Annotated in this window: 55 protein-coding genes and 1 rRNA gene (1 of these 56 running past the window's edge); 26 read left to right on the forward strand and 30 right to left on the reverse strand. The window is 34.7% G+C overall.

Features of this window, described 5'->3' with window-relative positions; translation table 11 throughout:
- Positions 1 to 25: 25 nt before the first annotated feature.
- A 5S ribosomal RNA gene (rrf, locus tag BAZ10_RS09425) occupies positions 26 to 133 on the forward strand.
- A 365-nt stretch (positions 134 to 498) separates the two neighbouring features.
- Here rrf and BAZ10_RS09430 read toward each other — a convergent pair.
- Positions 499 to 1,143, reverse strand: coding sequence for a beta/alpha barrel domain-containing protein (locus BAZ10_RS09430; RefSeq protein WP_078771859.1), 645 nt, complete (start codon positions 1,141 to 1,143; stop codon positions 499 to 501).
- Between the two features lie 5 nt (positions 1,144 to 1,148).
- Positions 1,149 to 2,135: a sugar kinase gene (locus BAZ10_RS09435; RefSeq protein ID WP_078771860.1), complete on the reverse strand. Its 987-nt coding sequence runs from the start codon at positions 2,133 to 2,135 to the stop codon at positions 1,149 to 1,151.
- A gap of 148 nt (positions 2,136 to 2,283) precedes the next feature.
- On the opposite strand from BAZ10_RS09435, the gene BAZ10_RS09440 reads away from it, so the two are divergent.
- Genes BAZ10_RS09440 through uxaC form a run of 3 tightly spaced genes read left to right on the forward strand, consistent with a single transcriptional unit; the run spans position 2,284 to position 5,686 of the window.
- Positions 2,284 to 3,105 (forward strand): SDR family oxidoreductase, encoded by an 822-nt coding sequence (locus BAZ10_RS09440; protein WP_078771861.1) that lies wholly within the window; start codon positions 2,284 to 2,286, stop codon positions 3,103 to 3,105.
- Between the two features lie 12 nt (positions 3,106 to 3,117).
- Complete coding sequence (gene uxuA / locus BAZ10_RS09445) at positions 3,118 to 4,278, forward strand: mannonate dehydratase (protein ID WP_078771862.1); 1,161 nt, start codon at positions 3,118 to 3,120, stop codon at positions 4,276 to 4,278.
- A gap of 1 nt (position 4,279) precedes the next feature.
- Positions 4,280 to 5,686, forward strand: a complete 1,407-nt coding sequence (gene uxaC, locus BAZ10_RS09450; RefSeq protein ID WP_078771863.1) for a glucuronate isomerase — start codon at positions 4,280 to 4,282, stop codon at positions 5,684 to 5,686.
- Here the strand turns inward: uxaC and BAZ10_RS09455 are convergent.
- Positions 5,676 to 6,713, reverse strand: a complete 1,038-nt coding sequence (locus tag BAZ10_RS09455; RefSeq protein ID WP_059156653.1) for a LacI family DNA-binding transcriptional regulator — start codon at positions 6,711 to 6,713, stop codon at positions 5,676 to 5,678. The genes uxaC and BAZ10_RS09455 overlap by 11 nt on opposite strands.
- A 91-nt stretch (positions 6,714 to 6,804) precedes the next feature.
- Here BAZ10_RS09455 and BAZ10_RS09460 point away from each other — a divergent pair, with 91 nt between their 5' ends.
- Positions 6,805 to 7,860: a carboxypeptidase-like regulatory domain-containing protein gene (locus tag BAZ10_RS09460; protein ID WP_078771864.1), complete on the forward strand. Its 1,056-nt coding sequence runs from the start codon at positions 6,805 to 6,807 to the stop codon at positions 7,858 to 7,860.
- A 57-nt stretch (positions 7,861 to 7,917) separates the two neighbouring features.
- On the opposite strand, the gene BAZ10_RS09465 is transcribed toward BAZ10_RS09460, so the two are convergent.
- The 9 genes from BAZ10_RS09465 to BAZ10_RS09505 form a co-directional block, all read right to left on the reverse strand.
- Entirely contained in the window at positions 7,918 to 8,433 is a 516-nt protein-coding gene (locus BAZ10_RS09465; RefSeq protein ID WP_078772039.1) for a DUF4252 domain-containing protein, read from the reverse strand.
- A 4-nt stretch (positions 8,434 to 8,437) separates the two neighbouring features.
- Positions 8,438 to 8,983, reverse strand: a complete 546-nt coding sequence (locus tag BAZ10_RS09470) for a DUF4252 domain-containing protein (protein WP_078771865.1) — start codon at positions 8,981 to 8,983, stop codon at positions 8,438 to 8,440.
- Between the two features lie 11 nt (positions 8,984 to 8,994).
- On the reverse strand, positions 8,995 to 9,714 hold the full coding sequence (locus BAZ10_RS09475; protein WP_078771866.1) for a hypothetical protein: 720 nt from the start codon (positions 9,712 to 9,714) through the stop codon (positions 8,995 to 8,997).
- Positions 9,686 to 10,195 carry an RNA polymerase sigma factor gene (locus tag BAZ10_RS09480; protein ID WP_059325938.1) on the reverse strand — a complete coding sequence of 170 codons (510 nt, stop codon included), beginning with the start codon at positions 10,193 to 10,195 and terminating at the stop codon, positions 9,686 to 9,688. The genes BAZ10_RS09475 and BAZ10_RS09480 overlap by 29 nt, the downstream gene beginning before the upstream one ends.
- Before the next feature lie 141 nt (positions 10,196 to 10,336).
- A complete protein-coding gene (locus BAZ10_RS09485; protein ID WP_078771867.1) occupies positions 10,337 to 11,500 on the reverse strand; it encodes a GlmU family protein in 1,164 nt (387 codons plus the stop codon).
- Between the two features lie 54 nt (positions 11,501 to 11,554).
- Positions 11,555 to 12,859, reverse strand: a complete 1,305-nt coding sequence (brnQ, locus tag BAZ10_RS09490) for a branched-chain amino acid transport system II carrier protein (RefSeq protein ID WP_078771868.1) — start codon at positions 12,857 to 12,859, stop codon at positions 11,555 to 11,557.
- Between the two features lie 88 nt (positions 12,860 to 12,947).
- Entirely contained in the window at positions 12,948 to 13,202 is a 255-nt protein-coding gene (locus BAZ10_RS09495; RefSeq protein WP_034868092.1) for a type B 50S ribosomal protein L31, read from the reverse strand.
- Positions 13,203 to 13,405: 203 nt separating this feature from the next.
- Complete coding sequence (locus BAZ10_RS09500; protein WP_078771869.1) at positions 13,406 to 14,650, reverse strand: hypothetical protein; 1,245 nt, start codon at positions 14,648 to 14,650, stop codon at positions 13,406 to 13,408.
- Positions 14,613 to 17,150: a DUF2339 domain-containing protein gene (locus BAZ10_RS09505; protein WP_078771870.1), complete on the reverse strand. Its 2,538-nt coding sequence runs from the start codon at positions 17,148 to 17,150 to the stop codon at positions 14,613 to 14,615. The genes BAZ10_RS09500 and BAZ10_RS09505 overlap by 38 nt, the downstream gene beginning before the upstream one ends.
- A gap of 382 nt (positions 17,151 to 17,532) precedes the next feature.
- Between BAZ10_RS09505 and BAZ10_RS09510 the strand changes: the two genes are divergently transcribed.
- The 5 genes from BAZ10_RS09510 (at position 17,533) to BAZ10_RS09530 (ending at position 22,086) form a co-directional block, all read left to right on the forward strand.
- Entirely contained in the window at positions 17,533 to 19,077 is a 1,545-nt protein-coding gene (locus tag BAZ10_RS09510) for a MazG nucleotide pyrophosphohydrolase domain-containing protein (RefSeq protein WP_078771871.1), read from the forward strand.
- Positions 19,078 to 19,866 carry an SDR family oxidoreductase gene (locus BAZ10_RS09515; RefSeq protein WP_078771872.1) on the forward strand — a complete coding sequence of 263 codons (789 nt, stop codon included), beginning with the start codon at positions 19,078 to 19,080 and terminating at the stop codon, positions 19,864 to 19,866.
- Between the two features lie 101 nt (positions 19,867 to 19,967).
- Positions 19,968 to 20,783 carry a hypothetical protein gene (locus BAZ10_RS09520; protein ID WP_078771873.1) on the forward strand — a complete coding sequence of 272 codons (816 nt, stop codon included), beginning with the start codon at positions 19,968 to 19,970 and terminating at the stop codon, positions 20,781 to 20,783.
- Positions 20,784 to 20,821: 38 nt separating this feature from the next.
- On the forward strand, positions 20,822 to 21,496 hold the full coding sequence (gene trmB, locus BAZ10_RS09525; protein WP_059325945.1) for a tRNA (guanosine(46)-N7)-methyltransferase TrmB: 675 nt from the start codon (positions 20,822 to 20,824) through the stop codon (positions 21,494 to 21,496).
- Positions 21,497 to 21,513: 17 nt separating this feature from the next.
- A complete protein-coding gene (locus BAZ10_RS09530; protein ID WP_078771874.1) occupies positions 21,514 to 22,086 on the forward strand; it encodes a DUF6759 domain-containing protein in 573 nt (190 codons plus the stop codon).
- A 42-nt stretch (positions 22,087 to 22,128) separates the two neighbouring features.
- Here the strand turns inward: BAZ10_RS09530 and BAZ10_RS09535 are convergent, their stop codons facing one another.
- Positions 22,129 to 23,217, reverse strand: coding sequence for a DUF4407 domain-containing protein (locus tag BAZ10_RS09535; RefSeq protein WP_078771875.1), 1,089 nt, complete (start codon positions 23,215 to 23,217; stop codon positions 22,129 to 22,131).
- Positions 23,218 to 23,419: 202 nt separating this feature from the next.
- On the opposite strand from BAZ10_RS09535, the gene BAZ10_RS09540 reads away from it, so the two are divergent.
- The gene (locus BAZ10_RS09540) at positions 23,420 to 24,547 is read left to right on the forward strand and encodes a hypothetical protein (protein WP_078796885.1); all 1,128 of its coding nucleotides are present in this window, start codon (positions 23,420 to 23,422) and stop codon (positions 24,545 to 24,547) included.
- 4 nt (positions 24,548 to 24,551) lie between these two features.
- On the opposite strand, the gene ruvC is transcribed toward BAZ10_RS09540, so the two are convergent.
- Complete coding sequence (ruvC, locus tag BAZ10_RS09545) at positions 24,552 to 25,106, reverse strand: crossover junction endodeoxyribonuclease RuvC (RefSeq protein WP_059156668.1); 555 nt, start codon at positions 25,104 to 25,106, stop codon at positions 24,552 to 24,554.
- A 103-nt stretch (positions 25,107 to 25,209) separates the two neighbouring features.
- Between ruvC and BAZ10_RS09550 the strand changes: the two genes are divergently transcribed.
- From BAZ10_RS09550 to BAZ10_RS09570, 5 genes are all read left to right on the forward strand, one after another.
- The gene (locus BAZ10_RS09550) at positions 25,210 to 25,602 is read left to right on the forward strand and encodes a DUF3060 domain-containing protein (RefSeq protein WP_245803788.1); all 393 of its coding nucleotides are present in this window, start codon (positions 25,210 to 25,212) and stop codon (positions 25,600 to 25,602) included.
- A 101-nt stretch (positions 25,603 to 25,703) separates the two neighbouring features.
- On the forward strand, positions 25,704 to 26,033 hold the full coding sequence (locus tag BAZ10_RS09555) for a PadR family transcriptional regulator (protein WP_058878073.1): 330 nt from the start codon (positions 25,704 to 25,706) through the stop codon (positions 26,031 to 26,033).
- A 5-nt stretch (positions 26,034 to 26,038) separates the two neighbouring features.
- Complete coding sequence (locus BAZ10_RS09560) at positions 26,039 to 26,761, forward strand: hypothetical protein (RefSeq protein WP_078771877.1); 723 nt, start codon at positions 26,039 to 26,041, stop codon at positions 26,759 to 26,761.
- 4 nt (positions 26,762 to 26,765) lie between these two features.
- Positions 26,766 to 27,476: a hypothetical protein gene (locus BAZ10_RS09565; protein ID WP_078771878.1), complete on the forward strand. Its 711-nt coding sequence runs from the start codon at positions 26,766 to 26,768 to the stop codon at positions 27,474 to 27,476.
- 43 nt (positions 27,477 to 27,519) lie between these two features.
- Complete coding sequence (locus BAZ10_RS09570; protein ID WP_078771879.1) at positions 27,520 to 28,212, forward strand: hypothetical protein; 693 nt, start codon at positions 27,520 to 27,522, stop codon at positions 28,210 to 28,212.
- 28 nt (positions 28,213 to 28,240) lie between these two features.
- Here BAZ10_RS09570 and BAZ10_RS09575 read toward each other — a convergent pair whose 3' ends face one another.
- From BAZ10_RS09575 to BAZ10_RS09585, 3 genes are read right to left on the reverse strand one after another with little or no spacing between them, the layout of a single operon-like run.
- The gene (locus BAZ10_RS09575) at positions 28,241 to 29,002 is read right to left on the reverse strand and encodes a hypothetical protein (RefSeq protein ID WP_078771880.1); all 762 of its coding nucleotides are present in this window, start codon (positions 29,000 to 29,002) and stop codon (positions 28,241 to 28,243) included.
- A 16-nt stretch (positions 29,003 to 29,018) separates the two neighbouring features.
- Entirely contained in the window at positions 29,019 to 29,543 is a 525-nt protein-coding gene (gene thpR / locus BAZ10_RS09580; RefSeq protein ID WP_078771881.1) for an RNA 2',3'-cyclic phosphodiesterase, read from the reverse strand.
- Positions 29,536 to 30,666, reverse strand: a complete 1,131-nt coding sequence (locus BAZ10_RS09585; protein WP_078771882.1) for a serine hydrolase domain-containing protein — start codon at positions 30,664 to 30,666, stop codon at positions 29,536 to 29,538. The genes thpR and BAZ10_RS09585 overlap by 8 nt, the downstream gene beginning before the upstream one ends.
- A gap of 171 nt (positions 30,667 to 30,837) precedes the next feature.
- Between BAZ10_RS09585 and BAZ10_RS09590 the strand changes: the two genes are divergently transcribed.
- The gene (locus BAZ10_RS09590; RefSeq protein ID WP_078772041.1) at positions 30,838 to 32,247 is read left to right on the forward strand and encodes a pyridoxal phosphate-dependent decarboxylase family protein; all 1,410 of its coding nucleotides are present in this window, start codon (positions 30,838 to 30,840) and stop codon (positions 32,245 to 32,247) included.
- A gap of 54 nt (positions 32,248 to 32,301) precedes the next feature.
- Here BAZ10_RS09590 and BAZ10_RS09595 read toward each other — a convergent pair whose 3' ends face one another.
- Positions 32,302 to 35,667, reverse strand: a complete 3,366-nt coding sequence (locus BAZ10_RS09595; RefSeq protein WP_078771883.1) for a methylmalonyl-CoA mutase family protein — start codon at positions 35,665 to 35,667, stop codon at positions 32,302 to 32,304.
- A gap of 181 nt (positions 35,668 to 35,848) precedes the next feature.
- On the opposite strand from BAZ10_RS09595, the gene BAZ10_RS09600 reads away from it, so the two are divergent.
- The gene (locus tag BAZ10_RS09600) at positions 35,849 to 37,372 is read left to right on the forward strand and encodes a membrane-binding protein (RefSeq protein ID WP_078771884.1); all 1,524 of its coding nucleotides are present in this window, start codon (positions 35,849 to 35,851) and stop codon (positions 37,370 to 37,372) included.
- 8 nt (positions 37,373 to 37,380) lie between these two features.
- Complete coding sequence (locus BAZ10_RS09605) at positions 37,381 to 37,713, forward strand: hypothetical protein (protein WP_078678463.1); 333 nt, start codon at positions 37,381 to 37,383, stop codon at positions 37,711 to 37,713.
- Positions 37,714 to 37,790: 77 nt separating this feature from the next.
- Here BAZ10_RS09605 and BAZ10_RS09610 read toward each other — a convergent pair whose 3' ends face one another.
- Complete coding sequence (locus BAZ10_RS09610; RefSeq protein WP_078771885.1) at positions 37,791 to 38,906, reverse strand: DUF3667 domain-containing protein; 1,116 nt, start codon at positions 38,904 to 38,906, stop codon at positions 37,791 to 37,793.
- A gap of 318 nt (positions 38,907 to 39,224) precedes the next feature.
- Here BAZ10_RS09610 and rplM point away from each other — a divergent pair, with 318 nt between their 5' ends.
- The 3 genes from rplM (at position 39,225) to rpsB (ending at position 41,014) form a co-directional block, all read left to right on the forward strand.
- Positions 39,225 to 39,680 carry a 50S ribosomal protein L13 gene (gene rplM / locus BAZ10_RS09615; RefSeq protein ID WP_059156676.1) on the forward strand — a complete coding sequence of 152 codons (456 nt, stop codon included), beginning with the start codon at positions 39,225 to 39,227 and terminating at the stop codon, positions 39,678 to 39,680.
- Between the two features lie 5 nt (positions 39,681 to 39,685).
- A complete protein-coding gene (gene rpsI / locus BAZ10_RS09620; RefSeq protein ID WP_034868046.1) occupies positions 39,686 to 40,072 on the forward strand; it encodes a 30S ribosomal protein S9 in 387 nt (128 codons plus the stop codon).
- Between the two features lie 183 nt (positions 40,073 to 40,255).
- Positions 40,256 to 41,014, forward strand: a complete 759-nt coding sequence (gene rpsB, locus BAZ10_RS09625; RefSeq protein ID WP_009085459.1) for a 30S ribosomal protein S2 — start codon at positions 40,256 to 40,258, stop codon at positions 41,012 to 41,014.
- A gap of 71 nt (positions 41,015 to 41,085) precedes the next feature.
- On the opposite strand, the gene BAZ10_RS09630 is transcribed toward rpsB, so the two are convergent.
- Positions 41,086 to 41,526, reverse strand: coding sequence for a DUF6759 domain-containing protein (locus BAZ10_RS09630; RefSeq protein WP_078771886.1), 441 nt, complete (start codon positions 41,524 to 41,526; stop codon positions 41,086 to 41,088).
- 143 nt (positions 41,527 to 41,669) lie between these two features.
- Here BAZ10_RS09630 and tsf point away from each other — a divergent pair, with 143 nt between their 5' ends.
- From tsf to BAZ10_RS09645, 3 genes are all read left to right on the forward strand, one after another.
- A complete protein-coding gene (gene tsf, locus BAZ10_RS09635) occupies positions 41,670 to 42,494 on the forward strand; it encodes a translation elongation factor Ts (protein ID WP_059325960.1) in 825 nt (274 codons plus the stop codon).
- A 107-nt stretch (positions 42,495 to 42,601) separates the two neighbouring features.
- Positions 42,602 to 44,062 (forward strand): IMP dehydrogenase, encoded by a 1,461-nt coding sequence (gene guaB, locus BAZ10_RS09640; protein ID WP_078771887.1) that lies wholly within the window; start codon positions 42,602 to 42,604, stop codon positions 44,060 to 44,062.
- Positions 44,063 to 44,179: 117 nt separating this feature from the next.
- Positions 44,180 to 46,186 (forward strand): beta-N-acetylhexosaminidase, encoded by a 2,007-nt coding sequence (locus tag BAZ10_RS09645; protein ID WP_078771888.1) that lies wholly within the window; start codon positions 44,180 to 44,182, stop codon positions 46,184 to 46,186.
- A gap of 31 nt (positions 46,187 to 46,217) precedes the next feature.
- On the opposite strand, the gene BAZ10_RS09650 is transcribed toward BAZ10_RS09645, so the two are convergent.
- From BAZ10_RS09650 to BAZ10_RS09685, 8 genes are all read right to left on the reverse strand, one after another.
- Positions 46,218 to 47,264 carry a hypothetical protein gene (locus BAZ10_RS09650; RefSeq protein ID WP_078771889.1) on the reverse strand — a complete coding sequence of 349 codons (1,047 nt, stop codon included), beginning with the start codon at positions 47,262 to 47,264 and terminating at the stop codon, positions 46,218 to 46,220.
- A gap of 122 nt (positions 47,265 to 47,386) precedes the next feature.
- Positions 47,387 to 48,343, reverse strand: coding sequence for an acetyl-CoA carboxylase carboxyltransferase subunit alpha (locus BAZ10_RS09655; protein WP_009085465.1), 957 nt, complete (start codon positions 48,341 to 48,343; stop codon positions 47,387 to 47,389).
- Between the two features lie 46 nt (positions 48,344 to 48,389).
- On the reverse strand, positions 48,390 to 49,901 hold the full coding sequence (gltX, locus tag BAZ10_RS09660; RefSeq protein WP_078771890.1) for a glutamate--tRNA ligase: 1,512 nt from the start codon (positions 49,899 to 49,901) through the stop codon (positions 48,390 to 48,392).
- Between the two features lie 82 nt (positions 49,902 to 49,983).
- Positions 49,984 to 50,772 (reverse strand): glycosyltransferase family protein, encoded by a 789-nt coding sequence (locus tag BAZ10_RS09665; RefSeq protein ID WP_078771891.1) that lies wholly within the window; start codon positions 50,770 to 50,772, stop codon positions 49,984 to 49,986.
- A gap of 53 nt (positions 50,773 to 50,825) precedes the next feature.
- Positions 50,826 to 51,806 (reverse strand): hypothetical protein, encoded by a 981-nt coding sequence (locus BAZ10_RS09670; protein ID WP_131828233.1) that lies wholly within the window; start codon positions 51,804 to 51,806, stop codon positions 50,826 to 50,828.
- 4 nt (positions 51,807 to 51,810) lie between these two features.
- Positions 51,811 to 52,854: a glycosyltransferase family 2 protein gene (locus BAZ10_RS09675; RefSeq protein WP_078771893.1), complete on the reverse strand. Its 1,044-nt coding sequence runs from the start codon at positions 52,852 to 52,854 to the stop codon at positions 51,811 to 51,813.
- A 1-nt stretch (position 52,855) separates the two neighbouring features.
- Positions 52,856 to 54,046, reverse strand: coding sequence for a glycosyltransferase (locus BAZ10_RS09680; RefSeq protein WP_078771894.1), 1,191 nt, complete (start codon positions 54,044 to 54,046; stop codon positions 52,856 to 52,858).
- A gap of 6 nt (positions 54,047 to 54,052) precedes the next feature.
- Positions 54,053 to 55,033, reverse strand: a complete 981-nt coding sequence (locus BAZ10_RS09685) for a hypothetical protein (RefSeq protein ID WP_078771895.1) — start codon at positions 55,031 to 55,033, stop codon at positions 54,053 to 54,055.
- Between the two features lie 332 nt (positions 55,034 to 55,365).
- Between BAZ10_RS09685 and BAZ10_RS09690 the strand changes: the two genes are divergently transcribed.
- Positions 55,366 to 56,238 (forward strand): hypothetical protein, encoded by an 873-nt coding sequence (locus BAZ10_RS09690; protein ID WP_078771896.1) that lies wholly within the window; start codon positions 55,366 to 55,368, stop codon positions 56,236 to 56,238.
- Between the two features lie 28 nt (positions 56,239 to 56,266).
- On the opposite strand, the gene BAZ10_RS09695 is transcribed toward BAZ10_RS09690, so the two are convergent.
- Positions 56,267 to 57,013, reverse strand: coding sequence for a glycosyltransferase family 2 protein (locus BAZ10_RS09695; protein ID WP_078771897.1), 747 nt, complete (start codon positions 57,011 to 57,013; stop codon positions 56,267 to 56,269).
- Between the two features lie 30 nt (positions 57,014 to 57,043).
- Positions 57,044 to 57,671, reverse strand: the 3' portion of a protein-coding gene (gene rocD, locus BAZ10_RS09700) for an ornithine--oxo-acid transaminase (RefSeq protein WP_078771898.1). The gene runs 608 nt beyond the window's last position; only the last 628 of its 1,236 coding nucleotides appear in the window; the start codon falls outside the window, past its right edge — the gene reads right to left on this strand; the stop codon is at positions 57,044 to 57,046.

The following is a 57,671-nucleotide window of genomic DNA, read 5'->3' on the forward strand; positions in this document are numbered from 1 at the left end:
AAGTTCTAAAAAATATAACAAACTTTAGGGTGGTTATAGCGGTGGGGCTCACCTGTTCCCATTCCGAACACAGAAGTTAAGCCCACCAGCGCCGATGGTACTGCTAACGCGGGAGAGTAGGTCGCCGCCAGTTTTTATTTTTGAAAAGCCTTTGCATAATAATGCAGAGGCTTTTTCGTTTTTAGGATATTACTATTCCTAAACCAACCCATAAAATCAGGAGGTTATACTGGCTATGCAGGTTATAAGAGTTATGGATGTGATAAAGTTATCCTTCTAATAATCACTCATAATATCCGGTTAAGATAACGTTCCTCCGGAACGCTCTGAATTTTCAGAATTATAATCTATAGAGATAAAGCTCCTGACGGAGCCCCTTATTTATTGTGATGAACTATATTTTCAATAATGACTAACAGAGGTTATAAGACTGGGGATAGAGTTCGTAAAGCTCTTAGATCTATAAACCTTTTAAACTTATAACTATTCATTCTTAACTCATAACTCCCTAACTTCTTCAATATAACTGAATACTTTCTTTAATTGATTGGTTACTTCTGCAGTATCGAAATCTGTAGGGAATAAACTGGAACCAAGTCCAACAGAAGTAACTCCGGCTTCAAACCAGCTGTGTATATTTTCCTTATTTAGTTTAACTCCTCCGGTTGGCATGAATTTTAAGCCAGGAAACAGGGGCTTTATAGCCTTTAAAAACTTTGTTCCGAGTAAGTCTCCCGGAAATAGTTTAATAAGCTTGCAATTGGCCTTTTCTGCTTGATTAATTTCTGAAGGGGTCATACATCCCGGAATCCATAATTTACTATGTTGATTAGCTATTGGAGCTATGTCTGCATCAAAAACAGGGCTTACCAGAAAATCTGTATTAAGATTTAAAAATGTTTCAGCCTGTTTTTTGCTTTTAATTGTTCCAATACCCAATTTTAGATCGGGAAAATACTGATCTTTATATTGCTGTAATATTTCAAAATTGGAGACTGCATTTGCACCTCTGTTTACAAACTCGAATACTCTTACTCCTCCATCATATGAAGCTTTTAATGCTTTTTTACAAACTTCAGGATTATCGTGATAAAAAACCGGAATTACCGGATGCTTTTCAATATAATTAAGTGTCTCTTCCATTTTACTTATTTAGTATTACTAAAATCTCCTGTTACAAATAACTTGTTATAGCCTTCGAGTACTGCATTGTCTATTGTACTCTGTAAGTCGAGATCCTGATACAATGAGGCTATTGCGCCAGCCATAAATGCATCTCCACTTCCAATGCGGTCTATAATGTCATTGGTTTCGTATATCGGGCTTATTAAGCTCTTATTTCTTGAATGAAGGGTTCCAAAAAGAAGGTTATGGTTTGAATTATCCATAAAGCGGAAGGTATTTGCCACAATTCTGGCATCTTTATATTCAGAAAACAGATCTATACTGTTCTTTTTAGCAAATTCAAAATACTCTTCGGGGCTTGTATTTCTATTTAGATTACTATCAATAGAAGTATCTAACATATTATGAGAAGCCCAAATATTCCCCATGATAATATGACAATATTTTACCAATTCAGGCATTACTTCTAGAGGACTTTTTCCGTATTGCCATAATTTGTTCCTGTAGTTTAAATCTACAGATATAGTAATTCCCTTTGAATAAGCAACCTCCAATGCTTCCTTCATTACTTCTGCAAGCTCCTCGTTTAAAGCTGGAGTAATCGCTGTCCAATGAAACCAGCTACAGTCTTCAAATATTTTATGCCAGTCAATTTCACCTGTCTTTATCTGACTAAACGAAGAATATTTACGATCATATATAACTTCGCCTTTACTTAATCCATTTGCTGAAAGCAATATGTAAGAGCCAATCCTATCACCTCTGTATAAAAAACTGTCAGTTTCAACGTTATTGTCTTTCAATATTTTCAGAAATTCCCTGGTAATTTGATTGTCGGGTGCTGCCGAAATATAAGAAACCGGAAGTCCGGTTTGTCCCAGCTTTACAGCAACATTGGCTTCGGATCCGCCTGGAAAAGCCATAACCTTATTAGACTCATTAAAGAATGAATCTTCTGCAGGTTGATATCGTACTAATGCTTCTCCGAAGCAGATAATTTTTCCTTTCATATTTTACTATCACTAAGTTAACTTAATTTAATATATTGAATATTTAAAGATTATTAATTTATACGAAAACGTTTTAGTAGATTTTAATGATTATTTAATACTGTGATGTTAAATCTTGTTAATTTGGCTTCAGATTCAAAAACGGAATATGAGCATTTTAGAAAAGTTTTCACTTAAAGGAAAAGTAATTGTCGTAACAGGAGCAACAGGTATCCTGGGACAATCATTTGTTAAAGCCTTGGGTGAAGCAAATGCTAAAGTAGCAATATTAGGAAGGAATGAAGAAAGAGGAAGAGAAAGAGTACAAGAGGTAGTTAATGCGGGCGGTGAGGCTGAATTTTTTCAGACGGATGTACTAAATGAAGAACAGTTAATAGAAACTAATAACATCATCATAAATGGATGGGGGAAGATAGATGGTTTGGTCAACGCTGCCGGTGGTAATATTCCGGGAGCGACCATTCCCCCAACGGAAAATTTGTTTGATACCAAAATTAGCGATACAATTAAAGCGATTGAACTCAACTTATATGGTAGCATTATTCCAACTTTCATTTTCGGAAAAGAAATTGCTAAAAATGGGAAAGGTTCTATTGTAAATATTTCTTCGCTGGCAGCAAGCAGACCTCTGACACGGGTATTAGGCTATACGATTGCTAAACATGGTATAGAAGGTCTTACTAAATGGATGGCAACAGAACTCCCTCTAAGATATGGAGATAGCGTAAGATGTAATGCTATTGCACCCGGCGTATTTTTGACAGAACAAAACCGTACATTACTTACAAATAGTGATGGGACTTATACAGAAAGAGCTCAGAAATTTATTAACGGAACACCTTATTCAAGATTAGGAAATCCCGATGAACTGGCAGGCACGTTAGTCTATTTACTAAGCGATGCGTCTCAGTTTGTAAATGGAGAGACCATTTTTGTAGACGGAGGTTTCAATTCATGGTGTGGGGTTTAATGCAGGAGTAGTATGAAAAGATTAGAACAGACCTGGCGTTGGTACGGACCAGAAGATCCGGTAAGCTTACAAGATATAAAACAGGCAGGAGCAACAGGAATTGTAACGGCACTACATCATATTCTACATGGAGAAATCTGGCCGTCGGATGAAATTGCTAAAAGAAAGGAAATTATTGAAGAAGCAGGATTCAGATGGTCAGTAGTTGAAAGTGTACCAGTGCATGAGGCTATCAAAACAAGATCTGAAGATGCAGCTCATTATATTGAAAACTATAGACAGACCTTAAAAAATCTGGCAGAAAACGGAATAAAAACTGTTTGTTACAATTTTATGCCAGTATTAGACTGGACGCGTACTCAGTTGGATTTAGAGTTAAAAGACGGATCAAAAGCTTTGTATTTTAACTGGATAGATTTAGCCGTTTTTGATCTGTTTATGTTGAAGCGTAAAAATGCAGAAGCTGATTATACAGATTGGGTAAAAGAAGAAGCGAAAGAACGCTTTGAGAATTATACTAAGGAACAATTGAATCAGTTACAAACCAATATTCTGATGGGAATTCCCGGAGAAAAGAATATTGAAATTGAGGAACTGAACAAGAGTATTGAGCTTTACAGTACAATTGGAGCTGAAGGATTAAGACAAAATTTACTTTACTTTCTTCAATCAATTGCTGACATATGCGAGGAGTATGGAATTTCGATGACTATTCATCCGGATGACCCGCCATATCCTATTTTGGGGCTTCCTCGCATAGCCGGTAATTTAGAAGACTTTAAATATATCATCGAGGGAGTCGATAAAAAGTTTAACGGGATTTGTTTTTGTACAGGTTCTTTAGGAGCAGGAAAAGCAGAGCAGCTTGCACAAATGTTCAGTGAACTAAAAGACAGAGTATATTTTATACACCTGAGAAATGTGCGGAAAGATGCACACGGAAATTTTTACGAAGCAGATCATTTGAATGGTGATGTAAACATGTATGAGGTAATGAAGGTTATTGCAGAAGAAAATCAAAAAAGAGAAACTGCAATTCCTTTCAGACCAGATCATGGACATCAGATGCTGGATGATTTACAGAAAACAACTAATCCCGGATACTCTGCAATCGGCAGATTAAGAGGATTAGCAGAGTTGAGAGGACTAGAATTAGGAATATTAGGTAAATAGTATGTCGTATTTTTTAAATGATAATTTTCTGTTACAATCAGATATTGCAGTAGTATTATACAATGATTATGTAAAGGATTTACCGATTATAGACTATCATAATCATTTGTCACCGCAACAGATTGCAGAGAATAAGAACTTTGAAAATATTACAAAAGTATGGCTGAAGGGGGACCATTATAAATGGCGTGCTATGAGAGCCTACGGTATAGACGAAGATTTTATCACCGGTAATGCTTCCGATGAAGATAAATTTCGCAAATGGGCTGAAGTAGTACCTAATACATTGCGTAATCCTTTATTTCATTGGACGCATATGGAACTTAAAAATCCATTTGGTGTAAACGAATATCTGAATGCAGCTTCGGCCGACAGAATATATAAAGAGACTACCGAAAAATTACAACAGGAAAACTTTAGGCCGCAAAGTCTGTTGAATAATTATAATGTTGAAATGTTGGGTACGACGGATGATCCTACAGATGATCTTAGTTTTCATCAGAGTATACGACAACAAAATAAAGAAATAGATGTAAAGCCTAGTTTCCGACCGGATAAAATTTTTGCCATAAGCAAAGGTGATAGTTTCCGGGATTATGTAAGAAAGCTTTCAGAGGTGAGTAAAGTAGAGATTTCAGATTTGGATACTCTTCTTGAAGCTTTACAGAAACGGGTGAATTTTTTCGATGAAATGGGATGTGTAGCATCGGATCATGGTCTGTTGTATATTCCACAGCCGGGAAAATATAGTTTAAAAGAAATTAATCATGTCTTTTTTACTGTTTTACTGGGAGATGATGAAGAGGCAAAGGATGTAGAAGAAGGTTATACTTATTATATTTTGACAGAGCTATGCAAAATGTATTATGAGAAAGGGTGGGCACAGCAATTTCATTTAGGAGCACTAAGAAATAACAATACCATAAAGTTAAAAGAAATAGGGACAGATACAGGTTATGACTCTATTGGGGATTACCCACAAGCACAAGCATTATCCGCATTTTTAAACAATTTAGAGAATCAACAAAAACTAACCAAGACCATATTATATAATCTCAATCCGGCGGATAATGCGGTGTTTGGGTCCATGACAGGTAACTTTCAGGGAGAAGGTATAAAAGGAAAAATACAACTTGGGTCTGCATGGTGGTTTCTGGATCAGCTGGACGGAATGGAACAGCAAATTAATACACTTTCAAATCTGGGGCTAATCAGTACATTTATTGGAATGCTCACAGATTCCAGGAGTTTTCTCTCCTTTCCGAGACATGAGTATTTTAGAAGGTTGCTATGTAATCTTTTTGCAGAAGATATTAGAAAAGGTTTATTGCCGAATGACCTGAAATGGGTAGGAAGTATAATTAGTGATATTTGTTATCACAATGCCAAATCTTATTTTAAGAGTTAAAATTTTCCGGAAAATAACCACATGACTTTCTAATAACTAACTGGGTTTCCAGTTCAATAGTTTTGTAATCTTTAGTTGGTTTATTTAGTAATTCTATCATTTTCTCGGTGGCAATCTTACCAATCTCATATGCTGGCTGTACAATTGTAGACAGAGGTGGATTTAGTGAGAACGCAAAAGTTGTATTTGCAAACCCCAAAACAGCTATATCTTTCGGAACTTTAATACCAGCTTCCATAAAAATTCCAAGACTTCTGGTAGAAATGGTTTCGGAACCACAAATAACCGCATCCGGAGGATTTTCAGATTTTAATTTTTCAGAGATAAATTCTTTAATTTTCTCATCGTGTTGGTTGATGTTTTTTAGATCCACAAACAATACATTTTCATCAAGATAAGGGATGTTATATTGTTTTAGGGCATTTTTATAACCCTCTAAGCGTAAATCACTGACACCTAATTTATCAGCAAGTATAATCAGAATATTTTTTTTCCCAATCCGCAAAAGATGCTGTGTAGCCTTAAAACTTCCACCAACGTTGTTAGCACCCACCTTATGGGTATCCAGTGAGCTTTGTATTCTGTCGAAAAGGACAATTGGATAGTTAGGCTGAAGCTTCTTTAGGAGATCAAAATTAGATGTTTCTGTTAATGGAGACATTAGAATACCATCTACTCCTTTGTTAATAAGAGACTCTATACATTGTCTTTCTGTAGCTTCATCATGATGGCTCTGCATGATAAGGGTGTCGAAGCCTTTATCCATGAAATTACTTTGTATCCCGTCCAGAACCTGGGATATAAATGTATTGGAAATGTCACAAACAATAACTCCAATGGTATTTGTTTTACCAAATTTTAGATTTTTTGCGAGTCTGTTTGGGTGATAATTGTGCTTTTCAGCGTATTCAATTATTTTTTTCTTGGTAGCAGCACTGATCTCATAACTATCGGACAGAGCTTTAGACACTGTAGATACAGAGACACTCAATGCTTTGGCGATATCACGGATAGTTACTTTAGGCATGGCTATAATAAGTCTCCTAATTTACAAAATTATATCAGCAATAAGGAAGATTAAAAAAAATAGCTATATTTATACCTAAGACTTTAGGGTTATGAAAATAAAAATCAGCTTTATTCTATTTCTGTTTTTATCGGCTTTGTGCTTTTCACAGGTTATAAAAGGAAGCGTTGTTTCCACGGCAGAACAGCCTTTGTCTAATGTAAAAATATATATCGACGGTAGCCAGGTTTCTTCGGTTACGGATACCAAGGGAATATTTGATATTAGCATCCCCAATATAAAACAGGGAAATATTGTTTTTCAGAAAGACGGCTATCAGGATTTTGTTTATCCGCTGCAACAGGCTATGAATAAAACCCTTAAAGTTGTCCTGGAAAAAGAACGTCTTATAGAAGAGGTAAAGTTAATTGGGTACTCAAGTAAAGATTATGAAAAATACATTAATACTTTTTTTGATAATTTTTTGGGAATCAGCAGAGAGGGTGTAAGTATTGAGAATCCGAAAGAAGTGAAATTTGCTTATGATAAAACAGAAAGAATTCTCAGAGCTCAGGCTAAGAAGCCTTTAATAATTATCAATAAAAAACTAGGTTATACAATAGAATACAAACTCATGTCTTTCTATGTTGATTATAGAAATGGTATTTCCCAATATACAGGAACATCATTTTATACACCAGTAAAAGCATCTGAATCTAAAAGCAGAGTTTATAAAATGAACAGGCTGAATGCCTATTATGGTAGTGTGCAGCATTTTTTTAAATCAGTATTTAATAACAGTGTTAATAAAGAAGGATTTATTCTGGATAGGGTTAAGCATATGGAAGGTCAAAAAGCTCTCGCTTTGGTAGAAAAAAATCTTCAGGCACCTGCGTACAGAAGTGAAGAGGATGGAAAAGTGTATTTTGAATTTCCTGATATACTAATGGTAAGCTATAAGAAATATCTTTTCGATATTTCTAAGCGGGAGGTTGTAAGAACAGACTCTTATAGTACGATAAATTCTTATGTTGAAACGCGTGGTCTCCGTTATCATATAACATCTGACGGTAATTATTCAGATCCGGATCAGATGTTGTTTCAGAAGTCCTGGGCTATGGATAAAGTGGCAAAAATGCTTCCGCTGGATTACGAACCTGAAAAATAAAAAGGCCCTTGTATACAACAAGAGCCCTAATTTAGAGATATGAAAATATAATGTTTTTTAATTTATTGATTTGCTTTTACTGGCCATGTTGACAATATTGGAAATATCTTCCGGGGTAAAATTACCTCTAACATCTACAAAAACTTTTTCTCCGTTTTTATCCCCATCCACTGCAATTAGTAATTTGTTAATCTGATCGCCATTGGTAATGGCTCGGATATTTACTTTTTGCCCTTCTGAATTCAGGGTCATCCACTCTTCATATTTATTTTCTGTAAAGAAGCGGTTCAGTTTTTCCTGATAGTTAGCATTTGGAGCGATAACAGTCATAACACGGACTTTCTTTACCTTCTTGATCAATGCAATCACTTCTTCACTTTCCCCGTCTTCACGGAGTGCCTTTTTTATAAATGGTTTGACCAAAAACATGGGTGGGTTGACAGCTGTGATCTGTGCTCCTTTTCCCAGACTTTCACGATCCAGAAACTCCATATTCGGACTGGAGGAAACAATACATGATTGTAAAAAAGCAAGCAGAATGAATAAAGCGAATATTTTAGAGAAAGCTTTCATTATATTATTTTTTACCTTTATTACCCTTTGGTCCTTTATCACCTTGTTCTTCACTGTTGACCAGCTTAGAAATATCGTCTACGTTTACTTTGCCATCCAAAAGAAGGAAAAGATTCTCATCGTCTCCGGTGATACTCAGTAATAAGTCTTTTACTACACTAGTTGTTGTGTCCTGAGACAAGAATTTAATTTTCTTTCCATCGCTGTTAACAGACATCAATTCTTCGTATTTCATATTTTTGATAGAAGAGTTAATCTCATCTTTTATTTTTGACATATTAACCCCCGATAGGGTACTGTCTTTTTTGCCTTTTTCAAAAATCAGAATTTTAATAGAATTAACATCCTTCATCAGAGGCTTGATCTGATCTAATCCGGTATCAGGAATATCCAGTTTGTTAATCAGATTGAACATGGGCTTTGCTATTTTTATAGAGGTTACGCCTTGGGTATCCTGATACTGATCGAAAAGTTTTTCGAGTTTGCTGATCTGGGCATTTACACCAATGCCGGCAGCAATTATAAATAATGTTAGAAATATCTTTTTCATGATGGTTTGATTTAAAAATTAACAGAAAGATGTTTTATGAGTCCAACTTTTTCAATTCCTTTATCCAGATTGCTGGCCAGAAGATTAAGCGATTTCTTTGTAAGATCTACAGCTTCTTCTTCATCGTATACGGGCTTTCCGTTGATAAGGACATAGTTAGGATTATAACTGGCTTCTGTACCGGTTTCCGGAACACTTTTAACAGAAGTAGTTTCAATAATCTCTTTCTCTTTTTTTGCTAAAGGTTTTTTCTGAGCTAAAACCTTAATATTTTCTTTTTCTGTTATTTCTTTTTTTTCAGCCTCGGTAGTGATAACTGATGGCTGAATATTGGTTTCAGGTGGGGTTGTTTGTTGTTCCTGAATAGCTAATGTATTATTTTTTGCAGGTTCAGTTTTGGCAACAGAAGTTGTTGTAACATCTGTTATTGGTTTTTGATTAAAGAATAAATAACCACCAAAACTTAAGAAAATAATGAAACCTGCTGCCATCCAGTACCATTTACTAAGCCCTGGTTTTGTCGTTAACTGAATTTTCTTTGCAGGTATCGGCTGCTCTTCCACTTTTTCCATAAAGTCATCAAAGCTCCAATCCATTGTCACTTCTTTTTCTTCCCGAAGTGTTTTAAAGAAAACATCATCCGAAAAATCTTTTAGCCACTTCTCTTCAGCCTCGGAAGAATTTCCCGCGAAGTACTGGTCTTTATATTGTTTGGATCTGTCGGTTTTCATATTCGAAAATTTTTTCGAGTTGTGTTTTTATTTTTTGTCGGGCCCTCATCAGGTTTATTCTTACTGCATTTGATTCCATTTCCAGGGCTTCACATATTTCGGCAATGCTATATTCTTCAATATCTTTTAGATGCATCACCATTTTCTGTTTCTCGGGAAGTTGGTTAATCATATTAACGATAATTTCCCGTGTATTATCACTATGGTTAACTGAATAATCTTGTTTTACACTGTTAATCTGATAGTCTTCTACTACTTTTGCGTGCTTCAGTCTGTTCAGACATTCATTACGCAGGCAGCGTAAAGCAAATGCTTCAATATTCTCATAACGATGCAGATCGTCTTTCATTTGCCAGAGCTTTATCATAATCTCCTGTACCACATCGTAGGCTTCATCTGCGCTGACCAGAAAACTTTTAGCAAAACGGTATAGTCTATCCTTGTGGATAAAAACCGTTGTTTTAAAAGTTTGTTGGTCCATAGTATTGCTTTTATAAGTAAGACAATCGGAGGGAGTGATCTGTTACATCTAAAATTAAAAAATATTATGATACTATTTAAATATTTGATTTTCAGATAAAAAAAAGAATCATCAGTAATGATGATTCTAATTTTTTATAGTTTAAAATTCATGATATACATGCTTCAGTATGGCTTTGTCTTCTTCGGTTAGTTCTATTTTTCTTCTGGCCATCATAATTTCAGCAGTCTCATAAGCTTTATCCAGGCGGAATTTCGGATCATCATTCGTGCCTCCCCAGGTAAATGAGTGTACAAGGTTTGGTGGAAATCCGGTTTTAAAAATGTTGGCAGCTACGCCAACTACAGTTCCGGTATTTAGCTGTGTATTAATTGCCGTTTTAGAATGATCTCCCATAACTGTTCCACAGAATTGTAAGCCTGTTTCCACAAACCTTTTCTCACGGTAAGACCACATTTTGACAGCAGAATAATTGTTTTTCAGGTTAGAAGTATTGGTGTCAGCACCAAGATTACACCATTCACCAAGAACAGAATTTCCTAAATAACCATCGTGCCCTTTGCTGGTGAAGCCAAAGATTACAACATTACTTACTTCTCCACATATTTTGGAATAAGGGCCAAATGTTGTTGCTCCGAAAACTTTTGCACCCATTTTCATAACTGCATGATCACAAATTGCGATTGGGCCTCTTAGCATAACACCCTCCATAACTTCAGCCTCTTTACCAATATAAATAGGACCGCCATTGGTATTCAGATAAGCAAACTCAACATCTGCACCTTCTTCGATAAAGATATCTTCAACTTTTCCACGGATATTATTGGTTTCGGAAATTTTCTGAGAAGTCCGGCCTTTGGTTACAATATCAAAATCGAATCTGATAGCTTTGTCATTGTATGTAAAAAGATCCCATGGCTTTTTGAAGACAATCAGTTCCTCTGTAATATCTATACATTTTTCAATCTGGCCAATATTAAAATTTTCCAGATTGATATATGAAGCGATTAGTTCATTCTCATATACCAGAGCTTCCCCTTTCTGTAAATCCTTTATTTGTTGTAGTACGCTTTCTGTCGGAAGAAAATTCGGGACTATCAATAAAGATTCTTTTTTTTCAGGCTCAGGATATTTTGCCTGAAGATACTTTTCGGTGACGAAAAAGCTTTCATCAAATCCTAAAAGTTTTTCCCATCGTTCCTTAAATGTTAATATACCTACACGCATATCCGCGATGGGGCGGGTGAAGGTAAGAGGTAAAAACTCTTCCCAATATTGGGCATCAGAGAAAACAAGTTGTTTCATTTTTTAGTGAGGATATTAATATTACAAATTTAAGTAAAACAAAAATTTCCAAAATTACTCTTGGGTTGCAAAAGTATTATTTTTAGAAAAAAGAGCAGTAATAATAAATGCTAAAAAAGAGGGTAGAACCCATTCCATGTTGTGTTGCACGAGTGGGAGGCTGTCTTTTAAAGATGTTATAAAATTTTCTGCAATACCATAATACTGGAATACAGTAAGGGAGGATACTAATGTACTTATAATAACAGCTGCTACATAAGGAGCCTTGGGCTTAACAATTTTCCCGAAGAAGACTAAGTACATGACCAAAGCAAAAACAACAGGGTATACAAAGCCTAACAATATTCCGGCATAGTTAATTATTTCATCTACTCCTTTTACCGAAAGTATAGCAGCAAGTACACAGCAGAAAATAACATTGACTTTATAGCCGGATTTTCCGTTTGTAATCTTTTCCATAAAGCTGGCAAAAGCTGAAGTAAGAGCAATTGCGGTTGTTAAACATGCAAGGGCTATGGCTACAGAAATGATATAGGTTCCGTATTGTCCTAATACGGAATTAGAGATATGTAAAAGCAGTTTGGTTCGGGATAAATCATCGGTCACAGGATAACCGGAAGTAGCCCCAAGGTATACAAGTCCTCCATAAATTATCAGTAGACATAAAGCAGCGATAAGTCCGGCCATAATAGTCATCTTGACTCTCTGGCTAACCTGATTAAATCCTTTTTCGGTAATAGTGGTAATAATAATGCCGGCAAAAATAACAGCAGATAAAACATCCATCGTTTGGTAGCCTTCATGAAATCCTAATGCGAAGCTTTCTCCGTGGCTAAGAGTAGATGCTGCAGGAGCCCCTGGTGAATAAATAATACCAATAGCTATAAGGATAAGCAATAATAGAATAAGTACCGGTGTAAGGTATTTCCCGATAATATCAACAATCTTGCTTGGAGAGATTGCAAGAAAACCTGTCACTGCAAAAAATATTACAGCACTAATAATAGGTGAAAGTCCTGGGAATATGGGTTGTAGTCCTATTTCGAAAGTTGTAGCTCCGGTACGCGGAATCCCGATTAAGGGACCGATTAGCCAGATGATGATAAACGCAAGTATGGTTATCATTTTCTTATTAACCCGTTTCCCGATATCTGTAAAGTTATGCCCGATTTGCACCACGGCGATCAAACTGATTAACGGAGCAATAATTCCTGTGGTGATAAATCCTACAATGGCATAAAACCATTCTGTTCCGGATTTTAATCCGATGAAAGGAGGTAAAATAAGATTTCCTGCGCCAAAAAACATGGCAAAAAGAGCAAATCCAAGGGTGATAATAGCGCCGTTGTTGTTTCTCACGTTGTAATATTTTCTGGTGTACAATTAAATAAAAAACACCAAAGAATCCAATTCTTCGGTGTTTTTATTCAGTATAAAACTGTATATCTTAGTTCTTAGCGAATTTCTTGTATTTATTCATGAACTTATCAACTCTACCAGCTGTGTCAACTAATTTAACTTTACCTGTGTAGAATGGGTGAGAAGTACTGGAGATTTCCATTTTTACCAATGGATACTCTACACCATCAACTACCAAAGAATCTTTGGTTTCAGCAGTAGATCTTGTAATGAAAACTTCATCGTTGCTCATGTCTTTAAAAGCAACTAATCTGTAATTGGATGGATGGATATCTTTTTTCATTGTCTTAATAATTAGACCGCAAAATTATAAATATTTTTTTAAATGGCAAAATATTTTTATTAATTAAAAAAATGATTTAGACGGTTTTATCTTTCCCAAAGCATTATCTTCAAAATTAATACGCCATAAAATGAATGCCTGTACTAGTTTACTGTTGTTTAGTCGTTTATCCGGAAAGGCAAAAAATATTTTAAAAAGAGCAATTATTCTGCCTTTTTGTTCATGTCCTTAATTAGTCCCAGCGCGAAAAATCCGATAATTATAATAGCAATAATTATACAGCCCCATACAAAGAAGGGGGTCTGCCAAAATGCTTTTCCTGATTCTGGATGCACGGAATGATCAGTGTTTTTCAGATCTGTAATGGTCGCGTCAGGATAATTCTGACTAAGGATAATTCCGGAGTTTATTAAATCATATTGTGGAGCAGATAATTTGGGATTAATATCCAGTGTATAAGTTTCTCCAGCTTTCAGATCCGCCAAGATTTTCTTTTGAGACTGAAAGAGGTTTATTTTCTTTATATCTAATGGCGAATTATCCTGGTTGTCTATCGCTATGATTAGTTCTTTTGTGAATAAATCCGGAAACCCAAACTGGTTATTATTTTTAGATCTGATTTGAAAAGTTGTAAACTCTTCTCTGTAATTTTCGGTTTTTCTTTTGTAAACTCTGGACTTATTGATGAGTATACGGGCATCGCGCTGATAAAAAGAAGGTGAAACAATGTCAAAGCTAATTCCATTAATTACCTGCTCAGTTGGGAAAGTAATTGTAATAATGCTCTGTTTACTATTCTTGTCCGTGGTTATTTTCTGCTCAAAGTTTTGTAATGCAGTTTTAGTACCGGCTACAACATTATCATATTCTAATCCGGCCTCCAGTACATTAATGGGTAAAGAATTTTTGTCGAGAAAATCGAATTTTAAAAATTTATAGTTGTTTAGAGGAAACGAGAAATTCTTTTCGACCGATGTTCTTCCGGATTCGCTAAGGCCGGATATAATCTGATTGTCAACAAGCCCAAACCATTCCTTTTGGTCATTGCTTCCACTGATGTTGTATTTCTTATCTATTTCTGTATTGGCAATCTTCAGGGTAAGGTTATCCAGGTTAGCTGTATTCTCATTAGAGATAATAACAGAAGTTACAACATTGGGAATTGTATTTCTGGAGCTTATCGGAAATTGTTTGAAATCAGATTTTTTTAAATTTTCATTTCCCACGATATAAGGAGTCTCATTGTGCCTGGAATCGAAAATTCTTATGAAATCCGTATTATTACGGGTTGCAGCAATAACATCTGGAGAAAGCACGATCTGATGCAGTCCGCTTTCTTTTATACTACTTATTTTGCCCTGATAGTTTTGTGCAAGAAGGGCAGAAGAACCAATTAGTATTGGCAGCAGCTTAATTATTTTCTGTATCATTTGGTTTGCTGGATTCATCAATAACTAGTTTTTTAATTTTTTGGTAAACAAATGATATAATAAGGATAAGAACTCCCAGTAGAATGAAGGCTATAATTTTTCCTGTCTCTGATACATTTTTGATGTCATATAAGAACAGCTTGATAATAGTAATCCCCAGTAAAGCAAGTGCAATAATACGCAGTTGCTTGTTTTGTTTCTTTATTCCGATAATCAGGAAGACAAATGATAGTGCGCCCCAAAGAATAGGATATCCTATTTTAATAATCTGAAGTTTTACAAATCTTAGTTTGTCATCTATAAAAACCATTCTCTCATATTTATATAAATGCTCTTTTGTGACAGGATATAATTTTGCAAGATCTGCCTGAGAGATAATATCACCAGAAAATATTAATCCATGAACCATTATCTCATTACTCATAATGAAAACAATACAGAAAGCAAAAATCCATAAAGCAAATTTATGATTAAGAAGCATGGAGAAATTATTGTCATTTCTCAACTTTATGATGGTATATCCAAAATATACCAGACATGCTAATAATATATAATGTATGAAAAATGCTGACTTGCCAGATAATCCTGCATTATAATTTTCCACTATTTCATCTGTTACCAGCTGATGGAAAACTACAATATACAAGAGGATATTAATACAAGATAAAATAATTGCAAGGTTGTTTACTGTTATATTCTTGCGTTTTAGTGTAAAGTATATAACCCCTGTACTAAATAAAAAATGATATAAAACAGGATAAGATTGAGCAGAATAATAATTGGCAATGCCCGTATTCGCCTGATAAGAAATTTCGAATAAGCCTATGAAATACCCAACAATAATGGCAGCAATACTTATTCCCAATCTGTATAATGCAGGGTTGAATTTAACTGTAAAAATATCAACAGGTTCTTTTTCTTTTCTCAACAGAAGATAAGTAAGTACAAGAGATACCAGAGAAATGAAGCCTGTTATGAATATCGGGTTGAAAACTAGTTTCAGTACTTCAGTACTTCTCGTGTAATAGAACTCCCAGTCCATCATGAGACTGAAAAGCATTAAAATCTGAACAATAATAGCACCTAATTTGAAAGCTGCAATTCTTGATTTTTGGAATAGCCAGAACAAAAGTACAGCTTCGGCAGACCAGAATAATGTGATATAATTACCATTAAACTGGATTGGAATAGCGAGAGTTACAAAAGTAAGCGTCAGACCAAGTAAAAGGTATATTGCATTTTTGTCCAGTCCGAATTTTTTGTACAATAAGATAGCATAAGCCAGATTGTATAATGCCAGTGCAATAGTAAACAGACCTTTGAAGTCCATTCCCCATTTATGGATAATACTAATTCCTATTCCGAAATAAAAAAATGTATTAGCAATTATGATGAAATATTCCAGATTGGAAAAAGTACCCTTATTCCGCAGATTATTAACAACGGTGGCAATACTGAAGATAAGATAGAAGATAGTTGCATAAAATAAAGCTCCACGATAAGGAAGTCCTCCATCGATAACCTTTTCACCAAACCAGAATGAGAAAAGAACACAGGAGAAAATAAATGCCAGTAAGGTGACCAGACTCCATTTTTTGAAATAAGCAATAATCAGCATTCCTATATTAAGAATAGCAATGTAAGTAAAGAGCACTTTATAGTTCCCTTCACCGGTACTAACCATGAATGGTACCGCAAAACCTCCAATAAGTGATAAAACAGCTAATTCCTTTCGGTCGTAGGATACAGAAACAAATGCACTAAATATGGTGATAACTACCATGATGATAAATGCTGTTGCCTGATTAAATAAATGATAATCGTGAAATGCAATACCAATGGTAAAGTAGAATATACTAATGGCTCCGGCAACAAAGACCGAACTAAATGCTTTATAGTTTTTCTTTAACCGGTGTGCGACTCCCATAATGAGAGCGCCACACAAAATACCGATCCCAACACGCGCAGGTTCATTAATCCAGTTTTTGTCAATAGCATATTTTACAAAGAAGCTAATTCCAAGTACCAGAATAAGAATACCTATTTTATTGATAAGATTCTCTCCAATGAATTTTTCAATATCCGGATTCTTTTCTTTGAATGTTTGCAGCCAACTCTTTTTAGGGGGTAAAACAATTTTTTCTGTTACCGGAATCTCTGCATTTTCTTGTAATGGTATTGCCTCGGGTTGAAGTTCCTGGGATACTGCCGCAGACATGGCTGCCTGTACAGGTGTTTCTTCAACAAGAGGGATTTCCTCAATAATTTGCTTTTCTTCTTCGGCTTTTATTTCTTCCTTTATGGCAGGTTGTGGCTCTTCTGTAACAACAGGTATGATCTCCGACTGAGGTTCTTCAGCTTTTAAAGGTTGTAGGCTTGTGTTAATTTTAAGGTTTAATGAATTAATTTCATCTTTAAGCTTGCCAATTGCCTCCTGAGTTGCCTTGGAATTAGAAGCTGATTTGCTAAGTGAAATAATTACAAAAACAAGAATTATTAACAATAAAAATATTTCCATATGGTGCTTTAATGTGAACAAATATAAAATAAATATAACTAGTGGTGATATATTTACATGCTACACAAGGATTTTAGAAAGATTAACTTTCTACATAATCTGATTATAAGCTTTTTATGTGAAAGCTTCAAAGGATGAAAATTTGGTAAGCTTCTTTATAATATATTATTGCGGATCTGTTGTTATCAAAAAAAATACAATTGAACATTTAGCTGAATAGAACGAGTATGCAGAGTATAAATATGTGTAAGTTCTGCCAGATTAAGTCTTTTAATTGCAGAGGAAGTTATTCATCTATCGTATATTTGTTAAAAAATAATAACCAACAAGCTATAGAATCATAATTCCGGGTTCTGTATAATAGCATTATTGTATTAAAATTATGGAAGAAATTAAAAGCCTTCAGCATCAGGTTGACGAATGGATCAGAACAGTAGGAGTGCGTTACTTCAATGAGCTGACTAATATGGCAATGCTGACAGAAGAAGTGGGGGAAGTTGCCAGAATTATAGCCAGAAGATATGGTGAACAGTCAGAGAAAGAATCGGACAAGAGTAAAGACCTTGGTGAGGAACTTGCAGATGTTCTTTTTGTTACTTTGTGTTTAGCGAATCAAACGGGAACAGATCTACAGGAAGCTTTTAATAAAAAAATGAAATCTAATATGGAGAGAGATAAAGAAAGACACCAAAATAACCTGAAACTACAATCGACTGTGCCGTTTTGCGAAATGCTGGATGGAGAAACAGTGAAAATCGGAGGATCAAAGAGTATAACGAACAGATTACTGATTTTAGAGAAAATATTTGGAAATATAACCTTAGAAAATGTTTCCAATTCTCAGGATTCTTCACTTTTGATAAAAGCTCTGAATGATGAGGGTGATATAGTAGATATTCATCATGCAGGAACATCCATGCGTTTCCTTACTTCTTACTTTGCAACAAAGGCAGGGAAAGAAGTTATATTAACAGGATCCGAAAGAATGAAACAACGCCCTATAAAACCATTGGTAGAAGCGTTGAAACAACTGGATGCAGAGATTGAATACCTTGGAGAAGAAGGTTTTCCGCCATTGAAAATTAAAGGAAAAAAGATTGAAAAAAATCAGGTGAGTATTCCGGCGAATATCAGCAGTCAGTTTATAACATCACTTTTATTGGTGGGAGCCAGCCTGGAGAACGGACTGAATGTAAGCCTTGAAGGTAAAATTACATCTCTGCCTTATCTGCTAATGACAATTGAAATTCTGAAGAAAGCGGGAATTAATGCTTCTATTGAAGAGAACATTATCAGGATAAAACCATTAACAGGAGCATTAGAGCCAATTCGTTATGTTGTAGAAAGCGATTGGTCTTCCGCTTCTTATTTCTATTCTTTGGCTGCAATAGGCAGGAAAAAGATTAATCTGAAGAGCTTAAATATAAAATCTTTGCAGGCAGACTCCCGTTCAGCTGAAATTTACAAGAACTTTTTCGGAATAGAGACTGTTGAGGTTTCAGAAAACGAATTGTCTCTTCAGCCGATAGAAGGCTTCCAGTTTCCGAAAGATATGCAGCTGGATATGAATAATTGCCCGGATATTGCCCAGACCGTTTGCGTAACAGCAGCAGCATTAGGCATTCCTTTTTATATTACAGGATTGGAAACACTGAAGGTTAAAGAAACAGACAGGCTTACTGCTATGCAGAATGAGCTGAGAAAAATAGGTCTTAACACAGCGATTACAAATGAAACTATAAAATCTCTGGAGAATATTACTCCGGCAGAGACCATTACAATTTCCACTTATAATGACCACAGAATGGCAATGGCATTTGCTCCATATGCTTTGTGCCGTACACTGGAAATCGAAGACCCAAACGTAGTAGAAAAGTCCTACCCGGAGTTTTGGAAGGATTTTTATAAAGTGGTAAAAAGAAAATAAATGGTTATTATTATTACCGGAGCCTCTAAAGGAATAGGCTTTACGCTGGCAGAAACACTGGCGAAAAAAGGACATGTTGTTTACGGGTTTAGCCGACAGATTGCAGATAGTACTCATTTTAAAGGTATTTCTGTTGATGTTACAGATAAAGAGCAAATTAATCAGGCCGTTTCCTCTGTTATTGAGAAAGAAGGAAGAATAGATGTGCTGATTAATAATGCAGGAATGGGTATGGTAGGTTCGGTTGAAGATACTACCAAAGAAGATATCCATAAGCTGTTCGATCTTAATTTAGTAGGACCAATACAAATGATTTCTGCTGTGATGCCCTATATGCGGGAAAAACGTTTTGGAAAAATAATTAATGTTTCCAGCATTGGTAGTGAAATGGGATTACCCTTCAGAGGATTCTATTCAGCTTCCAAATCTGCTCTGGACAAAGCTACAGAGGCATTACGCTACGAAATTAAAAACTGGAATGTTCAGGCTACTTCACTGCATTTAGGGGATATAAAAACTAATATTGCTGAAAGCCGTATTAAAACAAAGGTGTCAGAAGCTTATACAACGGTATTCAATAAGATATATGCATTAATGAACGCTCATGTAGATCACGGAACAGAACCTTCGGAAGTAGCAGATTATGTAGTAGATTTATTAGATAAGAAAAGTTGGAAAGCACATTACTATTTTGGAAAGTTCGGTCAGAAGATAGGAGTACCTTTAAAATGGTTATTGCCACAGAATTTTTATGAAAATCTGATGCGCAAATATTCCAAAATGGATTAAGATAATTTTATATTCTTCACTACTTTTAACAGAAGGCATATAAAGTTTAATAAAACTTTAACCCCGTTTGAAAATCTAAAGAAAGCAAACTCGCTTTTTTTATGTTTAATTTTGCGACCTATATGAAGAAATATTTTACTGGTTTATTGTTCTTATTTATTCTCATTTTTCAGGGGCAGACTTTTAATGGGACTATCTACTTAAGAGACAATTCTGCATTATACCTTAATCAAATCTATGTGACGAACCTTAATACACAGAAAACGGTTTTGGCAGATTATCAGGGTGAATTTGATATTCCTGCAAAGGTCGGAGATGTTATAAGGTTTACATCTATTGTTACAGAGAGAAAAGATATAACGCTTACACCGCAGTACTTCCAGAATAAGAGAATGCTGGTAGAACTTTCCATAGCTTATCACGAAATTAAAGAAGTTGTATTAAAACGTTTTAAGCCTACAGGAAACTTCAAGGTAGATGTTCTTTCTACCCGTGAGGATAAAAGACTTGCTTTGGCGAACAAAATTGGACTGCCTTCACCAAAAGGAGACGGAACTTCTCCGCGTTCACCAGTTGCATCCTTCAATAATGGCGGATTAGGATTCAATGTACAAAGTGTATTCGATATACTAACTGGTGAGCGCAAAAAGCAGGAGCGTCTTTATGCCTATGAAGCTATGCAGAAAAATGTAACCAATCTTCATAATTATTATGGTGACGAGTATTTTATTAAACTCAAAATCCCTAAGAACCTTATAGACAATTTCCTGCAGTTTGTCTATACATCCGATGATCTGGGCTCCCTTGTAAAGAGTGGTGAATATGCTATGATAGAGATGTCTATTGAGAAATACCTTCCTGTTTACCTTAAAAGATTACGTAATTCTAACTTACAGGCAGTAGTTGGAGATAAATAACTGTAAATTTGTTATTTTTGCACCCTAAATTTTGAATTTTGGGTAAAAATAAGATCAGACGTTTCGAAGAAAATAAAACTCTTGTAAATGTTTTCCAACCTACGCGTGAAGAAGCTCTTTCGGGCTATGAAATGAAGGGTAAGTGGAGAACTGATTTCTTCAAAAACGATAATCCGATTGTTTTAGAATTGGGTTGTGGAAAAGGAGAATATAGTGTAGGAATGGCAAAAGCTTTTCCGGATAAAAACTTTATAGGAGTGGATATCAAAGGTGCACGTTTTTGGTTTGGGGCTAAAGAAGCCGTAGAGAAAAATCTGTCTAATGTAGCTTTTCTCCGTACGCAGATAGAATTAATCGATCTGTTTTTTGAAAAAGATGAGGTTGATGAAATCTGGATTACTTTCCCCGATCCTCAGATTAAATTCAAGAGAGCTAAACACAGAATGACGCATCCTGAATTTTTGGATCGTTATAAAAAGATTGTGAAAAAGGACGGATATATACACCTGAAAACAGATTCTGAATTTTTACATGGTTATACTTTGGGAATACTCCAGGCACTAGGTTATGATGTAGAAGTTTCACATCATGATATTTACGGAGCTCCTGAATTTGAAACAGATGCCGTACATCTTCGTGAAATTAAAACTTATTATGAGGGCTTGTTTTCTGCAAAAGGAAAAACAATTACGTATTTAAGATTTAAAATTTAATTACATTTGCCTCCGGTATGAAGAAAATTTTACTTGTAATTCTTGGTTCGGTTTTGTTGTGGAATTGCTCATCTAATAAGGTGACGCTTGCACATATAATGGAAACCAAGGATATTAATGAACTTTCGGCCTACATTAAGAAATATCCTAAACATAAGGATATTGCCTTCTTAAAGCAGAAATTATTGTCTTTACAAATCGCAGCCAATCCTAAAAAAGCAGCGGATATTCCTAAGCCTGTTATTAAAACTCTTGAAGAACAGGAAGCAGAAGAATTTGCAAAACTTATGGCACAGGATAAATCTGGTCATAACACTAAAACGGTAAACGTGCTCAATCAGATGTTTAACAATGATATCAGTGACACCAATGCTATTTTGCTTGTGGCAAATAATTCGGATTGTAATATGATCCTAAGAATTCAGGGTGATAAGTATTATAATCTGGCAGTACCTGCAAAAGGTCAAAATACTTTGGTATTACCTCAGGGAACATATAAGCTTACTGGTTCACTATGTGGTGCGACTTATACCTCCACCAAGGTTATTCAAAAGAATCTTTCACTGGCATTAGGCACAGCAAGAAAGTAATCAATATAAAACCGGACATTTAGCTGAATGTCCGGTTGTTTTTTATGAAGTAGATGTGTTCTTGGGATAAAGGCTTTCTTTCAGTTCGTTTACTCTGTATTCGGTAGAGATATTTGCTTTTTCTATTTTTTCTTTAGCATAGACTTTTACATCATTTTCATTTTTATCCAGCAACCAGTCATAAGGGCCTACGGAGGAAATAAGTTTAATCAGTACAGGAGATATTTCCAGACATATAAATAATCCCATAATGAAGGTTGATGCTAATGCTATAATTGCACTCGCTTTACCAAGTTCATCCAAGGCCTGCAGTCTTGCGGCAAAACCATTAAAACGGTTTTCGGCACCTTCAGAATTCTTTAGCTCCTGCTCCAGATTAGTATATACTTTGGATGTTTCTTTATCCAGATACTCCAAACGAGGAGCTACCTGCTTCTGATAATTTTGTAGATCTGCAAGCCTGTTTTTCTTCAACTCTTCCTTACGCTTGGCATTGCTGCCGTAGCCTATCTTTCCGGAAGTAAGGCCGGATTGTTTTCCCAGAATCTCTTTTTCCAGCTCCACAGAAGCAGAATCATATGACTTCTGATAAGCGGCAAGTTTTGAATTAATTTCTGCCTTTTCCTTATCATAAGGACCACTTTGCTGCATAATCCGGTTATTGATTTTTGCCTGCAGTTCTGCCTTATTTCTCTGGATAATAGTATTAAGCTGCTTGTTAACCTCCTTTTCAAAAATCTTTAGTTCCAGAGGTTTGGCAATAATAATTCCTAAAAAGGCGGCCAGAATAAGACGCGGTATAGTCATTAGTATCTGATTCCACCATGTTCCTGTCTTTTTAATAGAAGAAACGATATATCTGTCCAGATTAAAGATCATAAGACCCCAAAGTAATCCAAAGCCTATAGCTGCCGATATATCGTCAAAAATAGTATACATGGCATAGCCGGAAGATAATGTTGCAAATACCGCAGTAAATAATACCACCCCACCAATTCCGGAGTATTTATTCCACTCGGATGGAGTTTTTCTCAGAACATGAATGTTTGCCCCGGAGCAAAGCATCATAAAATGCTGAAACCAATTCATTTTGGCTTCAGCGGGTGCAATATTGGGTTGTAATGTTTTCATAAAATTTTACTCTTGAATTTAATAGGTACGAAAAACCATACCAATGTTACAAATAGTAGTATGTTTTACCTAGTAAAATAATTGTGCAATACTTGTAAAGCAGTTTTACAAGTATTGTATATTGATTATCAATTTACTACGCTTATTTTTGTTTAATGTATTGTTTGTGTTTAATTTTATTTCTTTATTTGGTGAAAAAAATGTGAGAAATAGTTTTCTGGTTATACTTTTCGCTTTATCATTTAATATTAATGCCCAGATTAATGTTATAAAAAATGGAGGAAGTATCTCTAAAAATGAACAGCAGGCCCTTGATCTGTTTAAGTCTTATATGCAAATTGTTAATGACAGAAACAAAGGACAAAAATTCTGGAATACAGATAAGAAGTTCGAATCTTATGATTTTTTATTTTCAGAAGGATTTTGGAATCCTAATTTGTATGCTTATATATCTCAGGCTAATGTTTTATCTGTATCAGATATAGGAGAAGAATCCAAGCTCATCAAAGTGCTTATGTCTCCTTCTGATAAGACAGAAAATATATATGCGATTGTAAATTATGTCTTTAAGAATAATAAACTATCCAATTATACTGATTTCTATACAGAAAAATGGATGAAAAGGACAGTTGGAAATATTGAATATTATTTCCCGTCAGATTATTCTTTCAACTTAGCTAAGGCCAAGCAAGCGAATGTCTTTATAAATAAACTGGAAAATATTTTTAAATTTAATAATCATAATAAATTGCATTATTACATTGCAAAAAACTGTAAGGAAGTAAGAACTGTGCAGGGCTTTGATTATGTTTTGGGAGAGGGACAAAGTAATCATTGTGCATTTTTTGACTCGCAGAATAAGATAATATATACCACAGCATTTTCAGGTGAAAATCATAAACATGAGCTTATACATCTTATTAATACCAAATATCCCAATGCACATTATTGGCTGACTTCGGGGTTTTCTGTTTATAGTAATTCTGATAATGTACACATCGGAAAGCCATTAACATGGCATTGTCAAAAGATTTCGGATTTTATAAAAGAGCATCCGGATTTTAATTTCTTGGATGAAGAAAAAGAGATAAAATTAGAGGGAACTTCCGTTGATTATTTTGTTGGTGCAGCATTAATTCATCAGTTTTTACAACAACATACTACAAAAGATTTAGATATGATTATGGAGAGATCATCGGATAAAGGTTTCTTTGAAAGAAACTATTATTTATTTGGTGCCTCAAGTTCGACAGACTTAAATAATAAGATAAAGGTAACAATCAAAGAGCTATCAAACCCTAATACCAAATTGATGCTGGATCTAAATTAATAATTTATTTAATCCTGCCAGGATTTTGTTTAATAAAGCTGTCCCATCCCGAATAAGATTTTTCAGAAATATCTTTGCCCATATTAAAATGATGACATACTGCAACAGCAAGTCCATCGGAGGCATCCAGATATTTGGTCGGGAATTCTTTTAGCTGTAACAGGTTTTTCAGCATTCCGGCGACCTGTTCCTTGCTGGCATTACCATTTCCGGTAATAGCCATTTTTATTTTTTTAGGAGAATATTCGGTTATAGGAATGTCTCTTGCAAGGCTGGCAGCCATAGCTACGCCCTGGGCGCGGCCTAATTTCAACATCGACTGTACATTCTTTCCGAAGAAAGGAGCCTCCAGTGCAACTTCATCCGGATGGTATTCATCAATTAATGCTAAGGTACGGTCAAATATCTTCTTTAGTTTTATTTCATGAGTCTCCAGCTTTTTCAGAATTAATTCGTGTATAGAAATTAATTCCATCTTCTGTCCCTTTACCGAAATAATACCAAATCCCATAACAGCTGTTCCGGGGTCAATACCTAATATGATTTTTTCGTGTTGCATTCTTATGCAAAGATACAGGGAATAATTAATGCGAGTTCAATGAATAGATACAATTTAAAACAGTATTTTTCGTTATTATTTATACAACGCTAAATTATATATTATGAAAAAATTATTTTTTTTATTCTTGTGGATGTTGCTCATAGGAACATCAGCTACAGTTAATGCACAAGTTTTCGGAGGGAATAGTAATACATCCGGAGGGGTAAGTGAAAAAGACGGGAATATCCATGTTGAAGGAGTAGGACATCAGAAGAAATTCAGTTCGGATGGTGGAATACTCCATATAGAGGGAGCAAATAACACAATTACTGTGAGTGGATTCTTGTCTAAGGTAATTATAGAAGGAGCAGGTAACACGGTTTATGTAGATAAGGTTAGCAGTGTGAAAATTGAAGGAGCAGGAACCAAAGTCTATTATAAAGCTTCACCTACTAAAACCGGGAGACCGGCAACGAATATTTTCGGCGCAGGAAGTAGCGTTATAAAGCAATGATTTAACAATTAAATAGAAATAAAAAAGGTATCAAAATTTTGATACCTTTTTTATTAATGCATAAGAAATTTATGTATATTTGATATGTAAGAAAATTAGGTATGTCTAAAAAGAATAATAAATTATACAAAGGAACTTTGCAGAATATCATTCTGAAACTTCTAGCTCAGGAAGTTAAGATGTATGGTTACCAGATGACGCAAAGGGCAAAAGATCTGACTAAAGGAGAGCTTGAGATGACAGAAGGTGCACTTTATCCGCTGTTACATAAACTGGAAGACGATGGACTTATTACATCTGAAATACAGAATATTAATGGACGTGACCGTAAATACTACCTGCTTACAGAAAAAGGAAAGCATCAGCAGGCAGAACAAGAAGCTGAAATGAAAAGCTATATTCTGAATCTGAATACTATTTTTAATATTTAACAGAAATGGAAAATCAGGAGAAAAAAATAACAAACTACTTAATCGAGAAAAGGCTACCATTGGATATCCTTTTGGAGGTGAAAGATCATATGACAGACCAGATTGCTGCCTTAGAGACAGATCAAAATTTAGATTTTGATGAAGCTTTTGAACAAACTAAAATTTCGTGGGAGAAAGACTTAAAGATGAGGATTAGCCTCTTTTCCTGTAAATTCCGGAAGATTACCAGACTCCAGAATAGTATTATGATGCGGAATCAACTTAGAATTCAGAAGAAGGTAATGATAATAATGTCGGCTATATTTTTTACGACTGTATTCTCAGCGTTTTATCTTCCGACAATTTCCAAGTATATTTTTTTAATAATTTATAGTACTGTAGCACTTTTGGGAATTGTACCTTCTGTTTTGGATAGGAAATTATTAAAGACAACAAAAGCAAACTATGATAAGAATATTAGTGTTTTCCAGAGAAGTACAAGCAATTATATGTTGATGGGAGCTTTCTTTATTATACTTAGCAATATTATAGATATTGATGCTTGTATGGAAAAGGTAAGAAATAGCATAATTGAATTATTTAATCATAAAAACTTTGCAGTACAAAATATTTTGCATCTGATGGCTGCATATCTTTACATCTATTCAGTTATGTATGGCTACTTCTGCTATATCAACTACAAAAGAGCAATAATAAAAATAAAGGAGAGAATGAAACTTGAATTTTAATATTATGAACACACCATCACAAAATAGTCCAGTACGTCAATACTTATTAGCAAAAAAACTTCCGTGGGATATTATGCTGGAAGTAGAAGACCATATTCTTGCACAGATACAGGACTTAGAAATATCAAAAAACCTGACATTCGATGACGCTTTTTTGCAGGCTCAATTATCATGGGAAGAAGAACTGAAAACAGACCGCCCGTCACTAACAACTTACAATGAATTTCTGGCGACGCCTTTTGTTAGGAAAATTTATTGGGAAAAGCGTAAAAGTGTAATTTTAAGTTCTGTTGGCTTTGCTTTATTTGTGTTAATATTTCTTATTCTTGCTGCAACAGAATTGGATATTTCGTCTTTCCGGATTGTCTTTATAGCTATGATAATTCTGTCTACTTTTATCCCTGTCTTGTATTATATCAGATATTTCCGGGTGTTTCGGTTTACAGATAAGTTTGCAAATAAAGTTTCAGTATATCAACGGGAATTTATCATATGGAATTTTATTTTAGGAGGCTTTAATTTTTTCTGGATTTCCCAAAAACAAATCCCGGATTTTTACCAGCTATTAAATGTGTATAAAGTAGAAGATACTCTATATACCTGTTTCATGTTTGTGTTTTTATTATTCTGGATGGGGATGTCTTGTTATTGTCTTTTATTTAGCCTGAAATTTGTAAAATCAGTGAAACAAATAAAAAAACAATTAGCATTATGATTGTTACAAAAACAGAAGAATAGAATCCAAAAATACAATAACGATGAATATACTGGAAAGAAAACAGATTCAGAAATATCTGGAAGATAAACGCCTTCCGTTGGATATTTATATGGAGATAGAAGATCATATTATTTCTCAGATAGAAGAATTGGAGAAAAAAGGTTTCGGCTTTCAGGAGGCTTTTTTACAGATAAAAACTAAATGGAAGAAAGAATTGTCCTTTCAGAATTTTAGTTTTAGTGATGTGAAAGCAGTACCCAAAATTGTAGCTAAGATGAGAAATGCATACATAAGAGAAATAATGCCTAAAATATTGGCGATCTCTTTTTCATTATTATTAGTGTTTGTTTTGGGAGCTCATAAATTGGATAAAGAACAATTTAAAATCCTTTACATAATTGTCTATACAGGTTTTATAATTACACCTGTTGTGGTACAACTAATAAACATCAGGGTACTAATGCAGAGATCTAATTATAAAAAACAGCCTTTAAATGCATTCCATAATATGGTTGAAGTATGTTATGGATTGTCAATTTTTCCGATGGTAAATGTAGTTAATATGTCAAAGTCATCTGAAATGTTTTATAATGTATTTTACATATCTGAAACAAGTTTGCTAAGCAAAATACTAACACTTAGTGTGCCATTATATTTTTCGTCGGTATGTTTATTTGCTGCATTTATTTTTATGAAATATAAAAGAGAAGTTGCTAAAATGAAATTAGCATAAAAGCGAAAAAGGTGCAATTGCACCTTTTTTATTTCTCTTCCAGTCCCTTACTGAACTCCATAAGTGCTCTCCCTTGGATAGCTCTTCTGCTGCCTTTTTCAATAGCCTTATCCCATTCTTTTTCTCCTTCTTCTGTTCGGCCAATAGCATATAAATAGCTGCCTAAAGCTGTATGCCCTTCAGGTTCTCCCATGTCAATTATTTTTTTCGCTAATGCCAAAAGTTCAGGATGTGGCTGAATATTTTGTTTGGAGAGATCTTTTCCCGTGAGTAAGCCAGGAGTAACTTCCAGCATTTTTGCTCCGAATAAATCAAGACAGGATTTTGCAAGTCCTTTGTCACATAGTTCCGTATTGAAGCTGATGAAATCCGTGTCGAGTAGGGCAGCAAGGTCACCCTGATTTTTCTTTTTATCGTAGTATTGAGCTAATAATTCTGCTTTCTTTTGTGATAGTTCGGGATTCTGTCTGTTATTTACTGATATAGAATCTTTATTGAATTTCCATGCCTCGTTTTCAACCCATGTAGAGATACCGTGAAGCTCCTTTCCTTTTACTTTAAATATAAAAATATCTTTATCGGGATAGATGATTAAGCTGTCATTTCTCGTAAAGTAATCTCCATGCGCCATTTCACCAATCAGAACTTTTCCGTTGCCGTCAAAGTTAAAGCTACCATATAAGCTTCCACTTCCCTTGATGCCATAATAGCCTTGTAATGCATTGTCAGGTCTTTGTGCAAAAGTAAAAGTTGAGAGAAATATTAAAAAGTAAAATATAAATTTTTTCATGCGACCAAAGATACTATTATCCGGTTAATTTTTTTGACGATAAAGAAACCCATTTTCCATCATGACGGAGAAGTTGAATTTCATCGACTATGAATTTAGTTTTGTAACCCTGATGTTCGTATAAATTCCATGCTTTCTTGAAATTATCAAAGCTAAGATCTCTATAACCGACTGTAACATGAGGATTGAAAGAGTTTTTTATAAAGTTAAAGCGTTCTTTTACTTTGGAATGAAGCGTGTTCAGGTTTTCATTTTTCTCAGGTTGAACAAACAGAACCGGATTTCTGGGATTCGGAAAAGATCCGAATCCATCTAATACTAACTCAAAAGGAGAAATATGCGTATCAATTTTCCGAAAAGCTGTAATAATATCCTGTTCCATATCCTGATCTCGCGAAAAAGGTGGGAATAGAGTAATATGAGCATCATTTTTCAGAGCCTTGGAATTACTGTAATTTCTGGCCAGATCTTCTTTGAAAACCCGTATTTCCTCAATAATTGATTTTGGAGGATAGATGGCTATGAAATATAATTTATTCATTTTTATGCTCAATAGGCTTTAGTAAATCCCTCTGTAAATCTACAATAACATTCTGAAGATTATCTGTAATGTTTTTAACCTCTTTATGTGGATTAAATACTGCATTTTTACCTTTATTTTCGTCAGCAATGTTAGAAAGAATAATTACTGAAGTTTTGGTTTCCGGATAATAAATATTCAAAGAAGGAGATCCCTTTACATAGCCACTATGGAAATAAGCTTCAGGTTTTCCGGTATTCAGCATAATCCCATAACCATATCCCATTTTTCCAAAAATGGCATGTTGCCTTTCCGCACTTTTCTTTGTGAATTCTTTTAGGGTTTCTGGTTTCAGAACTTTACCTCCATATAATTTCTGATTCCAAAGATGAAGATCATCTATAGTAGAGAGGATTCCACCCGCAGGCGTACCTATTTCTTTTCCGGCAAGTCGCTTAGGCATATTGGGGACAACTTCCTGAACTTTGTCATTTCCGAGATATGCACTTGCAAAATTTCCGTTTTTAAAAGTTGATGCAGTAGACGAATGCTGCATACCTATTTTGCTAAAGAGCTCTTTGACATTTTCGTCATAAGATTTTCCGGAAACTTTTTCCAAAATCTGGCCTAATGCATTAAATCCGTCATTAGAATAAAAGAAACCTGTTCCACTTCTAAACATAAGTCGGTTACCCATAATGTTCAGCCCGGAAGTATGATTCAGTAGCTGATTAATGGTTATATTTTCATATTCCTTGATTCGAAAATCTGGCAAATACTGTGAAACCTTGTCTTCCAGCTTTAATTTACCCTGTTCCTTCTGCAATAAGATAAGAACAGCAGTAAACTGCTTGCTTACTGAGCCAATGGCAAAAATGGTGTTGTTATCAATTTTAGTTTTACTTTTAAAGTTAGAATAGCCATTTTCTTTTCGGTATAATAAAGTACTGTCCTTAAAAACGGCAATACTTCCGTTGAAGTGATACTTTTTAAATACCGTATCAATCTGCTGTTGTGTAAGTTTAGTTTGAAATGCGGTTATGGTAGAATCTACAACAACATTGCGGTCGATAGTTTTTTGTTGTTCTGTTTTACATGAAAATAGCAGCGCGAAAAGAAATAGAAATCCTAATTTTTTTATCATAAGTGTTTTGTTATAAGTTTAAATAGAGTATTGATTAAAATAACATAACTGATTTTAAATTTAGTGAAATACTCTGAAGTCTCCTAACGCAACAAATTCCATGCTAAAGAACAATTAATATACAATTAGTAGTCTTAATTTATACCTTTGAATTAGCTAATTACAATGTATATGAAAGAAACCATAGAGAGTGATTCTTTAAAAATAGAACACTTGCTAAATACTATAAAAGAACAAGGTGTGGAATATTTAAATTCTATTTCGGAGAGAAAAACATCTGTAGATAATAAATTAATTCCCGAAAAGCAGACATTACCAGAGGAAGGATATGGTACTGAAGAAGCGCTGAAACTGTTTAATAAAAGATTCGAGCCTCTGATGGTGGCTTCATCCGGACCAAGGTATCTGGGATTTGTAACTGGAGGTTCTACCCCTGCTTCTATAGCTGGTGACTGGTTATCGACTATATATGATCAGAATACCCAATCCGTGAAAGGACAAGGAGATATTTCGGCAGTTATAGAGATAGAAACCATAGCAATGTTAAGGGATCTTTTGGAATTACCAAAAAGTTTTTTGGGAGGATTTGTTACCGGAGCTATGATGTCTAATTTCACTTGTGTTGCCGTAGCTAGACAGTGGTATGGAAAAGAGAAAGGAATAGATATAGCGAAAGAAGGAATTACGGTTCCGATACATGTATTAACTGCTACACCACATTCTTCAGCAATAAAGTCACTCTCTCTTTTAGGAATAGGAAGTAGTAATATTATTAAGATTAAAACTGAAGAGGGTAACAGAGAAGCAATTTGTATTAAAGATTTGGAAGATCATATCCAGACACTGAAAGGAGCTCCGTTTATTTTAATTTCAAGTGCCGGGACAGTAAATACTGTCGATTTTGATGATTTTGCTGCAATACGAAAGTTAAAAGAAAAATATAATTTCTGGTGGCATATAGATGCTGCATTCGGTGGTTTTGCTGCATGTTCCGATACTTATAAATATCTTGTGAGAGACTGGGAGTATGCGGACAGTATTACTGTAGATTGTCATAAATGGCTGAATGTACCATATGAAAGTGCTGTTTTCTTTATAAAAGAGGAGTACAAGTTGTTGCAGGTTGAAACTTTTCAGAATTCCAATGCTCCCTATCTGGGAGATCCTTTGGAGAGTTTTAATTATTTAAATTTTCTTCCGGAAAATTCGAGACGCCTGAAAGCTTTACCGGCATGGTTCTCTCTTATGGCTTATGGTAAAGATGGTTATAGGGATATTGTGGAAAATAGTATTTTTTGTTCAAAGCAATTTGGCGAGTTTATAGATATTAGTAATGATTTCGAATTACTGGCTCCGGTACGTTTGAATACAATATGCTTTACTTTAAAAGGTGAAGAGATGCAGGAGAAAGTAAACCAATTTCTGGAATTGCTGAATGCTACGGGTAAGGTTTTTATGACTCCAACTAACTATAATCAGCGTAAAGGGATTAGGGCGGCTTTTGTTAACTGGCGAACAACAACGCAGGATATAGAATTGATAACAGAGACAATGGCAACATTGATAACAAATTTCAAGTAAATAAAAATCCCTCATAGAAAATACTAGGAGGGATTATTTTTTAGGTTTTAGCCTCTACATATTTCTTCGGTATTTACCACCTACTTCAAACAAAGCATTGGTAATTTGTCCCAGAGAACAATATTTTACAGCATCCATCATAACTCCAAATAGGTTTTGTTGATTAATGGCTGCATGTTGTAATTTTCTTAAAGCTTCTTCAGATTTTCCTTCATTTGCTTCCTGGAAGTTGTGAAGCGATTCAATCTGCGCTTGCTTTTCTTCCTCAGTGGAACGGATAACCTCTCCCGGTAGAACAGTTGGAGAACCATCTTTGCCAAGGAAGGTGTTTACGCCAATAATAGGATATTCACCAGTATGTTTCAGCCATTCATAATGCATAGATTCCTCCTGAATTTTTGAACGCTGATACATAGTTTCCATAGCACCAAGAACTCCTCCTCTTTCTGTTATTCTGTCGAATTCGGTATATACAGCTTCTTCTACCAGGTCTGTTAATTCCTCGATAATAAAAGAACCCTGAAGTGGATTTTCATTTTTAGCCAGACCCAATTCTTTGTTGATGATGAGCTGGATAGCCATTGCCCTTCTTACAGACTCTTCTGTTGGTGTTGTAATCGCTTCATCATATGCATTGGTGTGAAGTGAATTACAGTTGTCATAAATAGCATATAATGCCTGAAGTGTGGTTCTGATATCATTGAAATCAATTTCCTGAGCGTGAAGCGAACGTCCGGAAGTCTGGATATGATATTTCAGCATCTGACTTCTTTCATCTGCACCATATTTTAATTTCATGGCTTTAGCCCATATTCTTCTTGCTACACGACCAATTACTGCATATTCAGGATCGATGCCGTTAGAGAAGAAGAAAGATAAGTTTGGTGCAAAATCGTTGATGTCCATTCCACGGCTTAGGTAGTATTCTACATAAGTAAATCCGTTTGCCAAAGTAAATGCTAATTGCGAAATCGGATTAGCTCCGGCTTCTGCAATATGATATCCTGAAATAGAAACCGAGTAGAAGTTTCTAACTTTTTCTTTAATGAAGTATTCCTGAACGTCACCCATTAATCTTAGCGCAAATTCTGTGGAAAAAATACAGGTGTTCTGTGCCTGGTCCTCCTTCAGAATATCTGCCTGAACTGTACCCCGAACGGTAGCTATCGTTTGGGCTTTGATTTTTTCATAGACATCTGCAGGGATTACTTCGTCTCCGGTAATTCCTAACAATTTTAAACCTAAACCATTGTTAGATGGTGGTAACGCTCCGTTATATTGAGGTCTCTTTAAACCTTTATCATCAAACTTGGCTTTTAGAACAGCCTCTACTTTTGATTCAAGTTTGTGTTCCGTAATATATTTTTCAACGTTCTGATCGATGGCTGCATTCATAAAGAAAGCCAATAGCATAGGAGCAGGTCCATTAATCGTCATGGAAACAGAAGTCAGTGCATTCACAAGGTCAAAACCTGAATATAGTTTTTTAGCATCATCCAATGTTGCAATAGAAACTCCGGCATTACCAATTTTTCCATAAATATCTGGTGGTAAAGCTGGGTCCTGACCATATAATGTTACGGAGTCAAAAGCTGTAGACAAACGTTTTGCCGGCATTTCGGCCGAAACATAATGGAATCTTCTGTTGGTTCTTTCTGGTCCGCCTTCCCCGGCAAACATTCTGGTTGGATCCTCACCTGTTCTTTTAAATGGATAAATACCAGCTGTGAACGGAAAGCTTCCCGGAAGATTTTCCTGTCCCTTCCATTTAATAAGATCTCCCCAGTCATTGTATTTTGGTAATGCTATCTTAGGAATTCTAAGATGGGACAGAGATTCTGTTGAGGTTTCGACTTTAATTTCTTTTCCGCGAACAAAATAAGAATAGAACTCTGCATGAAATGCCTTTTTAGTAGCATCCCAGTTTTTCAGAAAGTCTATATTCTCCTGTTGCAGCTCTTTTTCTGCTTTTTGATATTCAGTTTCTAAAATATCATTAGAAATAATTTTCTTAACGCCGTCAATATGATACATAGTTCTGGCCAGTTCAGCCTGTTTCTCTATAGCAGCATCATATTGCTTGTTGTTTTCTACAATTTCTGATAGATAACGAACTCTTTTTGGCGGAATAATGGTGACTTCATCTGTAACCTCTTGTTCTATAAAAGTATTAAACTCAGATGCATTGTCCCCCTGAGCCTGTCGAAGGGTCTCATTTACCTTTAAAACTAATCTGTTGTAGAGCTCTGTTGTACCATGATCGTTGAACTGGGAAGCTTTAGTCGCAAAAACCGGCATATCATCTAATGGACTTTCCCATAAAAGATGGTTTCTCTGAAATTGTTTTCTTACCGCTTGTAATGCATCTAATGCACCACGCTTATCAGATTTATTTAAAGCCACCAGATCTGCATAATCCAGCATGTCTATCTTTTCAAGCTGAGTAGAGGCTCCGTATTCAGGAGTCATTACATACATCGATACATCTGCAAAATCGGAAACTTCTGATCCAGATTGTCCGATACCAGATGTTTCCAGTATAATAACATCCGGATGTGCTAATTTTAGTACGTTTAGTGCAGAATGGATAAAAGGTGAAACCGAAACATTATTTTCTCTGGTAGCCATCGAACGCATGTAAACTCTGGGATCATTAATCGCATTCATACGGATTCTGTCACCTAGTAATGCACCACCAGTTTTCTTTTTGGATGGATCGATAGATATGATGGCAATTTTTTTATCCGGATTAGAACGCAGGAAGCGTCTCACCAATTCGTCTGTTAAAGACGATTTACCCGCACCACCAGTACCGGTAATACCAATAATCGGAATATTCAGATCTTTTGATTGTTCATCTATTGCCTTTACCAACTCAGGTTTTTCATCTGAAAAATTTTCCACAGCCGAAATAACCTGGGCAATGCTGGTTGGGTTATCAAAATTTATGGCATCCAGATCTTTTGCAGTTATATCTTTTCCGGTAGCAAAATCAGACCTTTGTACAAGATCATCAATCATTCCCTGAAGGCCAAGTTCTCTTCCGTCGTCCGGAGAATAAATTCTGTCGATACCATAATCCATAAGATCCTTGATCTCTTCCGGTAAGATAACACCACCCCCGCCACCGAAGATTTTAATCTGTGGCGAGTTCTTTTCTCTCAGCAGATCATAGATATACTTAAAGTACTCGTTATGTCCGCCTTGATAAGAAGTCAATGCTATAGCATTAGCGTCTTCTTGTATTGCTGTGTTTACAACTTCTTCTGCTGATTTGTCATGTCCAAGGTGAATGACCTCACATCCGGTTCCTTGGATCACCCGCCGCATAATGTTTATAGCAGCGTCGTGTCCGTCGAACAAAGCCGCTGCTGTAACAATCCTGACTTTATTGTCAGGAGTATATTTTTTTGTATTCATATTAGGGTTTAGTAATAATTCAAATATAATAAATTGAGAGGATATCTTCTTCAGGATTATATGGTTAACAAAAAGGGCTTAAAAATGGCCGGTTTCAGCCATTTTTGCCCGAAAATCATAGTCTGTAGATTAAAAATCAATACTTTTATACTCATAAAATTTAATACTAAACACTGCAACGATGAATCTGAAATCAACTATTGTAATAGCTTTAATCAGTGCTTATTCTGTAAGCTTTGCCCAGGAACGAATTTATTTTGATGAAAACTGGGAAACTACCACCAAAGACCAGATGGTTTATTACCGGGAAACCTCTAAACAAGGAAATCTAATTCTGCTAAAAGACTATTATAAAAACGGAACACTGCAGTTCGAAGGCTTAGCATCGGACGTTACACCAAATCATGAAGTATATGAAGGAAAAGCAACCTGGTATTTTCCTGATGGCAAACCTGAAAAAATTGCAGAATATATAAAGGGTATACCGACAGGCATATCTAAAATGTTTGACGGACAGGGGCGAATTGTTGAAGATCTTATTTATAATAAAGAAGGAAAGTATGATGGGACATCTTACCTTTATAAAGCCATTGATGAAGGTACAGGCTACAATATGATAACCGAATATAAAAATTCTGAAGCTACATTTGCTGTTATTTTCGACGATTCTAGAAAAGGGATACGAAGCGAGACTATTTATAAGGATGGTTATGAATCTGAAGTTAAATATTACGACGAAAAAGGTAAATATATAGGAAGTAGAACATATAATAGTAAAGAAGGTAAATATGAAGGAACTATTATAGAATACTATTATGGACCTATGAGAATTGCCAGTATAGAAAGATATAACAAAAAAGGAGATCTGTTGGAATCTAAGAGCTTTTATAAGAATGGCAAGCTGAAGCAAGATGTAAAAATCTCAGGTAAAAATAGACAGAAAATTACCTATAATGATGAAGGTAAGGTAATTGCAAAACTTGACCTAAAATATAATTTGGAAATTAAAGATGCTGTTGCTTATGAAGGCGAAGATTATGAATTCTATGAAGAAGGAGAGACTGTAAGACGTATAGCTACTTACCACGAAGGCGTACTTGCTTCCGATAAGAATTATGATGAAGACGGGAAATTAAATACTGAAACCTTTTATAAAGGCGAAGACAAGATAGCTACTAATTACTATAATACTGATGGCTCTTTAAAAGCAAAACTGGAATTAAAGGACGGCGTTGGCTATAATGGGACGGAAGTTGCAAGTGCTGGTGAAATAGTCTATAAGGATGGAATTGTTCAGGATATGAAAAGACTTTTTGAAAACGGAAAAGTACAATGGACAAAGCACCTTAACCCTGAAAAAAAAATATATGAATCTAAAGTATATAACGAAGAAGGAGCAGTACTTTATTCTTACACAAGATCAACAGATGAGGATTCATTTAACGGAGAAGTATTGCAATATTTAAAAGGAAAAATAAGTAATAAGGCTGTTATAAAGGATAATAAACTTGTTAGTGGCAAAATCCGAATCGATGAAGATGTACGTGATGTAGAAATCGAAAGAAAAGGAGAGTGGATAATAATCCGACAATATACAAAAGCAGCTAAGCTATTTTCAGAAGAAAAAATTCTTATTAATGAGAATCCTTACGGAGAATCTTATTATTTTCGCGAAGAATCTCTTGTCAAGAATTATAACTATTAATAAGAAGCATGAAAAAAGCAATTTTATATCTTTTATTGGGAACTGCAGTTAGTTTCCTGTTCCATTATTTTTTATCAGGATTCGGGAAAGTTTCTTTAGATCTTTATTATGCTTTTGCTTTTGGATTAGGTTGGGGAATGGCTTATTTTCTGGACAGACCCGATTTTGCACTACCCAAAAAATTGGGACTATCTTTTATAGGGATTATCCTTTTAGTAGTATTGGGAATTGTTTTCTTTAATCTGGAAATTGCTATTCCTTCTATTATTCGTTTTTCAACAGTCTTTGTTGCCTATTATCTTTTGGCCAGTTTCAGACAAAGTAAATCATTGAGAAAATAAATTTGATTTTAATAAAATCAAAAGCAGCGTTTCAGATATCTGAAACGCTGCTTTTTTATATTCTATATCCTACAGGTTTAGTGAATCATCAGGAAGCTTATTAATATTAGAATCATTAAAAGGAATGTAAATAAAATTGTATTAATAAAGAATAAAGATATCCCTGCAATACCTGTGGTAATAGGGTGTGTCCTGTATACTTTATAATGAGCAATGAAAAAATAAACTCCACTATAAATTGAGAATATGGTAGCTAAGAAATATCCGATATTTCTGAAAAATGATAAAAGCGGGAACCATTTTGCAATAAGACTCAGGAATAGCACTATTGCAATCTCTACTAATAGAAATGAAAAATAATGCAACGTGAAAACACCGTGATCAAAATACCAAAACTTTTTCTTGCTGTGAAATAGCCATAGTGTAAGTGCAAATAAAGGTAGATATAAGAAGAGAGCTTTTGGAAGAGAATGAAAGAAAGTTATAATTAAGCCGTTCAATACATCTTTATAAGTTGCACCATGTTCATGAAGCTCAAAAGCTTTTTTTACAATAGGTCGTTCAATAGTAGTAAAGTTCATAGGATTTTTTGCTTGTATTGAATCGTATTGTTTTATATTATTAGCACCTTTTATAGGAGTGCCTTCTAAAAAGCGTTGATCTTTCCAGTTCATAAGATCACCTTGGATAGTATTTTTTTTTATCAGAGAATCTTTTGTAGCTTTTAAAAATGCCTGAAGTTTTATTGAATCAACTTTCTTTATGTTATTTTCTTTGACGATAATACCTGTTGCTTCAACAGTGTTTAATTCACGGAGGTGGTTTTGAGTTTGAATCAGTTCTTCATCTTTTTCATTATGACCACTTCCGACGTTTATGGGTAAAAAAGCAACCATTAGAAAAGTTATGAAACTCATGAAAATATATAGTTTCACAGGTGGAACATACTTTTGGCGTTCACCTTTCAGGTATGTAGTTGTTAATTTTCCAGGATTGAAGAGGAGATTTTTTAATGTTCCCCAAAACTGCCCGTCATAGTGGGTAAAGTCTTCAAAGAAATGTGTGAAAAGATAATGGAAGGGTTGTTTGGGTTCTGTGTTTTCCTGTCCACAATGCGGGCAGAATCTCTCTTCTACCTGATGACCACAGTTTAGACATGTCTTATCTGATCGGAGTTTTCCATGGTGTCCCATTTCTGAATAGTTTTTTCCAAAAATAATCAGATTTTGCAAAAATGGAAATAAAAAAAGCAATACCTTATAAAAAGGGACTGCTTTTTTCTATGTTGATGTGTTTTTATGTTTGAATTATACACAATTCGTGTGCCAAAATAGGTTGAGGGAATATAGATAAAAATCGATTTTTATATAAGTTTTTGAATGCTAGTGTTTTGCCAAGTTAAACAGACCTGTAATATAAAAAAGCAAATAGCTGTTTTGTTTTAGAAAAATTATTTATACCTTTGCAAACCCGTAATGGGGAAAATTATGTTTAATCGTAAACGATAAGTAGTGAATACATTAAGTTACAAAACCGTATCGGCTAACAAAGCTACCGCAAATAAAGAATGGGTTGTGGTAGACGCTGATGGACAGCCTTTAGGGCGTTTAGCATCTAAAGTGGCTAAGATTTTGAGAGGAAAGCACAAAACTAACTTTACACCGCATGTTGACTGTGGCGATAACGTTATTATTTTGAATGCTGAGAAAGTAGCACTTTCAGGAAACAAGTGGGCTGATAAAGAGTACATCTGGCATACTGGGTATCCAGGAGGTCAAAAATCTTTAACTGCTGCAGAACTTCATAAGAAAAACAGTGCAACGGTAGTTGAAAAAGCTGTAAAAGGGATGCTTCCTAAAAACAGATTAGGAAAAGCTATCTTCAAAAACCTTCACGTATATGTAGGTGGAGAGCACAAGCATGAAGCACAGCAGCCTAAAGAAATTAATATTAACGAAATTAAATAATTAAGATGTCTACAGTACACAAAATCGGAAGAAGAAAAACATCTGTAGCGAGAGTTTACGTTAAGCCAGGTGCTGGTAACATTACTGTTAACGGTAAAGATGCTAAAACTTACTTCTGCACAGATATGTTGGTTTACAAATTAAATCAACCATTTTTATTAACTGAAACTGCTGGTCAGTATGACGTTACCGTTAATGTTTTCGGTGGTGGTATTACGGGTCAGGCAGAAGCTATCAGACTAGGTATTTCAAGAGCACTTTGTGCAATCAATGAAGAATTCAGATTATCATTGAAACCTCACGGTCTTCTTACCAGAGATGCTAGAATGGTGGAAAGAAAGAAATTCGGTCAGAAAAAAGCGAGAAAGAGATTCCAATTCTCAAAACGTTAATTTTCAAATTTCAGGATCTCAGAGTATGGATTTCAGACGCTTCACTTGGTCTGTTATTTCATTTTTGAAATCTATTTTAAACAAAACAAAAATTGCCCGTTTAGTTTAGCACCCAAACACTTCTCCCGTTCTTTGAAGTTGTTGATTGCTTAAAGCGGAATGTAAACTAAAAAAATTAAAGACATGGCAAAAGCAAATGTAAAAGACCTATTAGAGGCTGGCGTACACTTCGGTCACATGACTAGAAAGTGGAATCCAAATATGGCTCCATACATCTTCATGGAGAAAAACGGTATTCACATTGTCGATTTACATAAAACGGCAGTAAAATTGGATGAAGCTTGTAACGCTTTAGAAAAAATTACTTCTGCTGGTAAAAAAGTTCTTTTTGTAGCTACTAAAAAACAAGCTAAAGAAGTTGTTGCAAAACATGCTTCTGAATTGAACATGCCTTATATTACTGAAAGATGGCCAGGTGGTATGCTTACCAACTTCGTAACTATCAGAAAAGCGGTTAAGAAAATGAACGCTATCGATAAAATGAAGAAAGATGGTACTTTCGAAACTTTATCTAAAAAAGAAAGGTTACAAGTTGACCGTCAGAGAGCTAACCTAGAGAAAAACTTAGGTTCTATCGCTGACATGGTGCGTCTTCCTTCTGCTATTTTCGTAGTAGATATTATGAGAGAACACATCGCGGTAACTGAAGCTAAGAAATTAGGTATTCCAGTTTTCGGTATCGTTGATACTAACTCTGACCCAAGAAAAGTAGATTTCGTTATCCCTGGTAACGATGATGCTTCTAAATCTATCGATATGATTCTTTCTGTAGTGTCTGAATCTATCAAAGAAGGTCAATCTCAAAGAAAAGCTGAAAAAGAAAAATCTAAAGAAGGAGAAAAAGCTACAGCTGATGCTGATGCTGATTTCGATGCTGAATAAGAATTTTCTTATATACATAAAAAAACCCGTTAGTTTACTAGCGGGTTCTTTTTTATCTCATGCAGACTTGATTATTTTAATGATAGCTGCTGGGAGCTTCGGATACTAATGGTTTCTCTGTAAACTTTCTGACAAACATTGGCTGAAAGAGTATATGTCCCTTTACGGATCATAGCATACCCAACCTGTCCGGTGCCAATTGGTATTCTTTTAAATCCATTACTGCCGCTGATGGTGAAAACCATATTACAGGAAGATTCATTTTTTATAACAATAGAAGTGTTAATGGCATTTGGATCTGTACTGTTCAAAAGATCATTTAATACAGCTTCCGTTTCGGGTTTATAAGTCTTTAGTAACTCATTATATTCTCTTTCAGTATTGGCCATAGAAGTATTGTTGCTCCCAGGGTAAGAAGGATATCTTGGGAATCGATTGTATGTACTATAATTCATAGCATCGCACCCGGCCAGAAATACTGTTGCAGAAATAAGGAATAAATATTTTTTCATCTGCCAAAGATAAATTAATCTTCTTAAAATTAATTATTTCGTAATACACGGAAACACAAAACACAGCTTTTTAATTTGTTGTATTTTTTTTATCTTTGCACTGCTAAAATTTCAAGCATTATTTAATTAAAATATTTCAAACTATGTATACACCAGTAGCAGCAGACGTAGCTAAACTAAGAAACCACACAGGTGCAGGTATGATGGATAGCAAAAAAGCTTTAGTGGAAGCTGAAGGCGATTTTGAAAAAGCTATCGAAATCCTTAGAAAAAAAGGTCAGAAAGTAGCAGCTAACAGAGCTGACAGAGAAAGTACTGAAGGTGCTGTTATCGCAAGAGTTAATGAGGATAACACTTTAGGTGCTATCATTAGCCTTAACTGTGAGACTGACTTCGTTGCTAAAAACGAAGCTTTCATCGAGTTAGCTTATGAATTAGCTGAAATGGCAATTACTGCTGCGACTAAAGAAGAATTATTAGCTACAGATTTCCACGGAATTACTGTTGCTGAGAAATTAATCGAGCAGACAGGTGTTATCGGTGAGAAAATCGAGATCGGTAGCTTCGAAAGAATTGAAGGTCCTTTCTTAGGTGCTTACATCCACGCAGGTAACAAAATTGCTGCTATTACTTCTCTTTCTGCTAACGTAGAAGGTGGTGTTGAAGCTGCAAAAGCTGTTTCTATGCAGATCGCTGCAATGAACCCAATCGCTCTTGATGAAACTCAGGTTTCTCAGGAAACTATCGATAAAGAATTAGAAATCGAAAGAGATATCTTAACTAAAGAAGGTAAGCCTGCAAACATTATCGATAACATCCTTAAAGGTAAAATGCAGAAGTTCTACAAAGAAAATACTTTAGTTCACCAGGCGTTCATCAAAGACGGAAGCCAATCAGTAGCTGACTATGTGAAATCAGTTAGCGCTGACCTAAAAGTAGTAGGATTCGTAAGAGTAAGCTTAGCTTAATCAAACTGAAATAAAAAGAAACCTCGGGAACTTCCCGGGGTTTTTTGTTAATCAGAATTAATGTTTCTCATTCCATAATAATTTCGTAATTTTGCAAAGAAAGTGCTATGCCTATACACGACAAAATCATAGAGACGGCAATCACCTTTGATGACGTCCTTCTAGTACCTTCATACTCTGAAGTATTACCCAATCAGGTTTCTCTAAAATCAAGACTATCCGATAAAATCACCCTGAAAGTCCCAATCGTTTCTGCAGCTATGGATACGGTAACAGAAGCTTCACTTGCTATTGCATTAGCGAGAGTTGGAGGATTAGGATTTATTCATAAGAATATGCCAATCGAGGAGCAGGCTAATCAGGTTAACAGTGTAAAAAGATCCGAGAACGGTATGATCTCCGATCCTGTTACTCTATCCAAAGAGCATACTCTTGGAGAAGCTAAAGGAATGATGGCTCATTATAAAATTTCCGGACTACCTGTAGTGGACAATGATAACAAGCTAATTGGGATCATTACAAACAGAGATGTAAAGTATCAGGAGGATCTTGATCTGAAAGTTGAAGAAATTATGACAAAGGATAATCTTATCGTTTCTCATAAGTCAACAACCCTGGAAGAAGCAAAAGAAATTTTGTTAAAGAGCAGAGTAGAGAAGTTACCAATTGTTGACTCTGAAAATAAATTGGTAGGTCTAATTACGATTAAAGATATTGATAACCAGCTGGAGTATCCCAACGCTAATAAAGACGGAAGCGGAAGACTTATTGTTGGTGCCGGAGTAGGAGTAGGAGCAGATACAATGGACAGAGTGAAAGCTTTGGTTGAGGCAGGTGTAGATATTATCGCAGTAGACTCTGCACATGGCCACTCAGAAGGTGTTCTGGAAAAGATCAGAGAAATCCGCGCAGCATATCCGGATCTGGATATCGTTGGTGGAAATATTGTAACTGCAGAAGCAGCAAAAGCGCTTATTGAAGCTGGTGCAAATGTTCTGAAAGTAGGTGTTGGCCCTGGATCTATCTGTACAACGAGAGTTGTTGCAGGTGTAGGTGTACCACAATTATCTGCTATCTATAACGTTTACGAATATGCAAGAACACAAAATGTAGCTGTTATTGCAGACGGAGGTATCAAGCTTTCAGGGGATATTGTAAAAGCTATTGCAAGCGGAGCAGGAGCAGTAATGCTTGGCTCTCTTTTAGCAGGGACAGAAGAAGCTCCGGGAGATGAAATTATTTTCCAGGGTAGAAAATTCAAGTCTTATCAGGGAATGGGATCTTTAGCAGCAATGAAGCGTGGTGGTAAAGAAAGATATTTCCAAAGTGAGGCAAAGAAATTTGTACCTGAAGGTATCGAAGGAAGAGTTCCTTTTAAAGGTAAGTTAGAAGAAGTTATTTTCCAGCTTAGCGGAGGATTAAGAGCCGGAATGGGATACTGTGGAGCTAAGGATATAGAATCTCTTCAGAAAGATTCTAAAATGGTTCGTATCACAGGATCTGGACTTAAAGAATCTCACCCGCATGATGTAATCATTACGCAGGAAGCCCCTAACTACTCATTGTAAATTATATTTAATACAATAAATAAAAGCCAGCTGCACAGCTGGCTTTTTTGTTTGAATATTATTCCGGAAATATGAATATCTTTACGATAACTAATAATCATAATTCCTTAATTTATAATGAGAAATGTTTTCATTAAGCTCTGTCTGCTTGTAGGTACAGTATGTACTTTTTATAGTCAGGAAATTTCTGTAATACCTAACCCCCAGCAGATACTCGAAAAGACCGGAAACTTTGTAATTGATCAAAATACAGGAATACAGTTGAAAGGAGCCTCCGAAAAAGATGTTCAGCTATTTCTAAATCAGTTGCGAAAAGCTTCCGGATATGTCCTTCCGGTAAAAAACGGAAAAGAAAATACAATAATTTTCCAGTTGGATCCAAAATTGGGATTGCCCAATCAGGATGGCTATACACTTGATGTGTCCGATAAAAATATTATAGTAAAAGCGAAAAATGGGAATGGTCTTTTTTACGCGACACAAACACTTAGACAATTGTTGCCGGTCTCTGTAGAAAGTTTGGACAAAAAAGAAAACCAGAAGTGGACAATTCCGGCTTTAGCAATTACAGATTATCCAAGGTATGACTGGCGGGGTTATATGAAGGATGTTAGCCGTACCTTCTATAGTGTTGATGTTGTAAAAAAGTATTTAGATCTGATGGCGCTTTATAAGATGAATACTTTTCACTGGCATTTAACAGATGATCAGGGATGGCGTATTGAAATTAAAAAGTATCCTAAGCTAACTTCCGAACAGGCAACGGTATTCCACAGAACGGAAAATCAGCCGGTAGAAAGAAGCGGATTTTATACACAGGAGCAGATAAAGGAAGTTGTGGCTTATGCCAAAGAAAGAAAAATAACAATAGTTCCGGAGATTGATGTCCCGGGGCACTCCTGGCCTACAATATTAGCTTATCCACAGTTAGGTGTTAATAAAAATAGTTACCCATATTTTGTATTCCCTTTTGTATCCTCATGGGGATATTGGGGAAATCAGTTTACACCAAATACTTTAGATCCTTCCAAAGAGGAAGTATATACTTTCTTACAAAATGTTTTTACAGAAATAGCGGTATTATTTCCTGGTGAGTATATTCATTTTGGTGGTGATGAAGTCAGACATGTACTGTGGGAGAAAGAACCGCATGTGCAACAATTTATGAAAGAACACCAGATTGGTAATGTAAAACAACTGCAGAGCTATTTTGTTCAGCGTGTTTCAAGTATTATCAAAAAGCTGGGCAAAAAACCTATTGGCTGGAACGATGTATTGGCGGATGATAAAGGTCTACCAAAAGAAACTGCTATTATGAGCTGGTTGGGAGAGGAAGCAATAAAAGAAGCAGCGAGTCATGGCTTTAAGGCTGTTGCAACACCAGCTTCACATATTTATTTAGATATTACGCAAGCTGACAGAAATGATGGAACTCCGAGTGATCTGGCATATAGCAATATTAATTCAATGGACAGAATTTATGCTTACGATCCGTCTGCCGGTTTAACCAAGGAAGAAGAAAAATTTGTGCTAGGAGTACAGGGGAATCTCTGGTCCGCATTGGCACAGGAAGCTAAAGATATGAATGTACATGTTTTTCCTCGTTTATTAGCCATTGCGGAAATAGGATGGACATTACCTGCCAATAAAAATTTTGAAGACTTTAAAAAGCGTCTTTTAACGGGTGAAAAAAGATTAGATGAGTTGAAGGTCGATTATTACAAACCGGGAGGATATATAACGGGAAAATGGACTAAAAACGATATTAAAGAGGAATTTGCTGACCTGTCGTTTGATGTTACTCCTAAAATATATGCAGATGGAAGAATTGTTGCCGGTTTTTTCTATACCTCTGGTAAAAACTTTTTAGAAATCGATGGAGTGCAGCTATTGGAAGATGGCAAAGTAATATCGGAAGATCTGCATCATTCATTAGCTGATACCTTTAGAGGAACGAATAAAATAAAACCTTTCTATTATAATGTAAAAGTAGATCGGTATAATCCAAAAGCAAAATATAGCTTAAAGGCAAAAGTCCGTGGGGTGGGAGGTACAGATTCTAATGGAAACTTTACATTTAGTCTTAGTCCTTATAAACCATTTACAGCTGTTGAACCTAATTAATATAAAAGCCTGAGTACTTCTCAGGCTTTTTTTAATATGATTTTTTATAATTTCGGAGAACAAACTTTATCCCGGTTTCGATTATATCGCCCATTGTTTTACAATATTTGAAATTTACATCGTAAGTCAGTTTTTGTAATGCTGTTTTTAATTCTTTAACGTTGGCCTCCGGTGCAAGATCTTCTTTTTTCATTATTGAAATCAGTTCATCAAACCTGTTTTGGCTACTGGTAACTCTTTTTACAATTTGTGAGCGGACTTCTTTCCGATACTGCTCTATAGAATTAGGTTTCAGTTTTTCCAGTACCATATTTACCATCACACTATTTTCTTTAAAATACTGGGGAAGATATACCTTTATATTTCCTTCATAAGTTTGCTGATCAAAGTCTATGGGGCGGATTCTGTATATCACCTGATCGAAATCGTGTACCGGAATAATCACATAATTATATGAACGCATATCTCCTAAAAGGCCGATAAGACAGCGTTCATTGAATTTTACAAATTCCTTGGATATCTGAGCCTTTTCCAGTTCTGTACAATTAGATAGATGCTTCTTAATAAATACGTCTCCTGGAATTCCCAGAATATGCTCTTCAATCAGTGTATTTTTATGGATAAGAAAATTGATTCTGTTTGGAGAAAGTAAATCCTCCAGTTCTAATCCATATATACGTGAGGCATCTGCCTGTTTAATATAGAAATTGGTGTAATTATCATTCAGAATATTTCTTACCCGAATTCGGAAAGGCTTGGAGTTGCCAAAAGTGCAGAAGTCTATTGTGTCTACTTTTAGATAAGGTAAAGTAGCCTCGTCTCCGTCTGAATGGAGTAAGGTATATATTTTATTCAGATTGGCTTCTATTTCCTGAAATTCATGCTCAGGATAGAATACACCCAGCCATAAAGTGTCCTTACCTTCTTTATCCAGAATACTTATGCTGTCACTAAACCGTAAAAGATCTTCATACAGAAACTGAATTTTTGTAGTTCTGTTGTGTTTCTCCAGATATTGCTGTAAAGCTTCGGAAACAGGGAATATGGGTTTTCTAAAAGCAATCCTTACATCTTTCATTACATTATGTACTTTAATCTAAATATAAAAAATATTTGAATGCCTTGTCTAAGAATTGTTATTTTATCAATAAGAAAAGCCACTCATTTGAGTGGCTTTGTATATTTTTAAGGAATTTAGATTTATCCTTTGAATTTACCCATATTGATAAATTTCTCCTGTCTTTGTTCCATTAACTCTTTACCGTTAAATTTCTTTAAAGATTTAATGTTGCTCAGGATTGTGCTTTTTACATTTTGGAAAGCAACTTCTGGCTCGTAGTGAGCGCCACCAAGAGGTTCTTCGATGATGCCATCGATTAATTTCTCTTTTAGCATATCAGGAGCAGTCAGTTTCATTGCTTCAGCAGCAACCTCTTTGTATTCCCAGCTTCTCCATAAAATTGTAGAACAGTTTTCAGGTGAAATTACAGAATACCAGCTATTCTCCATCATGTAAACTTTGTTTCCTACACCAATACCTAATGCACCTCCACTAGCTCCTTCACCGATTACAATCGTGATGATAGGAACTGTCATACGGCACATTTCATAGATGTTTCTTGCAATAGCTTCTCCTTGTCCACGTTCTTCAGCTTCAAGACCAGGATATGCTCCCGGAGTATCGATTAGAGTAACAATAGGGATGTTGAATTTCTCTGCAAGCTTCATCAGACGAAGTGCTTTGCGGTATCCTTCTGGGTTGGACATACCGAAACGACGAAGTTGTCTTTCTTTTGTCGTTCTCCCTTTCTGGGTTCCGATAATCATTACACTTTGCCCTTCAATTGTAATAATTCCGCCTACCATTGCAGGATCATCAGCAAAATTACGGTCTCCATGAAGTTCTAAGAAACTGCCTTTGTCTGCAACTCCATTAATGAAGTCTAAAGCATAAGGTCTGTTTGGGTGGCGGGAAAGCTGAACTTTCTGCCATGGTGTAAGTTTGCCGTAGATATTCTTCTTTTCAGCAATAATTTTATCTTCTAACTGGCTGCACGCCAATTTTACATCGATACCACTTTCTTCACCTACCAAAGAGCATTTGTCATATTGCTCCATAAGCTCTTCAATCGGCTTTTCAAATTCTAAATATTCCATTCGTATGAATTCAAGGTCTCAAATTTAAGGATTTTTTATGGAATCCCTATTTTAAAGTTTCAATTGCTTTAGTTATTCTGGAAATACTCTCTTCTTTTCCGATCATTTCCATAAGATCTGGTACGTCAGGTCCCTTAAGTTCTCCAACTAAAGAAAGACGCAGAGGCATCATTACTTTTCCCATACCCAAACCTTTGGCTTCTGCTAAGTGATGAATACTTTCCTTAATAACGTCGGCCTTAAAATCTACAGATGAAATAACCTTAGTTAATTCCTGCATTAATGCAGCTGTTTCCGGAGACCATGCTTTTTTCGAAGCCTTTTCGTCAAAAGATTCTGGAGCATGGAAAAAGAATTTACCATCATTATAGATATCTTTAACAAAGGTTGCTCTTTCTTTCATCAGACCAATGATTTTTAAAGCTTTCTCATCATAAACTTCAACATTGTTTTCTGCCAGCACTTTTTTAAATTCAGGAAGTATAGCTTCATTGGACATCAGTTGCAAATATTGCTGATTGAACCATTTTGCTTTTTCAGCACTGAATCTGGCTCCGGCTTTATGAACTTTATTAAGGTCAAATTCTTTAATCATTTCATCCATACTCACAATCTCTTTATTGTCAGCTGGAGACCATCCTAACATGGCAACCATATTGATGAAAGCTTCCGGCAAATAACCTTCTTCACGGTAACCAGCAGAAGTATTTCCTGTAGTCGGATCGGTAAAGTTAAGCGGGAATACAGGGAAACCGAATTTATCACCATCTCTTTTGCTTAGTTTACCTTTTCCTTCAGGTTTCAGGATAAGTGAAAGATGAGCAAATTCTGGTGCATCCCAACCCATTGCTTCATATAATAATACATGAAGTGCCATAGATGGCAGCCATTCTTCACCACGGATAACATGTGTGATTTTCATTTCATGATCATCGATAATATTCGCGAAATGATAGGTTGGCATTCCGTCATTTTTTACCAAAACTTTATCATCCAGTGTATTAGTATTCACACTGAATTTTCCACGGATGATATCGTTAAGATTAATGATTTTGTCCAATGGCATTTTGAAACGGATTACATATGGTGTTTTTTCTTCCAGAAGTTTTTTTACTTCTTCTTCAGGAAGAGAAATACTATTTCTTAGTCTGTTACGGGTTTCGTAGTTATAGGCAAAAACATCACCTCTAGCTTCAAATTCCGCACGAATCTGATCCAATTCTTCGGGAGTATCGAAGGCCAGATATGCATAATCTGTCTTTAGAATTTGTTCGGTATACTTGTCGTAGATGTCTCTACGTTCGGATTGACGATACGGAGCATAAGGACCGCCGTGTTTCGGACTTTCATCTGGTACCATACCAATCCATTCCAGAGCCTCCATAATGTACTCCTCGGAACCCGGAACATAACGTTGAGTATCGGTATCTTCAATTCTCAGGATGAAATCACCACCATTGTGTTTTGCAAACAGATAGTCATATAATGCTGTACGTACACCTCCCAAATGTAAAGGCCCTGTTGGGCTGGGGGCAAAACGTACCCGTACTTTTTCCATGTAAAAAAATTTGGTGCAAAGTTACGGTTTTATAGTGTTTTGTGAAAAAAATATCCTTTAAAACAAATGAGTGCAGATCAATCTATTCTATATACATGGTATCTTCAGCCAATTCTCCGTTTTCATTTATTTTCCATGATGCAGAATTATTGGATGTTTTTAGATAGTGTTTAGTTTCTTCAGATAGTTCTTTTGGATTGAGATACCAGCCACCATGTATAGCAGTGAAGTTTCCGGCTATTCTTATAGCTTTATAAAAGTCATTGTCTTTAAATCTCTTAGGATAACCAGGCTTGTATAATGCAAATGTAGTATCAATATGGGCTAGGTAAATATCCTTACACAGTTCGTTTTCCCAATACTGGTTTTCCCATTTCAAAACTTTTGTCTTTACAGGATAAGTATCTGGAATACTTTTCAGATCAAGAGCAAAACCTACTTTATTTACCATTTCAAAGTTTTGTTCCATCACAGAAATTAGAATATGTACAAAATTCTTTGGTAAATGATGATTTGGAATAATGTCTGAGTCTGTAACAATATAATAACCTTTACCATATTTTGCTAATAATTCTTTGGATTCAAAAAAAACTTTATGCCCATAATTTTTATCCATCAGTTCTATGGTAACCTTGTTGTTTATTTCTCCATAATAATCTAATAATGGAGGATAGTCCGATTTGTTATCAATAATTATTATGTTTTTGAAATTTCTAATTAACAGAAAATCTACTAACTGTTTAAGATAGTATAATTGATTAAAATTTATAATAATTACAGGAATCTCGGAAGTATCTTTTCTTTGCTTCTTTATAGTATGGTTAAATAATAATAAGTATTGATAGTATAAAGATCTTATAATTTTTTTCATGCTTAAAATAGAGAAAATTTGATAGTTTTAATTAGTGTAAACTGGAAAAAGAATTAGTTGGTGATAATTTCTTTTATCCAGCTTGAAAAACTATATCTCTTTATAATTTCTTTTGAGATTTCATGATAGGGCTCTCTTAAAAATTGCCCAATCTGATGATAGTTACCATTTTCAATAACAAAGATATTATTGGGATGGTAAAAATCATAGGTTTTTACAATTGCATTGTCGGTAATTATTTTTTTTCTGTAATACAATGCTTCAAAGAAACGAATAGAAAGCCCTTCGTGTAATGGATCTACAAAATCTAATAAAACATCTGAATTTTGGACTTGTTCCAGATTTTCTTTAAATGTAATTCTGTGTGCTATATATTTTATTTTATCATTTTTTTGTTCAGGTTCTTTAAAGTATTGTATAAAAATAGAAAGATCAACAGAAAACTTACCAACTTTCTCAATGAAGTTATTTATTTTTTCTTCACGATTTTTCCAGTACAAACCAACGAAATATAATTTGGGATATTTCATATTATATTCTTTATACAACGGAGGATTAAGGTCAAAATAAAAATTGGTAATAGACTTGATATTGTATTCCGATTCAACCTTTTCAAAGCAAAAAAAAGTATCAAAAAGCTGAAAATAATTTTTAATTTCAGGAAATTTATTAATTCCATCCCATTGATAAGCAATAAGTTTTTTTGTTCTTTTTTTTAAGTTTTTAATAAATGGAATTGGAAAATTATCTGGGCGGATAACTAATATGTAATCCAGATCATTCTCTATTTCATAAAGATTATTGTTTAACTCTTGTAGAAAATGATTATCGATAAGGTTTTGCTTGTATTCCTTATTTCTAAAAATGTTTTTAATAAAGAAATTTTTAATGCTTTCTAAACCTTTGTACCTGAATTTAGATACCTTGTCCGTAATCAGAGAACATGAAAAACCTGTTTTCTCGATATTATCTATAAATAATAGTGGGAAATCTGAATAATCAGGCATTACTAAAAGAAAATGTGGCTTTTTCAAGGTTCTATTTTTTGTTAAAGATACTGAACATTAAAATTTTAAACCACTTTCTAAGACTGTTTACAGGATTGTTGAAATATTCTTTTTTTATTGTAGCAGAATCTTTAAGGCTTAACATATTAACATATATGAAATATTGTTTTTCTATATTTTTCAGATTTATGTTTTTTCTGAATTCAGGATTTACTTTCTTAAAAATACTTTCCATCTGTTGGAGCGCTTCATTAGAATAATTGGAATGATTTTTTAAATTTCCTATTGTAATTTTTTTTAAATGAGCGATATAATAAGCAATGAATTCTCTCTGTGGGAATTGTAAATAATACTTATTATAAATAGTTTCGATTACACTCAGATATCCATAAAGATTTTTATCATTATGATTCTTAGTTATGGAGTGATTATTATCTGTTGTATAATAATAAGTTACATCGGGTATGAAAAGAACATTTTCAGCTTTAAATATGGTCTCAAAAAACCATAATTCATCTTCATGATAGATCCCGCTCAGAAATTTCAAATTTTGTTCTTTCAGGAATTCTTTTTTATAAAGCTTGTTTTGCGCTATAGGACTTAGATTTTTTATAATATTTAGAGTTAGGATTTCAGAATTTTTATTTTCAAAAAACTGTTTTTCATCTAAATGTGGGAGATAAGATATTATCTTTTTAGTTTCCCATGAGTAATTAGCGGTCTTTCCTATAATAATATTCTCTTGTCCAGTATAGGGAGTAACCAAGGATTCTATAGCATTAGCAGGAAGAATATCGTCACTGTCGCAAAAGAAAATAAAATCACCAGATGCTTTTTCTAATCCAAAATTTCTGGTATCAGAAAGACCCTTGTTTTCCTGATTGTAAATATGGAAATGAGAATTTTTAAAATTCGTGATAATATCTAGTGTAGTATCTGTGCTTCCATCATTGATAATAATACATTCAATTTCTGGGTAAGTTTGCTGCTGGACACTTTCAAGAACTTCTTTTATATAATATGAAGCATTATAGCATGGTATAATAATGCTGACCAAAGGGGAGTTTTTCTTCATATTAACTAATTTTTTTTAATATTTCCTGAACATGTTCTTTAGAAAAAGGTCTTAAGCTATCAGGTGAATTCTGGCTTAAAGTATTCCATAATTTTTCATCATTATAAAGGCGTAAAATAGCTTCTGCAAAACTATCTTTATTATTTGCAGTTAAAATATGTTTTTCATCGATAAGCTGCATTCCTTCTGCGCCTATTTCTGTAGTGATTACTGGCAGGAAATATTCGAACGCCTGACCTATTTTTCCCTTTACTCCTGCTCCGAATCTTAAAGGAGCAACCATAATTTTCGAATCTATAAAAAGTTCTTCAATATTCTCAACAAAACCTAAGAAATTAAATTTCGGGAATAATTGGGTGTCCAGTTTTTCTGCAACATTTCCAATAATATTTATTTCCAGATTGGGAATGTTTTTCCATACAATGGGCATTATGCTTTCATATAGATACTTTACAGCATCAATATTAGGTTCATGGATAGAGCCAATAAAGAGAATGCCACTACTTTTATTAAAATCTTTTTTCTCTGAAATATCAATTTTCGGGTAATGAATATTTGATATTGTGATCATTTTATCAGTACTGATATATTGACTCATCACCTCCTTTTCTTTATCTGAAATTGTAATAATATAGTCAAGCTGAGGAGCAACAACTGTTTCCAAGCGGAAGAAATGTTTATAGTTTTTCTTGAGAGATATTCTTGTAGGTTCTATTTTTATTGCTCTTTTATACCTTAAAAAATGAATATCTACCATATCATAAATGAATTTTGTATCGGGTAAAATTTTCTTCATTTTTTTATAGAACAGGTTTAATGCTAGAGGACCATTAAACCATATATAATCTACCTTTTTTAAGGCAGGAATAAAATCATAGATTGTTTTATATGTTATATTCTCAACGAATATAATAACGTTGAGTTCTTGATAAAATGTAACATAAGAATTATCCTCAAATATGTGAGGACTGTATATAATGCAATTGTAGTCTAACTGTTTGTAGATTAGTATTATTTCTTTTAGCCTGTTAGACCCGGAATCTTTATCATGAGTAGGAAAATCTCTGGAAGCAAAGATTATTGTTTTTTTAGATGGGTCGAAGGTAATTATATTAACAACATCTTGGGTATTAAGAATTCTAAGCCTTTTTTTTCTACGAAGTCCTCTTTTAATTTTTTTTAATAATCCCATTAATTGTTAGTTTGTATTTAGCTGAAAGACCCTTTCCGTCCATTGATTCAGAGTATATTTATTATAATATTCTTTGTCAAGAGCATTATAAGGTTTCTGAAAGAAATCCGAATTTATATTAGCCATATCTTTATCCAAAACTAATATATTATCAGGATTATAAAAATCGTAATTTTTAATATTTTCGTTATCTGTTATAATTTTCTTTTCCATGGCAATTGCCTCAAAAACACGAAAACTTAATCCATTTTGTCCTTCTCGCATAAGCTCCAGAATTGCAGTGCAGTTCTGGTAAGATTCTATCATATTTCTGGGATCTGTTCTTTGAGTTCTAAAAGTAACAGAAGAACTTCTATCAGGGAAAAATTTTGTTTGCAATATTTTTTTCCATGCTTTCTTTCCAACAATGATAAATTGGGATTTAACTTTTAGATCCGCTAGTTTTTTGTCCAGTACAAAAATCTGTCCCAGTCGTTTTTTATCATAAGAGGTAATGTAAAACAAATCATTAGATGGAGACTGCTTCTCTTTTGGAAGATGAGAAAGATAGATATAGTTTGTTAATTTTTCAAAACCATGTTTTTCCACATCTGAATCGTCAAAAGAAAAAATCTTATCAAAATAATGTAGTTTGTCTTCTACCGGAAATCTGCTAACGCTGTCATAAAGATAGGTAATAAGCCTATCGGTATATTTTTTTACAATTTCCAAAGTTGTAATATCCATCGAATCCGGATTTAGTACTAAAATCTGATCCTGTTTGCCTAGAGCCTGAAGTGATTGAATAATAAAATTCTGGCGTTTTTCATATTTCAGATTTTTCTTCAGAAATACTTTGCTAATAGCATTGACGGCTTTGTCTTTGAAACTTGCATGAGTGAGCGCACCAATATTTATATGATGAGCTTCAACACCTTTATTGGAAAGGGTTTCGACAATATATTGGTCGTAATGCCAATAATCAAAGCTTATGACGCAAATTTTCATTAATTCGTTTTATTTTTTGTTCCCTACTTCTTTCGAAGATTCTAGTGCTATTAATAAGATGTCTTTGATGAAAAAAGGTTGCGTTATTTTTTCATTATTTTAACTCAAGCAAAAATTATTCAATTTTTTTAGATAAACGAAAATAAAACTATTTTCTGATGTCTTGTAAGAAGTTTTATAAAAAATTATGGTTGTTCTTTACATAAGAAGTATCAATTAATCCAAAAACAGAGACATATAATTTTTGATATCCACGGTTTTATCCTAAATTTGGGACTCATAAAAAGAAATTTATTACAATTTTCAGGTTTCTCTACATGAATATCCCCAGCATGAATATAGTGTACTTAGTTTTTGGCAATAATCTGGATCATTATCAACAGGTGTATTTCTCTATATACACTGCATTTGCCTATAAAAATCCGGAAGATAAAATTATTGTTATAGCAGAAGATGCTTCATTGTTCAATTCTTTTGAGGATAAAATAGAAGTAATACCAATAAACAGAAAAATTATAACAGAGTGGGAGGGGGAGCATAAATTTTTCTGGCGGGTTAAAATTAAAGCGCTGGAATTAATTGCAAAAAAATATCCGAGTGACTCTATTCTTTATTTAGATGGAGATACCTTCTTTTATAAGAAAACGGATGGTTTATCCAAAAGTTTGCAAAGCGGACAGAACCATATGCATATAAAAGAAGGAAAGTTATCCGTACTTTCTTCTAAAACTGAAAAACTGATGTGGCAGCAGATGAAGGGGAGAAACTATCATAATATCAGAATAGATGAAACAACGAGCATGTGGAATGCTGGATTAATAGGGATTTCTAAACAGCATTTAGAAAGCTTGCAGCTTACCCTAAATGTTAATGATGCATTATGTGCCGATAATGTTACAAGGCGGCTTATCGAGCAGATGGCATTTTCTATAGGGTTGAATGAGTACTCTGTATTGCAGCCTGCAGATGATACCGTGGGACATTATTGGGGCAATAAGCAACAATGGAATACAATAATCGATCACTTCCTGAAAGAAACTTTCATGAAGAAATATTCTTTTGAACAAGTTATAGATAGAATTAGAGAAATGGATTTGTTACAGAACCCTATATGGGTAAAAGAATCTAACACGCAGAGAAAATTGCGAAGCTTTATCGATATCTTTTACAGGGATAAAAAGCCTGTTTATGTTATCACAAAATAGGACCAATAAAAAAGCTAAAGTATTCACTTTAGCTTTTATTTTTAAGAGTTTGGTAAGTTTCATCAACATATAAGCTCTGGAGATAACTGATTTTTAATCCATCAATTCCGTCGAGAATGCCTAATTTTAAAAAATAGGTTTTAATAAATTTAAATGAGACTTTGCTCCAGTGAGTAAAAACAGAATATTTTTTTCCTTTCTCTATGAGCTCAGTGCCTTTTAATAATCCATAATAGATCATTTTCTTTTTGAAGGATTCAAAATCTTCAAAAGAATAATGGAGAAGTTTGTCTTTTAAAATCCCAGTACTTCCTTGTACCTCGAGAGTTTCGTGTACTTTTTTTGTTTCCGTATAAAAAGCTTTCGATTTTCGGAAAAGACGAAAGTTTTTATCATTCTGAGTTCCTGAAAAATTTATTTTCTTTTGGCCTACAAAAAAGATTCTATAGATATAATAAGCATCTTTAGAATTCTTGTTATTTATGGTCTCAATAATCTCTTTTTCAAGACCAGGAGTTGTCCGCTCATCACCATCAAGAAAGAATACCCAGTCGTTTTCAGCTAAAGAAAGGGCTTTATTGCGTTGTTTAGTGTAATCAACAAACTCCTGTTGATAGACTTTAACTTTGGGGTTTTGTTGAGCTATTTCCACTGTTTTGTCTGTGCTGAAAGAATCAACAACAATAATCTCATCACAGAAATTAAAACAGCTTAAAACGGCTTCAATATTGCGCTCTTCATTGTAAGTAATGATTAGTCCACTGACTTTTTCCATACAGGGAAGTTATAAATAAAATATAACTTATTAAAACTCTAAAATCGTTTTCTCAATAATTTTTACACAGTCAAGCAATTGTTCTTCAGTAATTACTAATGGCGGTGCCAGACGGATAATATTACCGTGAGTTGGTTTTGCTAATAATCCATTTTCTTTAAGAGCTAAACATAAATTCCATGCTGTAGAACTATCCGGAGTATCGTTGATAAGAATAGCATTTAGCAATCCTTTTCCTCTTACTTTAATAATCAGGTCTGTTTTTTCTATTAGTTTTTCAATTTCACTTCTGAACAGATTTCCTAATTCTTCAGCTCTTTCAGATAATTTCTCATCTTGTACAACATCCAAAGCGGCCATTGCTACAGCGCATGCTATAGGGTTTCCTCCAAAAGTAGATCCATGCTGCCCAGGCTTGATAACATCCATAATATTGTTGTTCGCTAAAACAGCAGATACTGGATACATTCCTCCTGATAAAGCTTTACCCAGAATAAGAATATCTGGCTGAACATCTTCATGATGACATGCTATTAATTTCCCCGTTCTGGCAATTCCAGTTTGTACTTCATCTGCTATGAAAAGTACATTGTGTTTTTTACATAATTCAGATGACTGCTTTAGGAATCCTTCATTAGGAACATATACACCAGCCTCA

The organism is Elizabethkingia occulta (genome assembly GCF_002023715.1).
Classification (GTDB): Bacteria; Bacteroidota; Bacteroidia; order Flavobacteriales; family Weeksellaceae; genus Elizabethkingia; species Elizabethkingia occulta.

Bases quoted from the DNA above. Each gene is read 5' to 3' on its own strand.
- BAZ10_RS09430 (WP_078771859.1), bottom strand. From the start codon at position 1,143: ATGGAAGAGACACTTAATTATATTGAAAAGCATCCGGTAATTCCGGTT.
- BAZ10_RS09435 (WP_078771860.1), bottom strand. From the start codon at position 2,135: ATGAAAGGAAAAATTATCTGCTTCGGAGAAGCATTAGTACGATATCAA.
- BAZ10_RS09440 (WP_078771861.1), top strand. From the start codon at position 2,284: ATGAGCATTTTAGAAAAGTTTTCACTTAAAGGAAAAGTAATTGTCGTA.
- uxuA (WP_078771862.1), top strand. From the start codon at position 3,118: ATGAAAAGATTAGAACAGACCTGGCGTTGGTACGGACCAGAAGATCCG.
- uxaC (WP_078771863.1), top strand. From the start codon at position 4,280: ATGTCGTATTTTTTAAATGATAATTTTCTGTTACAATCAGATATTGCA.
- BAZ10_RS09455 (WP_059156653.1), bottom strand. From the start codon at position 6,713: ATGCCTAAAGTAACTATCCGTGATATCGCCAAAGCATTGAGTGTCTCT.
- BAZ10_RS09460 (WP_078771864.1), top strand. From the start codon at position 6,805: ATGAAAATAAAAATCAGCTTTATTCTATTTCTGTTTTTATCGGCTTTG.
- BAZ10_RS09465 (WP_078772039.1), bottom strand. From the start codon at position 8,433: ATGAAAGCTTTCTCTAAAATATTCGCTTTATTCATTCTGCTTGCTTTT.
- BAZ10_RS09470 (WP_078771865.1), bottom strand. From the start codon at position 8,983: ATGAAAAAGATATTTCTAACATTATTTATAATTGCTGCCGGCATTGGT.
- BAZ10_RS09475 (WP_078771866.1), bottom strand. From the start codon at position 9,714: ATGAAAACCGACAGATCCAAACAATATAAAGACCAGTACTTCGCGGGA.
- BAZ10_RS09480 (WP_059325938.1), bottom strand. From the start codon at position 10,195: ATGGACCAACAAACTTTTAAAACAACGGTTTTTATCCACAAGGATAGA.
- BAZ10_RS09485 (WP_078771867.1), bottom strand. From the start codon at position 11,500: ATGAAACAACTTGTTTTCTCTGATGCCCAATATTGGGAAGAGTTTTTA.
- BAZ10_RS09495 (WP_034868092.1), bottom strand. From the start codon at position 13,202: ATGAAAAAAGATATCCATCCATCCAATTACAGATTAGTTGCTTTTAAA.
- BAZ10_RS09500 (WP_078771869.1), bottom strand. From the start codon at position 14,650: ATGAATCCAGCAAACCAAATGATACAGAAAATAATTAAGCTGCTGCCA.
- BAZ10_RS09505 (WP_078771870.1), bottom strand. From the start codon at position 17,150: ATGGAAATATTTTTATTGTTAATAATTCTTGTTTTTGTAATTATTTCA.
- BAZ10_RS09510 (WP_078771871.1), top strand. From the start codon at position 17,533: ATGGAAGAAATTAAAAGCCTTCAGCATCAGGTTGACGAATGGATCAGA.
- BAZ10_RS09515 (WP_078771872.1), top strand. From the start codon at position 19,078: ATGGTTATTATTATTACCGGAGCCTCTAAAGGAATAGGCTTTACGCTG.
- BAZ10_RS09520 (WP_078771873.1), top strand. From the start codon at position 19,968: ATGTTTAATTTTGCGACCTATATGAAGAAATATTTTACTGGTTTATTG.
- BAZ10_RS09530 (WP_078771874.1), top strand. From the start codon at position 21,514: ATGAAGAAAATTTTACTTGTAATTCTTGGTTCGGTTTTGTTGTGGAAT.
- BAZ10_RS09535 (WP_078771875.1), bottom strand. From the start codon at position 23,217: ATGAAAACATTACAACCCAATATTGCACCCGCTGAAGCCAAAATGAAT.
- ruvC (WP_059156668.1), bottom strand. From the start codon at position 25,106: ATGCAACACGAAAAAATCATATTAGGTATTGACCCCGGAACAGCTGTT.
- BAZ10_RS09550 (WP_245803788.1), top strand. From the start codon at position 25,210: ATGAAAAAATTATTTTTTTTATTCTTGTGGATGTTGCTCATAGGAACA.
- BAZ10_RS09555 (WP_058878073.1), top strand. From the start codon at position 25,704: ATGTCTAAAAAGAATAATAAATTATACAAAGGAACTTTGCAGAATATC.
- BAZ10_RS09560 (WP_078771877.1), top strand. From the start codon at position 26,039: ATGGAAAATCAGGAGAAAAAAATAACAAACTACTTAATCGAGAAAAGG.
- BAZ10_RS09565 (WP_078771878.1), top strand. From the start codon at position 26,766: ATGAACACACCATCACAAAATAGTCCAGTACGTCAATACTTATTAGCA.
- BAZ10_RS09570 (WP_078771879.1), top strand. From the start codon at position 27,520: ATGAATATACTGGAAAGAAAACAGATTCAGAAATATCTGGAAGATAAA.
- BAZ10_RS09575 (WP_078771880.1), bottom strand. From the start codon at position 29,002: ATGAAAAAATTTATATTTTACTTTTTAATATTTCTCTCAACTTTTACT.
- thpR (WP_078771881.1), bottom strand. From the start codon at position 29,543: ATGAATAAATTATATTTCATAGCCATCTATCCTCCAAAATCAATTATT.
- BAZ10_RS09585 (WP_078771882.1), bottom strand. From the start codon at position 30,666: ATGATAAAAAAATTAGGATTTCTATTTCTTTTCGCGCTGCTATTTTCA.
- BAZ10_RS09590 (WP_078772041.1), top strand. From the start codon at position 30,838: ATGAAAGAAACCATAGAGAGTGATTCTTTAAAAATAGAACACTTGCTA.
- BAZ10_RS09595 (WP_078771883.1), bottom strand. From the start codon at position 35,667: ATGAATACAAAAAAATATACTCCTGACAATAAAGTCAGGATTGTTACA.
- BAZ10_RS09600 (WP_078771884.1), top strand. From the start codon at position 35,849: ATGAATCTGAAATCAACTATTGTAATAGCTTTAATCAGTGCTTATTCT.
- BAZ10_RS09605 (WP_078678463.1), top strand. From the start codon at position 37,381: ATGAAAAAAGCAATTTTATATCTTTTATTGGGAACTGCAGTTAGTTTC.
- BAZ10_RS09610 (WP_078771885.1), bottom strand. From the start codon at position 38,906: ATGGGACACCATGGAAAACTCCGATCAGATAAGACATGTCTAAACTGT.
- rpsI (WP_034868046.1), top strand. From the start codon at position 39,686: ATGTCTACAGTACACAAAATCGGAAGAAGAAAAACATCTGTAGCGAGA.
- rpsB (WP_009085459.1), top strand. From the start codon at position 40,256: ATGGCAAAAGCAAATGTAAAAGACCTATTAGAGGCTGGCGTACACTTC.
- BAZ10_RS09630 (WP_078771886.1), bottom strand. From the start codon at position 41,526: ATGAAAAAATATTTATTCCTTATTTCTGCAACAGTATTTCTGGCCGGG.
- tsf (WP_059325960.1), top strand. From the start codon at position 41,670: ATGTATACACCAGTAGCAGCAGACGTAGCTAAACTAAGAAACCACACA.
- guaB (WP_078771887.1), top strand. From the start codon at position 42,602: ATGCCTATACACGACAAAATCATAGAGACGGCAATCACCTTTGATGAC.
- BAZ10_RS09645 (WP_078771888.1), top strand. From the start codon at position 44,180: ATGAGAAATGTTTTCATTAAGCTCTGTCTGCTTGTAGGTACAGTATGT.
- BAZ10_RS09650 (WP_078771889.1), bottom strand. From the start codon at position 47,264: ATGAAAGATGTAAGGATTGCTTTTAGAAAACCCATATTCCCTGTTTCC.
- BAZ10_RS09655 (WP_009085465.1), bottom strand. From the start codon at position 48,343: ATGGAATATTTAGAATTTGAAAAGCCGATTGAAGAGCTTATGGAGCAA.
- gltX (WP_078771890.1), bottom strand. From the start codon at position 49,901: ATGGAAAAAGTACGGGTACGTTTTGCCCCCAGCCCAACAGGGCCTTTA.
- BAZ10_RS09665 (WP_078771891.1), bottom strand. From the start codon at position 50,772: ATGAAAAAAATTATAAGATCTTTATACTATCAATACTTATTATTATTT.
- BAZ10_RS09675 (WP_078771893.1), bottom strand. From the start codon at position 52,854: ATGAAGAAAAACTCCCCTTTGGTCAGCATTATTATACCATGCTATAAT.
- BAZ10_RS09680 (WP_078771894.1), bottom strand. From the start codon at position 54,046: ATGGGATTATTAAAAAAAATTAAAAGAGGACTTCGTAGAAAAAAAAGG.
- BAZ10_RS09685 (WP_078771895.1), bottom strand. From the start codon at position 55,033: ATGAAAATTTGCGTCATAAGCTTTGATTATTGGCATTACGACCAATAT.
- BAZ10_RS09690 (WP_078771896.1), top strand. From the start codon at position 55,366: ATGAATATAGTGTACTTAGTTTTTGGCAATAATCTGGATCATTATCAA.
- BAZ10_RS09695 (WP_078771897.1), bottom strand. From the start codon at position 57,013: ATGGAAAAAGTCAGTGGACTAATCATTACTTACAATGAAGAGCGCAAT.